Origin of the sequence: Kitasatospora griseola (assembly GCF_014648555.1) — a bacterium.
In the GTDB taxonomy this organism is placed as follows: Bacteria; Actinomycetota; Actinomycetes; order Streptomycetales; family Streptomycetaceae; genus Kitasatospora; species Kitasatospora griseola.
In genome coordinates this window covers 80,926-131,669 of the sequence record NZ_BMRI01000010.1, presented here as the reverse complement: position 1 = coordinate 131,669, position 50,744 = coordinate 80,926, and the positions used below count along the sequence as shown (strand labels likewise).

Sequence of the window (50,744 nt, the reverse complement as noted above, 5' to 3'; positions counted from 1 at the left end):
CCGCTCGGTGGGCTCTTCGCCCGCTACGACTCCGGGGGCCAGGTCGACGGTGACGAAGTCGGCGAACCGGGGCACGACTGCCTCGGTGAGCTCCTCGGCGGTGCGGGTCACGTCCAGGGTCGTCCCGATGGATGTGCCGGCGTCGTGCACCAGGCGCAGGCGACCGCGTGCCTGCTCCGCCCGTCCCGACAGGCTGCGCAGTTCGGTGGTGTCACGCAGGGTGGCCACGCTGCCGGGCGAACCGTCGACGTGGCCGGTCGGCCGAATGTTCACCGCCAGTAGCCGCTCTCCGGCTGCCACCACCTCGTCGCTGACCGTGTTGCCACCGGCCAGCAGGTCCGCCGTCGGCGACTCCAGACCCAGCTCCGGCACCAGGCGGCCCTCGCAGTCGGGCGGCAGATCCAGCAGGCGGCGCGCTTCGTCGTTGGCGAGCACCACCCGGCCCTCGCCGTCGACGATCACGACGCCCTCGCGTACCGCGTGCAGCACCGCGTCGTGGTGCTCGTACATCCTGGTCATCTCGGCCGGCCCCAGGCCCCGGGTCTGCCGACTGAGCTTCCGGCTGATCAAGGCCGTCCCCAGCACCGACACTGCCAGCGCACCGACAGCCCCGATGGTGAGGACGCGCACACGCATGCCGACGACACCGTTGATGTCGCTGATGTGGGTGCTCGCGGCCACCCATCCGACGAACCGGCCGTTGTCGTAGACCGGGACCCTGGCAACCATCTGCTTCCCACCGGCACTGGTGTGCACGACTGCGAAGTTCGGATGGTCGCGGGACAGGGTGGGCACGATGTCGGGCTCCAGCTTCGTTCCGACCCGGTACGGGTAGCGGTCGGTCACGCGGACGTACTGCGCGTCGATGACCTGGATGCCCGTGTCGCCCAAGGCTTGCGATGCTGCCGCGGCCTTGGGCTGGAGGATCGCCGACGGGTTGCTGGTGGCCAGTGCGGGCACGACCCCGGCCGAGTTGGCGAAGGTCTGCGCGACGGCCATCGCCCGGCTCTGGGCCCTTTCGTTGATGTCGTGGTGTGCCTGGACCAACAGCTCCGCCAGGGCGGTCACGACCAGCAGCAGCACCACCACCAGCTGCATCACGAACACCCGGCCCGCAAGGCTGCGCGGGACGAGGAACGCCGCGCGCCGTCGCCGGCCGGAACCGCCCCGATCCGCGACAGAGCCCGACGACTGCGGTTCTTCAGCCGCCTCTCTGCCACGCGACAAGGCGGCTCGCCAGGTACCGAACCGCGCCATACCCCACACCTACACCCGTGGTGAGGACCGAGCCAGCCGGACACCGTCGCGCACCGACGAGTCCGTGGACCGTCGATCGCATCACTCGCGGATCGTGTTCGTGTCGACACGGCGGAAGCATCGGCCAGGCGCCAGGAACCCGCGCTGCGCCATCGGAGCGCTGCGGAGGTGTCGTTACGGCAGCCGCCAGTCCACGGGCTGCCCGCCCTGGCGGACCAGCAGGTCGTTGGCGCGGCTGAACGGGCGGGAGTTGAAGAAACCGCTGTCGGCGGAGTAGGGGCTGGGGTGCGGCGATTCGATGCTGGGGACCTGGCCGAGCCACGGGCGCAGCTCGCGGGCGTCGCGGCCCCAGAGGATGGCGACGAGCGGGCCGCCGCGGGCGGCGAGGGCCTTGATGGCCTGCTCGGTGACGGCCTCCCAGCCCTTGCCGCGGTGGCCGTTGGTCTTGCGAGTCTGGGTGGTGAGGGCCCGGTTGAGCAGCAGGACGCCCTGGTTCGCCCACGGCGTCAGATCGCCGTTGGACGGCGGCGGGAAGCCGAGGTCGCTGCTGTACTCCCGGTAGATGTTGACCAGGCTCGGCGGTATCGGCCGCACGTCCGCGCCGACCGAGAAGCTCAGGCCGACGGCGTGGCCCGGCGTCGGGTACGGGTCCTGCCCGACGATCAGCACCCGGACGTCCGCGAACGGCTGCTGGAAGGCCCGTAGCACCTGCGGCCCCGGCGGCAGGTAGGTGCGGCCGGCCGCGATCTCGGCGCGCAGGAAGTCGCCCATCGCGGCGACCTGTCCGGCGACCGGTGCGAGGGCCTGGGCCCAGCCGGGTTCAACGATTTCGTGCAAGGGTCGAGCAGCCATGACGGAAGCCTATCGGCCGCACTGACAACGCCAGTTCACGAGGTCGGCGCGGACGTCGGGCGCACCGCCCCGCTCCGGGCGGAGATGATCGCCGGCCCCTGCGGGATGCCCACACCCGCGCCGTGCTCGTCGGCGTCCAACAGGACCTTGATCGCCTCGACGTTCCGGCCGAGCCGCAGCTTTCCGTCCACCCGGTCCCGGACCTCGGCGGGCAGCGTCTCGAACCGGGCGAGCGCCTGCTCGTCCGTCATCCGCCCCACTCACACCACCGCGCCGTTGAGCACGACGTGCCTCGGCGCGCCCAGCACCCGCAGGTCGGTGCGCGGGTCGGCGTCGTAGACCACCAGGTCGGCGGGGGCGCCCTCGGTGAGGCCCGGGCGGCCGAGCCACTCGCGGGCGGACCAGGTGGCGGCGGCGAGGGCCTCGGTGGGGCTCAGGCCGGCCTTGGTGAGTTCGAGCGCCTCCTCGCCGACCAGGCCGTGGGCGAGCGAGCCGCCCGCGTCGGTGCCGACGTAGATCGGGATGCCGGCGTCGTGGGCCGCGCCCACCGTCGCGTAGCGGTTCTCGTGCAGGCGGCGCATGTGCGCGGACCACTGCGGGAACTTGGACTCGCCGCCGTCCGCGAGGGTCGGGAAGGTGGCGATGTTGACCAGGGTGGGGACGATCGCCACGCCGCGTTCGACGAAGGCGGGGATCAGCTCCTCGGTGAGGCCGGTGGCGTGCTCGACGCAGTCGATGCCGGCGGCCAGCAGGTCGGGCAGCGATTCGGTGGCGAAGCAGTGCGCGGTGACCCGGGCGCCCTCGGCGTGCGCGGCGGCGATCGCCTCGGTGAGCGCGTCGCCGGGCCAGCAGGCGGCGAGATCGCCGACGCCGCGGTCGATCCAGTCGCCGACCAGCTTGACCCAGCCGTCGCCGCGCCGGGCCTCGGCGGTGACGTACGCGGCGAGGTCGCCGGGCTCGATCTCGTGCGCGTAGTTGCGGATGTAGCGGCGGGTGCGGGCGATGTGCCGCCCGGCCCGGATGATCTTCGGCAGGTCGGCGCGCTCGTCGATCCACCGGGTGTCGGCGGCGGAGCCGGCGTCGCGGATCAGCAGGGTGCCGGCGTCCCGATCGGTGAGGGCCTGCTTCTCGCTGGTGGCCCGGTCGACGGCGCCGTGCGCGTCGAGTCCGACGTGGCAGTGGGCGTCCACCAGGCCGGGCAGGGCCCAGCCGGTGAGGGTGGCGGTGGGTTCGGCGGCGGGCCGCGCGAAGGTCACCCGGCCGTCCACCGCCCAGAGTTCGTCCCGGACGTCCTCCGGTCCGACCAGCACCCGGCCCTTGATGTGCAGCACCCCACCGTCTGTCATGCCTGGCACTGTACTCGGCACCTGTGCGGGCGCACGGGGCGATCTGCGGCAGACTGTCCGACGGCGACCCCTTCGTCGCCCCGGCGAAATCCTCCGCTGCCCGAAAGGCCTCCCCGCATGCTGCTCGACCTCCCGCCGATGACCGCCGCCCAGTTCGCCGCGATCGAGGACAAGGTGGCGGCGCTGCTGCACACCCAGGCCGACGTGATTGTCACCCAGGGCGAGGCGCTGCTGCCGCTGGAGGCGGCGATCAAGGGCGCGGCGCACCCGGGTTCGACCGCGCTGAACGTCATCACCGGCCCGTACGGCCAGACCTTCGGCGGCTGGCTGCGCGACGCGGGCGCCAAGGTGGTCGACCTGGCCGCGCCGTTCGACGCCGCCGTCACCGCCGAGCAGGTCGCGGACGCGCTGCGCGCCAACCCGGAGATCGACTTCGTCTCACTGGTGCACGCCGAGGCCGCCACCGGCAACACCAACCCGGTCGCCGAGATCGCCGCCGTGGCGCGCGAGCACGGCGCGCTGCTGATGCTGGACGCGGTGGCCTCGGTGGCCGCCGAACCGCTGCTGACCGACGCCTGGGGCATCGACCTGTGCGTGATCGGCGGCCAGAAGGCGATGGGCGGCCCGGCCGGCGTCTCGGCCGTCTCGGTCAGCGAGCGCGCCTGGCAGCGGATCGAGGCCAACCCGGCCGCGCCGCGCCGCTCCTACCTCTCGCTGCTCGACTGGAAGGCCCGCTGGACCGACGCCGGCCGCACCCAACTGCCGCACGCTCCTGCCCAGTTGGAGATGCTCGCGCTGGACGCCTGCCTGGACGCGATCACCGCCGAGACCCTCGACGCGGTGATCGCCCGGCACCGCGCCGCGGCCGCCGCCACCCGCGCGGGCGCCACCGCCCTCGGCACCGTCGCCCCGTTCGTCCGGCTCGCCGAGCACGCCGCCCCGGTCGCCACCACGCTGCGCACCGCCGAGGGCCTGGACGCGACCGAACTCGCCGCCGAACTCCGCCGCCACGCCCCGCAGTTGCCGATCCAGGCCGGCGGCGGCGCACTCGCCTCCACCATGCTGCGCCTCAACCACTACGGCCCGGCGGCCACCGCCGAGACGGTCCTCGCCGCCCTTGAGGCGCTCGCCCAGGCCACCGGCGTCCCGGCCGCGGCCGCGGTCACGGCGGCCACCGAGGCCTGGGAGCAGGCAATCTGACGCTCCGTCAATTGTCCAGCGCCGGAAGTGCTTCGCACGCGGCGTCCAGCGCTTCCTCGTCCATGGCCCGGACGGCCAGCCAGGCGCCTCCCAGGAGTGCCAGCAGGGCGTCCGGGCGGGCGAAGTAGCGGGTGTCCACGCCGGGTGCGTGGACGCGCGGCAGTTCGGTCCAGCCGGTCAGGTCGTTCGGGTCGACCTCGCCGCCGTCCACGTACGCGCTGTCGTCGAACAGCGGCTCGGTCAGCAGGATGCCCAGGCACTCGGCGGAGAAGCTCGCCGTCCACGGGGTGATCTCCAGCTGCACGGACGGCGCGACGTCCGGCCAGGCCACGGTCGGCGGGTCCGCCCGGTCGAGGGCGGCGAGCGGAATGCCCCAGTAGGCGCAGGACTGGTTCTCCACGCGGTAGACCAGGCAGTCCTGGTCGACGTAGAAGCGGTCCGGCGGCAGCAGGGTGTCCTGGTTGCCGGTCAGGTCGGGGCGGTTGCCGATCAGCCGGTACGCCTCGCGCAGCGCGGCGGGCAGTTTCAGGCCCAGCCGGGCTTCGGCGGCGTCGAGTTCGGCGTCGGTGCAGCCGCCGTCAGGCAGCAGCGGGGTTCCCCAGAAGGCCGCGATGTCGGCGATCAGCCGCCAGGCTGCGGCGCGGTCGGCGAGGGCGGTGGGCAGGTCGCGGACGAGGTCGAGCGTCATGACCGCACGCTAGCGCCCGGCACGGACAGGGTTCGGCTGCCGGTGGTCGACCGTTCACCGGCCGGGCAACCGGTGTACGCGAACAGGTATTTGGCTGAGCAGCCCCGTCAAGTTGTCTGTACAACCGGAGGCTGCTCCCATGTCCGTCCCCCACCCCTACTGGCTGCGCGACAACTGCCCGTGCGCCGAGTGCCGCAACCCGCGCAGCGGGCAGAAGCGGTTCCGGATCGGCGACCTGCCGGACGACCTGACCGCCGCCGAGGCCACCGAGAACGGGGCCGGGCTGAGCGTGCTGTGGTCCGACGGCCACCGCTCGTTCTACCCGACCGGCTGGGACGCCGCCGATCAGGACGGCGACCACCGCACCGAGCACGGCAAACGCCTGTGGGAGGCCCCCGACTTCGCCCGCGGCCTGCCCGAGGCCGACTGGTCGAGCTACCTGGCCGACCCGGAGGAGAAGATCGCCGTCCTCTCCGCCGTCCGCCGATCAGGCTTCGCGGTGCTCCGCGGCGTCCCCGTCGAGGAGCGCCAAGTCCTCGCCGTGGCACGGAGTTTCGGGTACGTCCGGGACACCAACTACGGCGAGCTGTTCGACGTCCGGGTGGAGCCCGACGCGGTCAACTTCGCCTTCACCGACGCCGCCATCGCCCCGCACACCGACAACCCGTACCGTGACCCCGTCCCCACCCTCCAACTGCTGCACTGCCTGCGCAACGAGGCCGCCGGCGGCGACTCCGGCCTGGTCGACGGCTTCCGCGTGGCCGCGCTGCTCCGCGAGGAGGACCCGGAGGCGTTCGCGCTGCTCGCCCGCACCCCCGTCCCGTTCCGCTACCGCGACCGCACCGCCGACCTGGCCGCCGAGATGCCGATGATCGGGCTCGCCCCGCGCGGCGCGATCCGCGAGATCCGCTTCAACAACCGCTCCATCGACACCCTGCGCACGCTCCACGGCGCCGAACTCGACGCCTTCTACGCCGCCTACCGCCGCTTCGCGGAGATCACCCTCCGCCCCGAACTCCAACTGGAGTTCCGACTCGGCCCCGGCGACTGCCTGATCTTCGACAACACCCGCCTGCTGCACGCCCGCACCGCCTTCGAGCAGGCCGGCGGCCGCCACCTCCAGGGCTGCTACGCCGACCTCGACTCGCTCTCCTCCACCCTCTCCGTGCTGCGCCGCAACGTCGCCGCGCTCGACGAACTGGAGGCCCTGTTCGCCGGCGAGGGCGCCGGCGAGTACCTCGGCGAGGCCGTCACCATGGCCGAACACATGCTCCAGGCAGGCCAGTTGGCCCGTGCCGCCGACGCCCCGCCCGCGCTGGTGGCCGCCGCCCTGCTCCACGACATCGGCCACTTCCACGGCAGCGGCCTGGAGTTGATGGCCGGCGCCGACAACCGCCACGGGGCGACCGCCGCCGCCTGGCTCTCCCGCTGCTTCCCGCCCGCTGTCACCGAACCCGTCCGGCTGCACGTCCCCGCCAAGCGCTACCTGTGCACCGCCGAACCGGACTACTTCGCCAAGCTCTCCCCCGCCTCCGTCCACACCCTCGGCCTCCAGGGCGGCCCGATGACCCCCGCCGAGGCCGAGGAGTTCGCCGCCGGCCCGTTCGCCGCGGACGCGGTGGCCGTCCGCCGCTGGGACGAGGCCGCGAAGGACCCCTCGGCGGCTGCCCCAACGTTCGCCGAATTCCGGCCGCTGCTGTTGGAGTTGATGGGCTGAGCCGACTCGCTGCCGCCCGCTTTCCCCGGGCGGTGTCCACCGCGTCCCGGCGCCGCGCACCCCGCCGCGCCGCCGGACGGACACCGCCCCGTCGCTGCTACCAGCGCCACTCCTGCTGACCGTACAGGTGGCCGGCCTTGATGCCGCGGCCGCGGCACCACTCCAGGAACTCCTCGATCTGCTTGATCTGGTAGGTGTCCTCGTTGTACGTGGTGGCCATGACGTGGCCCAGCCACGGCTCCTCGCCCATCGCGTAGACGTAGGCCTCCTCGACGCCGAGCTCGGTGAGGATGTCGCCGGCCTGCTTGGCGTCGGAGCCGGACAGCTTGCGGGAGTTGCTCATCTTCTTGGTGACCGGCTTGGTCAGCAGCGCCTGGTACAGCCAGGTCAGCGGCGCGCCGTCGCACTCCATGCCGACGAAGGCGATGTCGGCCCTGCCCAGGTGGTTGCGAACGTAGCGGTAGAGCTTCGGCTCGATGCCGGAGGAGTCGGCGCCGACGAAGATCTTGCGGCCCGCCAGTTCCACCCAGTAGGTCGACTTGCTGCGGATGTCCAGGTCGCAGTGTTCGCCGAGGAACGGGGTCGCGGTGACCTTGCCGCCGGGGAACGGCACCTCGTCGAAGTCGTCGACCTCGATGACCTCGAAGCCGAGGTGGCGCAGGACCAGGGCCATCGACGGGTCGGCCAGGTTGCCGCGGGAGGGGCGCGGAACGACGACGGCGCCGACCCGGCCGCGCAGCTGGAGCAGTGTCTCCAGCACGATGTGGTCCTGGTGGCCGTGGGTGATCAGCACCAGGTCGATGAAGTCCGGGAGGTCGTCGAGGGTGTAGCGGTCGCCCTGCGAGCTGTCCGCGGAGATGAAGGGGTCGGTGACGACGGCGCCCTCGGGGGTCTGCAGCACCAGGCAGGCGTGGCCGAAGTAGCGGATCCGGCCGCCCTCGCCGATGTGACGGTCCGTCGACAGGCTCGGTTCGTCGGCCAGCAGGCCGAGCAACTGCTCGGTCTGGGCGTCGTCGAGGCCGAGGGCGGCGCGCAGGTGGCCGAGGGTGGCGCCGTGCACGCGGGACTTGAACAGCTCGGTCAGGCCCGGGTGGTTGAACGGGATCCGGAGATCGAGCACGTTCGGGTCGGCGAGGCGCGGGGTGCTGAGGATGAACGGACGCTCGGTGTCCGGCTCCAGGGAGAGCTGCACGGACTGCCGTGCCTCGGTGTAGGCCGGGCTCAGGTAGGCGAGCGGCTCCATGAACCGGATCGCGGCCTGGTTGTCGGTGTCGTAGGCGAGTTCGACGATGCCGCCGAGCTCCGCGGGCAGCTGCGGGTAGAGCGGGGTCAGGTCGAAGCCGGTGGCGTTGGCGCGCAGCAGTTCCTGGCCCTCGGCGATCGCCTCGGCGAAGCGGAGCATGTCGGCGCGGTCGCGCTTGATGGTGGCGAGCAGCTCGCGCACCTCCTCGACGCGCTCCTCCGGGATGTTGACGTAGTAGCCGCCGCGCAGCTCGGGGTTGCTGCTCGCCGCGATGTGGACCTGCGGGGACTGCAGGTACGACTCCAGCAGCGGAACCTGCCGGAATGCCAGGTTCATCGCCGCCTGCACGGGCGCGACGGTGTAGAGCCAGGCGTAGAACCGGTCCACCAGCGGCTCGACGATGGTCCGGGACCGCAGATATTTCAGCTGTTCTTCCATCAGTGATCTTCCCCGATTGTCGGAAACACGAATTCGGCCGGCCCGTTCCGCGCGGGGAGGCCGGAGCGTCCCGCCGGACGGGCCCCGGTCACCGTGGCACCGGACGCCGGAAGCGAGGTGGAGAAGCACTGGAAGCTGCTGCTGGAGTCGATGAGCCGGAGCCGGTCCGGCCGATCTTGTCGGGCGGACAGGCCCTAGCGCCCCCGGGGCCACAGTTCGAACCACACCGTCCGCCCACCGGCCCGGGGCTCGGCCCCCCAGCGGTCGGCGCGCCAGGCCACCATCAGCAGGCCGCGATCGGCCTCCTCGTCGAGCGGGTCGACCACCGCCAGGACGGGGAGCCGGTGGTGGTCGTCGGTGACCTCGACCAGCAGGCGGTCGGTGTGCACCAGGCGCACCCCGACCGGTCCTCCGGCCACCAGTACGGCGTCGGCGATCAGTTCGCCGGCCAGCAGTTCGGCGGTGTCGACGTCGACCTCCAGGCCCCAGTCGGTGATCCGGTCCCGGACGAACTGCCGGGCGGCCCGCACCTCCCGGGCCTGGGCCGGCAGTTCGTAGTGCGCCACTCGGTCCGCGGGGATGCCGTCGAGCCCCACCACCAGGAGGGCGAGGTCGTCCCTGCGCGCCGTCGCGGACAGGTCGTTCAGCAGGTCCTCGCACACCTGGTCGGGGGTGGAATCCGGCCCGATCAGGTCGGCGCAGCGGTCGGCGAACTCCCCGAACCCGTCGTAGTCGTGCAGCGGGAGCAGGCTGTCGGAGCCGAGCACCAGCATGGATCCGTCCGGGACGTCCACCGTGACGGCGCCGAACGGCAGCCCCCCGATCCCGACCGGAAGGTTGGAGGGCAGGTCGAGCCAGTCGACGCTGCCGTCCGGGTGCCGCAGCAGTGGGGGCAGATGTCCGGCCGAGGCCAGCTCGCACCGCCGGGCGATCGGGTCGTACACCAGGTAGAGACAGGTGGCGGGCTGGGCGACGCCGAGGCGCAGGACCAGGTCGTCGAGATGGCGCAGCAGCTGTGCGGGCGGTACGTCGAGCAGGGCGAAGGCCTGCACCCCCGCGCGGAGCCGGCTCATCGTCTGGGCGGCCTCCAGGCCGTGGCCCATCACGTCGCCGACCACCAGGGCGACCCGGTTGCCGGCCAGTTGGATGACGTCGAACCAGTCGCCGCCCACCCCGGCCCGGCGATCGCCGGGCAGGTACTGGTGGGCAGTCCGTACTCCGGCGATCCTGGGCGGGTCGAGCGGGATCATCGAACGCTGCAGGGCCTCGGCCAGCCGCGCTTCCGCCTGGTGCAGCCGCGCGCTGTCCAGCAGCAGCGCCCCGCGCTCGGCGAGTCCGTGCAGCGGGAGGACGTCGGCGGACTCGAACGGCGCTCGGCCCGACAGCCGTACCAGTTGCAGCACCCCGAACACCCGCCCCCGGACCATCAGCGGGAGCGCCAGCACCGACGACTCCGGGCCGGCCCCGGACAACCGTTCCTCCACCGGGGCGAGAACGGGTTCACCGTCCTTCAGGGCGCGTCCGGCCGGAGTGCCGGGCTCGATCCGCAGCAGCGCGCCCATCCGCGGGGACCGCCCGAGCAGGCGAACGCTGTCCCCGCCGTGGCCGACCACCTGGAACGTGGAGGTCCACACCGACGGCTCGCCCTCCGGGTGGGAGCCGAAGACGAAGGAGGTCCGCAGGTAGACCGTGGCCAGGTCGGCCCAGGCCGGCACGAACACCTCGCACAGCTCGGCGGCCGTGGTGTCCAGGTCCACGGTGGTGCCGACCCGGCGGGCGAACTCCCGCGTCAGCACCGCGCCCGGCGACTCCAGCTCCGCCCGGTATCTGAACTCCCTTTCATGGCGGGCCCGTTGCGTGGCCAACGCGGCCTCGGCGGCCAACAGCCGGGCCTCCAGGCGGACGCACTGCTCCTCCGCGTCGTGGCGAAGGGTCTGGGCCCGCGCCAGCTCGGCCCGAAGCAGGTCCAACTCCCGCTTCAGGAAGCGCAGTTCTTCCCGCACCTGCTCGGTCTCGGGTCCGTCCGCCCAGCGTTCCAGCTCGCCGGCCCCGTAGCGGGCGGCGGCCCGGTCCGCTTCCAGCCGGCGATAGCGCTGCTCGGCCTGCTGCGCCTGCGCCTCCGTCGCCTCCAGGGAGCGCAGCAGGTGCCGTTCCCGCACGCCCGCCAACTGGAGTTCGCGCTCCGCCGCACCCAGCCGGTCCCGCAGCTGCTCGACCTCGTGCCGGGAGGCGTTGCGAACCCGCAACGCCTCCATCCGCAGCCGGTGGACGTGTTCCTGGACCTCGGAGGTGACGGACTCCCCGGTGGTCTCGGCGACCTGACGCAGCAGCTCGTCGACGAAGTCCTTCGGGGCGATCCGCGCCCCGCTGAAGTAGCGCGAGACGCTGCCCTTGTCGCGGTTGCAGCGAGCCGCGTAGCGGGTGAGCGAGATGCACAGCCCCTGGAACAACTGCCCCAGGAAGGCGGTGAACGCCGCCACCTCCGGCTCGCCGCCCTGCGGTTCGAGCGTCATGGAGTCCTCTCCCCGACCGTTGCCGGGAAGTGGCAATCCGTTGCACCTGGCGCAACCCCGGCCTGCACCGAACAGTAGGAGAAAACCTCAACGGTCCGCAGCGAAAGGCATATTGATGTTCACCGGAGTCGTCCGACAGCTGGCCGCCTGCCAGCGCGCCGTGGTCGTGTCCCTGGCCCTGGTGCCCGTGGTCCTGGTGACCGTGGCGTGCCTGCCCGCCGTCCTGGTGCTGCCCGCGTTCCCCGGCGGGATGCAGCGCCTGGGCGCACTGCTCGCCTCATTGCGCCGCTGGACGGACACCGTCCTGTCCCGGAGCTAGGACAGCGCCGCCGTCAGGTCGATCTCCACCAACTGGCCGCGGTAGCCGAGCGCGGCGACGCCGAGCAGTGTGCTGGCGGTGGCGAACGCCGGGGCGAGCGGGCCGGCCTGGAGGTGGGCCCAGGCGGCCCCCAGCACCTCGCTCCGGTCACTGACGACGTAGATCACGGAGCGGACCACCCGCTCCGGGCCGACCCCGGCGGCGGCCAGGGCGACGAGCGAGTTGGCCACCACCTGGTCGATCTGGGCGAACAGGTCGCCCTCGCCGACCAGGGCCTCGTCGCGGTCCAGCGGGCACTGGCCGGCCAGCTGCGCCGTGCGGCCGGACTCGACGACGGTGATATGGGCGTAGCCGGCGGTGGGGTGGAGTTCGGCGGGGCTGATACGAGTGATGTCGGTCATCCGTCGATGGTCGCCCGCGCGCCGGACAGCCCGCATCCGAATATCAGTCGCTCTCCCGGGCGTGCCGCGAAAGTGCCGACGAGGCAAGGGAGTTGTGGATCGAGAAGGCGACCGTCCCGGGCAGGTAGCGGTCCTGGGACCACTCGACGGGGGTGCCGGTGGGGTCGGTGGTGCGGCGCTTCTCGCGCAGCAGCGGGCTGCCGCGGCGGCAGCCGAGCAGCCGGGCGTCGTCGGCGTTGGCGCCGACCACGTCGATGGTGTGGTCGGCGTCGCTGAACAGGATGCCGTGTTCGCGCAGCGGTTCGGTGTGCGAGACGGCGTCGGGCGGCAGTTGGGCGACGAGTTCGCCGACCCGGGGCGGGTAGACGGTGCGTTCGACCATGACGGGGGTGCCGGACAGGGTGCGCAGCCGGAGCATCGCGTACACCTCGGCGCCGGGGTCGAGGCGCAGTTGTTCGCGTTCGGCGGCGTCGGCGGGGCGGCGGACGATGGACTCCAGCCGGCCGCCGGGCTCCTCGCCCATGGAGCGGGCCCAGTGGGTGAAGGAGAGCAGCTCGGAGAAGGACTGGACGCGGGCGCTGCCGAGGACGACCCGGCGGGTGCCGCGGCGGGAGGTGACCAGTCCGTCGGCGCGCAGCAGGGCGAGGGCCTGACGGACGGTGCCCCGGGAGACGCCGTACTGCTCGGCGAGGGCGCCCTCCGCCGGCAGCCGTCCGGCGTCGCCGAACGAGCCGGAGGTGATCGCTTCGCGCAGGTCGGCGGCCACCTTGCGGTAGAGCGACCCGGCCCCGCTGTCCTGTTCGAGTGCCACGTGCGTCGAGTTCCCTTGGCTGGTAAGGAGATTGGGCTGTGTCCGCGGCGTGATCGCGCGTACACCATTGACTGTAGCCGCTGCCGCCGCACCGTCCGGCGTCGGGCGCGACCGTTCCGACAGCCGCCCCCTGTACTGGGCCGTCCGTTCACTTTCCCGTCACCGGCCTCGGGCGTACTTACCTCGGGCGACGGAAGTTGGCTGGCCAACTTGGCCGCGACATGCCGCGCTTCGCACCGAACACCCTCTCGTGATCTCTGCAGCTCCCCTTCCTCCAGGAGACCTCCCCGTGACCGTGCACCGCCACCGCGCCGCCGCCCTCGCGGCCGTGCTGACCGCTGCCGCGCTCTCCCTCTCCGCCTGCGGCTCCGCCGGCTCGACCGCCAAGTCCGGCGACGCCAAGGGCGGTTCGGGCAACGCCAGGACCGCCACCTCGCTCGCCGACTTCGGCGGCATGGACGGCCTGGTCGCCGCCGCGAAGAAGGAGGGCAAGCTGCACGTCATCACCCTCCCCCGGGACTGGGCCAACTACGGCAAGCTGATGGACGACTTCAAGGCGAAGTACGGCATCGAGATCGAGGACGAGAACCCGGACGGCTCCAGCCAGGACGAGATCAACGCGGTCAAGTCCCGCAAGGGCCAGGACCGTGCGCCCGACACCCTCGACCTGGGCTCGGCGTTCGCGCTGTCCGCCGCCAAGGAGGGCCTCCTCGCCCCGTACAAGGTCGCGGGCTTCGACAAGATCCCGGACACCATGAAGGACCCGGCCGGTCTGCGGGTCAACGACTACGGCGGCTACGTCTCGATCGGCTGCGACGCCAAGAAGGTCGCCAACTGCCCGAAGACCTTCGCCGACCTGCTCAAGCCCGAGTACAAGGGCCAGGTCGCGCTGAACGGCAACCCGACCAAGTCCGGTTCGGCGTTCGGCGGCGTGTACGCGGCCGCGCTCGCCAACGGCGGTTCGCTGGACAACATCCAGCCCGGCATCGACTTCTTCGCCAGGCTGAAGCAGTCCGGCAACTTCAACCCGGTGGAGTCCACCCCGGCGACCGTCGAGAAGGGCGAGACCCCGATCTCGATCGACTGGTCGTACCTGAACGCCGGCTACACCGACGAGTTCAAGGGCAAGGGCATCGACTGGAAGGTGTCGATCCCCTCCGACGGCTCCTACGCCCAGTTCTACAACCAGGCCATCAACAAGGACGCCCCGCACCCGGCGGCCGCCCGCCTGTGGATGGAGTACCTGTACTCGGTCGAGGGCCAGAACGGCTTCATGGGCGGCTACGCCACCCCGGCGATGTTCGACGCCATGAAGAAGGACGGCTCCCTGGACGCGGCCGCCGCGGCCAAGCTGCCGGTCGTCGAGAAGCCGTTCACCACCTTCCCCAGCTCGGAGCAGATCGACGCGGCCAAGAAGGTCGTGACCGAGAACTGGGCCAAGGCGATCGCGGGCTGATCACCGACATGACCACGGCTCCCACCCCGGTGCCGGCCCCGGCCGCCGCTGACCTCAGCGGCGGCCCGGTGGCCGCCGGCGCCGCCACCACCGCCCCCACCCCCGAGCCCGCCGGACGCCGCCTGCTGCGCGGCAAGTCCTGGCTGGCCACCGTCCCCCTGCTGCTGTTCTTCCTGATCGGCTTCGGCCTGCCGGCCGTCGCCATCGTCACCGGGGCGTTCACCGTCTCCAGCGACGCGGAGACCGGCGCGGGCTCGTTCACCACCGCCAACGTCACCGACTCGGTGCAGGGCGCCTACTGGACGGCGCTGCTGTCCAGCATCAAGCTGTCCGCGCTCACCGCGCTGATCGGCACCGCGGTCGGCGTGCCGATCGCCCAGGCGGTGCTCACCTCCCGGTTCCGGATGCTGCGCGAGGCGGTGCTGACCGCCTCCGGCGTGCTCGCCAACTTCGGCGGCCTGCCGCTGGCGTTCGCCTTCGTCGCCACCCTCGGCAACGCCGGCGAGCTGACCAAGATGTTCCACCTGACCGACCACGGCTGGTCGCTGTACAGCTTCACCGGCCTGACCGTCGCCTACCTGTACTTCCTGGTGCCGCTGATGGTGCTCACCATCACCCCCGCACTGGAGGGCCTGCGGGTCCAGTGGCGCGAGGCCGCCCAGAACAACCGGGCCACCGGCCTCCAGTACTGGCGGCACGTCGCGCTGCCGATCCTGTTCCCCTCGCTGCTCGGCGGCTTCGTGCTGCTGTTCGGCTCGGCGTTCGCCGCGTACGCCACCGCCGCCGCTATGGTCGGCGCCACCGTCCCGCTGATCAGCCGTCAGATCGCCGACGCGCTGTCCGGCAACGTGCTGGTCGGCCAGGGCAACCTGGCGCTGGCGCTCAGCCTGGACATGATCATCGTCGCCGTCCTGGTGATGGCCGTCTACCTGCCCCTCCAGCGCCGGAGTGCCCGATGGCTCAGCTGATCTCCCGTCTGCGGGTCTGGCGCGGGGCGGTCCTGCTGCTGGCCGGCCTGTACTTCCTGATCCCGATGGCCGCCTCGGTGTGGTTCTCGATCGACGATGTCAACGGCATCTCCTTCGACGCCTACACCGGCCTGCTGTCCGCCCCCGGCTTCACCGACAGCCTGGTTCTCACCCTGGAACTCGCCGTCGTCACCGTGGTGGTGCTGCTGCTCCTGCTGGTGCCCGCGATGATCGCGGTCCGGCTCGGCTCGCCGAAGCTCCGCCCGGTGCTCGAAGTGGTCTGCACCCTGCCGCTGGTGGTGCCGCCGGTCGCCCTGACCGCCGGCCTGATCGGCGTGCTCCGCTGGGGCCCGGACTACCTGATGGACACCCCGTTCTTCCAGACCTTCGTGTTCGTCCAGCAGCCGCAGTTCCCGCTGGTCCTGGTGATTGCCTACGTGCTGATGGCACTGCCGCTGGCCTACCGCGCCCTGGACTCCGGCCTGCGCGCCGTGGACGTCCGCACCCTGGTCGAGGCCGCCCGCAACTGCGGCGCGAGCTGGCCCCGGGCCGTGTTCTCGGTGATCCTGCCGAACCTGCGCGGCGCGCTGCTGAACGCCTCCTTCCTCACCCTGGCCCTGGTCCTCGGCGAGTTCACCACCGCCTCGATCCTCGGCTACCAGCCCTTCGCCGTGTGGATCTACTCGGTCGGCAACAGCCAGGGCCAGATGTCCGTCGCGGTGTCCGTGCTCAGCCTGCTGATCACCTGGGTGCTGCTGCTCCTGCTGGCCGCCGCCGGCCGCGAGCGCCGCCACAAGACCGCCACCGCCTCCTGAGCCTCCCCGGAGACCACCACCCATGAGCACCGCCACCGTCGCCCCCACCACCAGCGCCACCGTCGAATTCCGCTCGCTGCGGCGGCAGTTCGGCACCACCACCGCCCTCGACGGCCTCGACCTGACGGTCGAGCCGGGCGAACTCCTGGCCCTGCTCGGCCCGTCCGGCTGCGGCAAGACCACCGCGCTGCGCATCCTCGCCGGGTTCGAGACCCACGACTCCGGCGAGGTCCTGGTCGACGGCGAGGACATCACCCGGATCCCCGCCCACAAGCGCGACGCCGGCATGGTGTTCCAGTCCTACAGCCTCTTCCCGCACCTCACCGCCGCCGACAACGTCGCCTTCGGCCTGCGCATGCGCGGCGTCGCCAAGGCCGAACGCCGGCGGCGCGCCCAGGAGTTGCTGGAACTCGTCGGCCTGCCGCAGCGCGCCGAGCACTACCCGCACCAGATGTCCGGCGGTCAGCAGCAGCGCATCGCCCTGGCCCGCGCCCTCGCCCTCCAGCCGCGCGTGCTGCTCCTCGACGAGCCGCTCTCCGCGCTCGACGCGAAGGTCCGCCTCTCGCTGCGCGAGGAGATCCGCCGCCTCCAGCAGGAACTCGGCATCACCACCCTGTTCGTGACGCACGACCAGGAGGAGGCCCTCTCGATGGCCGACCGGGTCGCCGTGCTGCGCGCCGGACAGCTCGAACAGTGCGCGACGCCCTCCGAGCTGTACTCGCGGCCGGCCACCGCGTTCGTCGCCGAGTTCGTCGGCACCATGAGCCGCATCCCGTGCGTGCGCACGGCCGACGGTCAGGTCGAAGTGCTCGGCCGCCGGCACCCCGTGGACGGCGACCTCCCCGCGGACGGCGACCTGCACGTCCTGGTCCGCCCCGAGAACGTCGAGCTCACCCCCGCTGCGGACGGCCCCGCCCAGGTGATCGCCGCCTCCTTCCTCGGCGCCGTCACCCGCCTCACCGTCCGCCTCCCCGACGGCACCGAGATCAAGTCCGACCTCCCCACCGAGACCGCCGCCACCCTCCCCCTCGGCACCCACGCCACCCTCGCCCTCCCCGACCGCCCGGTCCTCGTCGACCGCAGGTCCTGACGGACGCCGACTCGCGCCCGGTCGGAGAAACGACGCCCGCCGGGCCGGAGGGCCCGGCACTCCGAAGTCCCGGCACTCCGAAGTCCCGTGCCCACGAAGGTCGGCGCCGCCGAAGTCCCGTGCCCCGTCCGGGGCGTGGGGACCTGCGCGAAGCGGAAGGCAGCATGCCGCAGCCGCCCGCCGACAGCCGGGTGCACCGCCCAACGCCCCTGCGCCCCGTCGCCCGATGAGCCCACGTAAGGTACCGCCATGCCTGCATCCCGCCCCGCCGCCGTCCTGTTCGACATGGACGGCACCCTGGTCGACACCGAGCACCTCTGGTGGCAGGCCGCAGCCGAACTCGCCGCCGAGCTCGACCTCACCCTCACCGACGCCGACCTCCCGGAGGTCCTCGGTCAGGCGGTCGAGCACACCGCCGCCCACCTGCACCGCAGCAGTCTCACCGGCCGCCCCGAGGCCGATCTGGTCGAGCACCTGAACAACGCGTTCGCCGCCAAGGTCGAGGCCGAGACCGTCCCCCGCCCGGGTGCTCTCGCCCTGCTCGCCGCGCTCCGGGACGCACGGATCCCCGCCGCCCTGGTGTCCGCGTCCCCGCGCCGCGTCGTCGATCTCGTCCTGAACGCTCTCGGCCCGCACTGGTTCGCCACCACGCTCGCCGCCGAGGACACCCCCCGCACCAAGCCCGCGCCGGACCCGTACCTGGCCGCCGCCGAGCGTCTCGGCCTCGCCCCGGCCGCCTGCGTCGCCGTCGAGGACACCCCGACCGGTGTCGCCTCCGCGCGCGCCGCCGGCTGCGCCGTCCTCGCGGTGCCGTCGACCGTCCCGATCCCGACCGCCGACGGCATCACCGTGCTGGACAGCCTCGAACACGCCGACCTCGCCTTCCTCGGCGCCCTCACCGCCGACCCGGCGTCCTGATGCCGTACCTGCTGCTCGCGCTCGCGATAGCCGGCGAGGTCTGCGCCACCAGCCTGCTGAAGCTGACCGACGGCTTCTCCCGGCTGTGGCCCAGCCTCGCCGTCGGCGCCGGCTACGTGCTGTCGTTCTACCTGCTGGGCCGCGCCCTCAAGCACATACCGGTCTCCGTCGCCTACGCCGTCTGGTCCGGCGCGGGCACGGCCGCCGTGGCGGCCATCGGCGCCACCTTCTTCGGCGAGTCCCTGGGCCGGCTGCAGTGGTGCGGCATCGCCCTGGTGATCGCCGGCGTGGTCCTGCTCAACCTCCGCTCCACCCACTGAGCCGCGCACACCGGATTGACCGCCGCGCCGCCGGTCGACGAGCATCCCTGCATGCCGCTGCACGCCACCCTCGCCCGCGCCGACGCCGATCTCGCGGCGGGCCGCGTCCCGATGGCCCGGCAGCGGCTGCGCAGCCTGGTCGAGCACTACCCGACCGACCTGACGGTGCGTCGCCGACTGGCCGCCGTGTACCGCCTGTACGGCGAGCCGGCCGAGGCGGGGCGCTGGAACCACCTGGACGAGTCCGCCGACCCGGCGGAGACCGCGGCGTTCGAGGCCCGGCACCCGGATCCGCTGCGCCGGATGATCGCCCTGTGCTGGCGCGCCCCCGAGGACCACGCCCCGACGGAGACCGCCCGGGCCCGGCTCGCCGCCCTCCGCGGGACGGCCGTCGGCGGCGACGGCGGCCCCGTCGCCTGGACCGATCTGTACATCGCCGCGGCGGACAAGGTCCCGAAGGACGAGCCACGGGACTTCCTCCTGCCCGGCTGCCTGGCCGTCGCGGCCGTCCTCCTCGCGCCGGCCGTGATCGGCGCGATCACCACCGTCCGGTGGCTCCTGTGACGGGACGAGCCCTCGCCGGAAAGCCGATTGACGCCTCGTCCGTCCGCCCGGAACGATCACCGTCATGAGCGTCGAATCCACCCTGGCCAAGGCCGAGACGGACCTGCGCGAGGGTCGGCTCGGCCTGGCCCGGCGCCGACTGCGCGGCCTGCTGGAGAGCCGCCCGACCGACCTGGCCGTCCGTCACCGCCTCGCCGGGTCGTACCGCTGGATCCACTGCCTCGACGAGTCGGGTCGGTGGAACTACCTGGACGAGTCGCTGACCGTCGACGAATTCGCCGCCTTCGAGCGCCGGTTCCGCGACCCGGCCCGGCGCCTGGCCGTCCTGCACTGGCCCGACCCCGAGCACACCCCGCCGGCGACCCCGCTCGCCCGCCGTCGTCTCGCCGCCCTGCACCGGCAGGCCACCGGCCGGCAGCCGAACTGGCCGGACCACCCGGACGACGCGGCGACGGTCGCCCCGCCCCTGCCGCCGCGCCCGATGCCGCGCCCACCCGTGCACCGGGCGCCGCTCCCCCGGTTCGCGCCGCGCCAGCCCGAAATGCCGATGCATGTCGCCGCGTTCCGGCTGACGCTGTTCATCGCCGTCGGGGTGGCCCTGATCGCGCTGGTCCAGCACCAGCTCGGTTGACGCCCACCGGAAGGCCGGCAGGGTGCCGACGCTGCCTCAACCCGCCGACGCTGTCCGCTACTTGAGCGAGTCCCGGAGCGCGTCCACCCGGTCCGCGGAGGCGGTGAAGTCGTCGCGGTCGAGGTCCCCGGAGTCCAGCGCGCCCGCCAGGGCGGCCGCGGCCTGGTCGCCCTGGCCGACGTCGCGGGCGGAGCAGAGGATCAGGTCGACCCCGGCCCGGGCGACGGCGAGGGCGCGCTTGTCGGTGCCGCCGACGGGGTCGAGGGCCTTGGCCTCCAGGGCGTCGGTGACGGTGACGCCCTGGTAGTTCAGGCGGGTGCGGAGCTCGTCGTGGACGACGGTGCCGGACAGGCCGGCGGGGGTGCCGGGGTCGAGCGCGGGGTAGATCGCCCAGGCCAGCATCACCAGTTCGACGCCGGCGGCGACCGCGTCCTGGTAGGGCCGTTCGTCGACGCTGCGCAGCTGGTTGAGCGGGACGTTGAGGGTGACGGGTTCCTCGTCGGTGTTGGCGCCGGCGGGGGCGCTGCCGAGGCCCGGGAAGTGCTTGGCGGTGGCAGCGACGCCCGCGCCCTGCTGGGCCTTGATGAAGGCGGAGCCGAGCTTGCCGACGACCGCGGGGTCGGTGCTGTAGGAGCGCTGGGCGCTGTCGGCGAAGTCGCCGGGGGTGCGGTAGACGTCGAGCACGGGCGCCAGGTTGAGGTTGAGTCCGAAGCCGGTGAGCGTCGCGGCGGCCTGGTTGCCGGTGGCCGTGGCCGCGGCGATCGGATCGGCGGCGCGGCCGACGTCCTTCGCGGACTGCGCGGGCCCGCCGGGCAGCCGTCGGACCAGGCCGCCCTCCTGATCGGTCATCAGCAGCAGCGGCCGGGGGTGCGGGCTCTGCTGTTCGGCCTGCCGCAGCTGGTTGACGGCGGTGCGCAGCACGGACGGGTCGCTGCCGACGTTCTCGGCGAAGAAGATCACTCCGGCCACCCGGCCTTCGCGGATGCGTTGCAGCAGCGCGGCGGGCGGGGTGGTGCCGGGATAGGAGTAGACGATCCGCTGCCCGGCGAGGTCGGCGGAGTTCGCCCCGGCGGTGGGGGACGGCGTCGGCTCGGGGCTGGTCGTCGGACTCGGCGACGGGCTTGCGGGCAGGGGGCTCTCGGTCGGCGCGGCGTCGGTGGTCGCGGGGGCCGGCGACGGGCTGCTGCCGCCGGTTCCGGGCGATCCGCAGGCGGTGAGCAGCGTCAGGCCGAGAGCGAGCAGGCCGACCGACCTCAGTGAGAGCGACATACCGTCAGATAAGCACGTGAATACGCCGGGAGCCAGCACCAGCGGCCCCGGGGCGTCGCCACCCCGGGGCCGTACGGAGCATTGACGCGGCGTCAGCCGCGCAGCACCGCGGGCAGCTCGGCGATCGAGCCCAGCACGTGGGTGGCGCCGTCGGCACGCAGCCGGGCCTCGTCGTGGGCGCCGGTGAGCACGCCCGCCACTACGGACGCGCCCGCCCGGGCGCCGGTGAGCATGTCGTAGCCGGTGTCGCCGGCCACCGCGATCTGCCGGACCGAGTCGGTGCGGGTGCGCAGCAGCGCGGTGAGCACCATGTCGGGGTAGGGGCGGCCGCGGCCCGCGTCGGCGGGGCACAGCGTCAGGTCGGCGACGTCCTGCCAGCCGAGGGCCGCCAGGATGCTGTCCTGGGTGGTCCGGGAGAAGCCGGTGGTGAGGACGACCTTCCGGCCCTGGCCGCGCAGCTCGGCGATCGCCTCGGCGGCGCCGGGCAGCGCCTCGCAGCGGCCCTGGCCGACCAGGCTGTCGTAGCCGGCCTCGAAGGCCAGGTTGGCGGCCTGGGCGCGGTCCTCGTCGCCGAACAGGTGACGGAACACCGAGATCTTGGACTCGCCCATGGTGGCGCGGACGTGCGCCAGCATCGTGGCGTGCTCGGGGCTGCCGGGCTCGACGCCCTGGGAGCGGGCGGCGGCCTCGAAGGCGAGCTCCACCAGGCCGTCGTCGGCGACGGTGGTGCCGGCCATGTCGAGCACCACCAGGGACACATCGTGCGTGGTCATGTTCTGCCCTTGCAGTCGAACGGGAGGGGGAGGCTCAGAGGCCGGCGAGGTTCGCCGTGGTCTCGGCGATCGCGGGCGAGCAGGTCATGCCGCGCCCGCCGGGGCCGGTGACCAGCCAGGCGCCCTCGGCGACCTGCTGGCGGTGCACCACCCGGGTGCTGTCCAGGCACTGGGCGTAGACGCCGGCCCAGCGGCGGCGGATCTTCGGCAGCGGCCGGCCGAGCAGCGCCTCGGCGACCTCGGCGACGTGCTCGTACGGGTCCTCGACCACGTCGAAGCCGAACGGCTGGTCGTACTCGTGGGTGTCGCCGATGGTGAGGCCGCCGTCCTTGCGCTGGACCATCAGCAGCTGCATCTTGTGCTCGGCGGCGACCGGCGACTGCGGCTGGGAGGCGCGCAGCGCGTCCAGCTCGGGGCCGGCGAAGGCGGGGTAGTAGCGGAACGAGTCGCCGTCGGCGACCGAGGTGGTGAGGGTCTCGTCCAGCGGGTCGGTCTGCATCATCTGCAGGCGCACCCGGCGCACCGGCAGGTCGGGGGCGAGTTCGCGGACCAGGCCGCCGAGCCAGGCGCCGGTGCACAGGATCACCTGGTCGCCCTGGTGCAGCTGCCCGTGGTCGTCGCGGACGGCGGCGGCGCCGACCACCTCGCGGACCTCGCGTCCGGGCAGGAAGGTGTAGCGGCCGGTGGCCTCCAGCGCGGCGCGCAGCGCGGGCTGGGCGACCCGGGACTCGACGGCGCCGTCGCGGGTGCAGTGCAGGCCGCCGAGGAAGCTGCCGCGCAGCGCCGGGTTGACGGCGCGGACCTGGTCGGCGTCCAGCAGCCGGTAGCCGCGGGCGGCGGCGTCGGGCAGCTGCACGGCGGCTTCGGCGACGGCCAGCTCGGCCTCGGTGCGGGCCAGCGTGAGCGAGCCGTTGGGGCGGAACCACAGGCCGGGGACGCGGGCGCCGATCTGCTCCCACAGTTCGCGGGCGCGCAGCGCGACCTCGAGTTCCTCACCGGCGGCGCGGCCGCTGACCCAGACCAGTCCGAAGTTGCGGACGGAGGCGCCGCGCGCCTCGGCCTCGCGCTCCAGGTGGACGACCTCGTGGCCGCGCTCGACGGCCTGCCAGGCGTGCATGGTGCCCAGCACGCCTGCTCCTACGACGATTACCTTCATGCGGACAGGCTCGGGCGTCGAGGTGGCCGCAGGTCGTCCGGCTCCCGTCGGGCAGGTGAACCGCCCGCAAGAGTTGTCCATACAACCTGCGCGCGGCTACGCCGCTCCGGCGCCGAGCACGGGGCCGAGCGGGCCGGTGCGCAGCCGGTCGACCAGCGGCGCGGCGCGGCCGGCCAGCGCGGCCAGCGGGAGCGCCACCAGGACGCCGACCACCGCGGCCACGGCCACGTCGTGCGGGTAGTGCGCGCCGACCCAGACCCGGGAGGCGCCCATCAGCACGGCGGCGAGCAGGCCGAGCAGGCCGAGTCGGCGGTCGGCGTACCAGAGCGCGGCGGCGGCGGCGAACGCGATCACCGTGTGGTTGCTGGGGAAGGACCAGTCGCCGGGGGCCGGGCAGGCCTCGATGGTGAAGCTGCCCGGGATCTGCTGACAGGGCCGGTTCTCCTCGACGATCCCCTTGAAGACCGAGTTGACCAGGTACGCGGCCACCACGATCAGCGGCGAGGCCAGCACCCGCGCCATCATCACCGAGTCGGCGGCCCGGGCCCGCCACCAGCCCCACACCATCAGCAGCGCGAACACCGCGAGGCCGTACGCGGACCACTCCTTGGTCAGCTGGTCGAACCAGTGCGGGGCGGACTCGGCCCACCCGGTGATCCGGGTGTAGAGGCTGCCGTCGATGCCGCTGCCGTCGTAGGCGAGCAGGCGGGCGGAGGGATGAACGTTCGGAGTCACAGGGACAACATGTACCAGAACGGACACCGCGGACGGCTCGTTCGCGGTTCCGAGCAGGAGTGACTGGGGCAAGGCTGGCGGACCTCCCGTTACCGTGGGGGTGGCCGATCGCGGGCCACCCCCGTGCGTCTACAGTGTTGTAGACGTCGATCGACAGGACTGTAGACGAATCCCGGAGGTTCGCGCGACATGACGGATTCACCCGCCCGTCGCCCGGCAGGAGAGCTTGAGGCCCAGGTGCTCGCCGCCCTCTGGGCCGCCGGCGCCCCGCTCACCCCCCAACAGGCGCAGGACGCCGTCGACGCCGACCTGGCCCGCACCACGGTCGCCACCATCCTGGCCAGGCTGCACGAGAAGGGCACCGTCGCCCGCAGCAAGGCCGGCCGGTCCTTCGCCTACACCCCCACCGTCCAGGACGCCGACGGCCTCGCCGCCCGCCGGATGCGCACCGAGCTCGACCGCGGCCGCGACCGCTCCACCGTCCTCGCCCGGTTCGTCTCCGACCTGTCCGACGAGGACGAGCGACTGCTGCGCGACCTGCTCGGGGACCAACCGTGACCCTCGCCGTCTGGATCCCGCTGCTGCTGCCGCTGCTCGCCGCCCCGCTGGCCCGCCGACTCGCCGAGCAGCTCGCCCCGCGCGCCGCCGCGCTCACCCTGGCCGCCACCGCCGCCGCGCTCGGCACCGCCGCCCTGGCCTCGCTCGGCCTGCTCGCCGTCACCGGCCTGCTGCACCTGCCGTACGCCGCCGCCCTCGCCCACTTCTCCCCTGCCCGCCGCCTGCCCGACGCGCTGACCGGGACGCAGTGGGCGCCCGCCGCCACCGCCGCCGTGCTCGCCCTGCTGCTGATCGGCGCGCTCGCCGGCCGCACCGCCCACCACCAGCTCGCCGACCTGCGCCGGGCCCGCCGCGCCATCGGCGACGCCCCCGTCGGCCTGCGCGAACGACTGCGCCGCACCGGCCCGGCCACCGCGCTCACCGTGCTCGACGACGATCGCGCCGATGCCTACGCGCTGCCCGGCCGCCCGCCGCGGATCGTCGCCACCACCGGCATGCTGGCCGCGCTCAGCGCCCCCGAGCGGGCCGCGCTGCTCGCCCACGAACGCGCCCACCTGGCCGGCCGCCACCACCTGCTGCTGGCCGCCGCCGAGTACGCCGCCGCCTGCCACCCGGCGCTGCGGCCGCTGCGCGGCGCGCTCGGCTACCACCTGGAGCGCTGGGCCGACGAGTGCGCCGCCGTCGAGGTCGGCGACCGGGCGCTCACCGCCCGCGCCATCGGCCGGGCCGCCCTCGCCACCGCCCGCCACCCGGCCGCCCCGCGCCCCCGGCTGGCCCCCGCGGCGGCCGGCGGCCCGGTGCCGCGCCGGGTCCGGGCCCTGCTCACCCCCGCCCCGCCGCGCCACCGCCGCACCGTCCGCACGCTGGCCGCGCTCGCCCTGGCCGGCTGCCTGGCCGCCACCGCGGTCACCACCGCGGAGGCCGGCCACGACCTCCACCGGGCCGTCGAGACCGCCCAGGGCGAGCGCCCCGCACAGCACCGCTGACCGGGCGGAACCGACCAGTCTGCACCGGCGCCCGCCGCGTGCACGACATCTTCTGCCCGGCTCGGCGTGTCCACGTCGACCGGCCTACGCTGACAGCCGACGTCGAGACGGGGGTACCCATGCAGCACGGCACCAGAAGCCCCCGCCCGTCCGCCCGCGCGCACGCCCGGGCCTACGACCGGACCATGGCCGGCGAGCGGCCCGCCCCCGGCGACCACCCGGTCCGCCCGGAGATCGAGGACTCCTGGGCCCGGCTGCGCCGCCTCGGCATGGACCCGGAACGCCCCCGCGAGAGCCACCGGGTGGCGCCCGCCGAACTGGAGGAGCTGCGCCGCGCCACCGGCCTGGCCGCGGTCCTGCCGGTGCTCCGCTCCACCCTGTTCGTGCCCGGCGACTCCACGCCGCTGGTGCTCGCGGTCTCCGACCCGAAGGCCCGGATCCTGTGGATGGACGGCGAGCAGCGGCTGCGCCGCGCCGTGGACGCGATCGGCTTGGAACAGGGCGCGCTCTGGTCCGAGGACGAGGTCGGCACCAACGCCATCGGCCTGGCCGCCCGCACCGCCCGGCCCGCCCAGGTGCACTCCGCCGAGCACTACCTGCGCAGCCACCACCACTGGTCCTGCTTCGGCGCGCCGATCCGCGACCCGCGCACCGGCCGCCCGGCCGGCGTGGTCGACCTCAGCGGCCCGGCCGTCGGCGACCACCACTACCTGCGGCAGCTCGCGCTGACCGCCGCCCGCCTCGCCGAGACCGAGCTGCGCGCCGCCCACCTGGAGGCACTGCACCACCTGCGCACCGTCGCGGTGCCGCTGCTGGCCCGCTTCGGCGGCCCCGCCCTGGTCGTCGACCCGGCCGGCTGGACGGCCGCCGCGGTCGGCGTCCCCGCCCCGCCCCGGCTGGCCCTGCCCGCGGAGAGCTGGGAGGGCAGCAGCGTGCACTGGGTGCCGACGCTCGGCGAGTGCACGGTGGAGCCGCTGGCCGACGGCTGGCTGATCCGCCCGTCCGCGCCGCAGCCCGCCGACCCCGCCGCGCACTCCGGCCCCGGCCTGGTCGAACTGGACCTGCGCCGCACCGACCGGCCGGAACTCCGGGTCAGCGGCAGCGCCGGCTGCTGGTCGCACACCCCGAGCCCCCGGCACACCGAGCTGCTCCTGATGCTGGGCCTGCACCGGGACGGCCTGAGCGCCGCCGAACTCGCCGAGGCGCTGTTCGCCGACCCCGGCCGCACCGTCACCGTGCGCGCCGAACTCTCCCGCCTCCGCCGGCACCTGGGCCCGCTCCTGGAGGCCCGGCCGTACCGCCTGTCCGCCTGCGCCCAGGTGACGGTGCACGGACCGGACGACCCCTACGACCTGCTCCCCGGCTCGGCCTCCCCGGCCGTCCGCGCCCTGCGGGCCGACCTGGCCCGCGGCGTGCTGCGCCTGCCGACGGCCCCCGGGGCGGCGCGGCCCTAAAGCGCGCCGGACCCGCCCTGGGTCAGCAGCCGCGTCAACTCCTCGTCGCTGGGCAGCACTTCGGCCTCCCGACCGTCCGGAACGAGCCGGTAGGTGCGCTCCAGCCAGGCCTTCGCCTGCGGCCGGGACACCTCCAGCAGCGCGCTGCCGTGCGGGGACTCCAGCGCCACATGCAGGGTGAGGCCGTGGCACGGGCAGTGGGTGGGCCACAGCTTGACGTCGCCCTGGCCGCTGAGCGAGTCCAGGCCGTCGCGCAGCAGCTCGCGGGAGAACACCCAGTCCGCCTCGTCGGGTCGGCCGACGTGGAAGGTCAGGCGAACCTCGTACGGCGCGGCCGCGTCGTAGCGGAACCGGGTGCGCACCTCGCCGAGCTGCTCCTCGTCCAGCGCGATCCGCAGCACCAGCACCTCCTCCACCGCACGGGGCTCGGCGGCCACGGCCTGCTCGCCGCCGGCGGGGGTGGCGGCGAGCGGCTGGTCGGACGGGGCGGACAGCGGATCGCGCGGCATGACGGTCTCTCCGAGGCGTGCTGGGTCTCCGCCCAGCCTGGCCCCGCGCACCGGCGCCTGCAACGGTTGCAGGGGGTTGCACGCGCACTTTCGAACGGCCTGTTCCGGCCATCCGCCGCCCCCGGACCGCAACGTCCCGATTCGCACCCCGGTTCGGTCCGAGGATCTGGCGGTCCGTCAGTCCGCTGATATTCTCGTCCCTCACGCGCCGTTCGCCCGGGCACCCCGGCGGCACCGGGTGCGGCGTCGCGTTCGGACCGGACGTCGGACGCGGACCAGACCCAGGAAGGGGAGCCCGGTGGCGCTCCGCGAGCACTCCCGGCCCGTCACCGCGGGCCGGACCGGACGGCACGGCCGGCCCCGGCCCTTCGGCGGCCGACTGCGGCTGCCCACCATCCGGTTCTCCGGCGCGGCGATGGCGATGTCCACCGTGGTCGGGATCAGCCTGGCCACCACCTGGCTCCTGAACGAGCAGCAGCAGATCGGCCGCCGCCCGGGCGTGACCGTCGGCGGCCCGCCCGTGCCCAGCCCCGACGCCTCCGCACCGACCGCCGACGCCACCCCCGTCGAGGAGCCCGTCGGCACCCAGGCCGTCCCGGTCCCGGCGCTCGGCACCGCGACCGCCTCCCCGCTCCCCGGCCCGACCCGCACCGCCGCCCGCCCGGCCGTCGCGACGAGCCGTCCGGCGGCCCCGACGCCCTCGCCGTCGGTCAGCAGCCCCACCGCGCCCACCGCGTCCGCGTCGCCGTCCCCCTCCGCGAGCGACAGCGGCACGCCGCTCGCCCCGTCCCCCTCCGCCTCGCCGCGACCCGAACCGGACCCCACCCTGCCCCAACCGCTCAGCGGCACGGCCCGGGTGGACGCACTGGGCCGCACCGGCACCCGGCACGTCGTGCAGCTCCGACTCGACGAGACGATGACGGCCCTCCAGGTCGAGTTCCGCCTCATCCGCCCGGCCGCCCTCCCCGGCACCGTCCCCGCCACCGACCTCCCGGGCGCGGTCGCCACCGTCGCCCTGGAACGCGACACCCTGATCTACCGCTTCACCACCCCCTCCGACCAGCCGCTCCCCCCGGGCACCTACACCTTCACCGTCACCGGAGCGATCGCCGCCCCCACCCCCGCCACCCCCGAAACCTGGACCGCCTCCGCCTTCGCCCTCCCCACCACCCGCGCAGTCGCGGCCCGCGGCAGCTTCTGACAGCCCCGCCAGGGGCTCGTGGGGGCACCTCCCAGCCTGTGCCCCCACGAGCCCCTGGTGGTCATCCCTTACTCGAAGGCCGCCCGCACCGCGCGAGTGCGTCGCAGGTCGTCGGTGCAGTCCGCCAGGTTGCGGCGCAGCGAGGGCGTCAACTCCGGTGCAGCGAGAGCCTGTTCCGCGGCGCTCAGCACCTCGGGGGTGGCGTGGGCGACGGGGTACAGGGTCTCGCCGAGCAGTCGGGAGACGATGTCGCCGCGCCGGGCGGCCTCGCCGATCCGTTCGAAGTAGCGCAGCGCGTACGCGCCCATCTCGTCGTCGGAGCCGGAGGTCCAGAACCCGCGGGCGGTGGCCTCCAGCACGCGGTTGGACATCGCGTCGGGCGTGAACAGGTCCTGCCAGGCCGCGGCCTTGGTCGCGCTCCCGGGGAGGGCGGCCCGGCAGCGCGCGGCGCCGAACTCGGCCTCGGTGCCGGGTTCGCGGGCGAGCTCGGCGGCGATCTGCGGTTCGTCGAGTTCGCCGAGCGAGGCCAGTCGGGCCAGGCCCGCCCAGCGCAGCTCGGGGCCGATCGCCAGCCCGGCGGGAACGCTCTCGCCGGTCAGCCAGCCGCGCAGTTCGGCGAGTTGCGGTTCGCCGCCGGAGGTCTCGACCGCGGCGCGCAGGGCGGCCAGCCGGATGCCGTCGCTGCTGTCGCCGGCGAGCAGGGCGCGGGCGGTGCGGCTGATCGCGGCGAGGCCTTCGGTGCGGCGGGCGCCGGTCAGGTGGCGGCCGACGATGTGGACGTGGGCGAAGGTGAGCACCGCTTCGACGATGGAGTCGACGTTCTCGGCGGGCAGGTGGCGTTCCATCAGGCCGAGGTAGGCGGCCGGGTCGAGTTCGGCGTCCCGGACCAGGTCGCGGGCGTGGGCCCAGAGCACGGCGCGGGTGACGTCGTCCTCGACGGCGGACAGCGATTCGGTGACGAGCTGCCAGGAGTGCGCGTCCAGGCGGATCTTGGCCCAGGTGAGGTCGCCGTCGTTGGGGACGACCAGCTGGGCGCCGGCCTCGACCAGGGCGGGCACGACGACCCGGCGGCCGGGGCCGAGCTCGACGGCGACGCGGCCGGCGGGGACGACGCGGCCGCCCTCGATCCGGTAGCCGCCGACCTGGATCAGGTGCGGACGCTCGCCCTCGTTGACCACGGTGAGCGCGGTCAGGGCGCCGTCGGCGGCGCGCTCGGTCTCCGCGCGCAGGGTGTCGACGCCGCTGGTGCGCAGCCAGCTCTCGGCCCAGCCGTGCACGTCGCGGCCGCTGGCGGCGGCGAGCGCGGCCAGGAAGTCGGGCAGTTCGGCGTTGCCGTACAGGTGGTCGGCGAAGTAGGCGTTGAGGCCGGCGAAGAACGCCTCGTCGCCGAGCCAGGCGACCAGCTGGCGCAGCGCGGACGCGCCCTTGGCGTAGGAGATGCCGTCGAAGTTGACCATGGCTTCGGCGACCGAGCGGGTGCCGTTGCCGGCCACCGGGTGGGTGGAGGCGCGCTGGTCGGCGTCGTAGCCCCAGCCCTTGCGCTGCACGGAGAAGCCGGTCCAGGTGCCGGTGAAGCGGGTGGATTCGGCGGCGATCCGGTAGCCGAGCATCTCGGCGAACGACTCGTTCAGCCACAGGTCGTCCCACCAGCGCATGGTGACCAGGTCGCCGAACCACATGTGGGCCATCTCGTGGCAGACCACCATGGCGCGGCGCTCGTGTTCGGCCTCGGTGGCCGGGGAGCGGAACAGCATCTCGTCGCGGAAGACCACGCAGCCGGGGTTCTCCATCGCGCCCCAGTTGAACTCGGGCACGAACGCCTGGTGGTACTCGCCGAACGGGTAGCGCTCGTCGAAGAGTTCGTGCAGCCGGTCGAAGGAGGCGGCGGTCACCTCGAACAGCTCGGGGGCCTCGCGGTCGAGCTCGGCGGCCAGCGAGCGGCGGGCGTGCAGGCCGAGCGGGATGCCGTCGTGCTCGCCGTACACCGAGTGCAGCGGGCCGGCGACCACGGTGAACAGGTAGGTGGAGATCGGCTTGGTGGCGACGAACTCCCACTGGCCGCCGTCGGACTTGACCGGTGCGCCGTTGGAGACCAGCGTCCAGTCGTCGGGGGCGGTGGCGGTGAGGGTGATCGGGGCCTTCAGGTCCGGCTGGTCGAAGCAGGCGAAGACCTTGGCCGCCAGGTCGGGGCCGCAGGTGGCGTACAGGTAGACGGCGTCGTCGGCGGGGTCGGTGTAGCGGTGCAGCCCCTCGCCAGTGCGCGAGTAGCGCATCTCGGCGTCGATGAGCAGCTCGTTCTCGGCGCGCAGGCCGGGCAGCGCGAGTCGGTTGCCGTCCAGGGCGGTCACGTCCAGCGGCTGCCCGTTCAGGACGGCGCGGTGCAGCGCGGCCGGTTCCAGGTCGACGAAGCTGTCGCTGCCGGGCTCGGCGCATCCGAACCGGATCACGGTGGTGCTGCCGAACCGCTCGGGTCCGCGGGTCAGGTCGAGGTGGACGGTGTAGCCGCGGACCTCCAACAGGCGGGCACGGACAGTTGCTTCGGCTCGTTGCAGTGCTGGCATGACTGCATGCTCGCCGAGCCCGGCCGGGACCGGCAAGCGTGTTCGGCCCGGATTCGCTGGCGGCGTACCCGGGGCGGCCGGGAGGTTTGGCTAGGGTGTGTCGCGGCGGCGAGTCGAGGAGGAGCACGTGACGTCTGTTCTGGTGCAGGGCGGCAATGCGCCGCTCGGTGCGGGCCGGGTCGTGGTGGAGGTCACCGCGCCCAAGCAGCTGGACGTGTCCGGGCTGCTGCTCGCCCAGTCCGGCAAGGTCCGTTCGGATGCCGACTTCGTCTTCTTCAACGCCCCGAACGGCCCGGGCGTGACGCACCGGCCGGCCGCCGGCGGCGCCCCCGACGCGATCGCCGTCGACACCGCGGCGGTGCCCGCGGACATCACCCGGATCGTGGTCACCGCCTCGCTGGACGACCGGCAGGCGACCTTCGCCGGCACCGAGCCGACCGCGACCGTCCGGGACGCCGACAGCGGCCGCGCGCTGTTCACCTTCACCCCGCCCCGGCTGGGCGTGGAGACCGCCCTGGTGGTGGTCGAGGTGTACCGGCGCGGCGCCGAGTGGAAGATCCGCGCCGTCGGCCAGGGCTACGCCAACGGCCTGGCCGGCATCGCCGGCGACTTCGGCGTCTCCGTCGAGGACGCGCCCCCGGCCCCGCCCGCCGCGCCACCGATGCCCGCCGCCCCGCCGATGCCGTCCGGGTCGCCGGCCGTCGGCAAGATCACCCTCGACAAGGGCCGGGTGAACCTGGTCAAGGGCGGCTCGGTCTCGCTGGAGAAGGCCGGAAAGCCGTTCCTCGCCGCCATCCGGATGGGCCTGGGCTGGGAGCCCGCCGCGCACGGCCGGGGCATCGACCTGGACGCGTCGGTGATCGCCTTCGACGCCCGGCGCGAGAAGGTCGACACCGCCTGGTTCATGAAGCTGTCGGTCTTCAACGGCGCGATCGCGCACTCCGGCGACAACCTGACCGGCAAGGGCGGCGGCGACGACGAGGCCATCACCGTCCACCTGGAGGGCCTGCCCGCCGAGGTCTGCGGCCTGGTGTTCGTCGTCAACTCCTTCTCCGGTCAGAAGTTCACCGACGTGAAGAACGCCTACTGCCGGCTGGTCGACGCCGCCTCCGGCGAGGAACTCGTCCGCTTCGACCTCACCCACGCCGAGCCCCGCACCGGCGTCGCCATGTGCAAGCTGGTCCGCCAGTTCTCCGGCGAGTGGGTGATGACCGCGCTCGGCGAGTACGTCGACGCCAAGACCGCCCGCTCCATGGTCAAGCCTGCCGCCGCGATGCTCTGAACCGCCCCCGCGACCGGCCCCCGCGGACTACCGTCTCCCCCAGCACGGCAACGATCGACCTGTTGGGCACGGCTGTTCGCGGGGGGCTTCGAATGAGCAACCAGATCGTCAAGGCGCTGGAGCACGGGGCGCAGAAGCTCGGCAGGACGCTGGCCGAGGACGCCGGGAAGGCGTTGAAGAACTTCTACCGGCACGCGGGCGACAACCTGAAGAAGGTCGCCAGGAACACCCGGGAGATCGAGGCCAAGCACGCCAAGGACCTGGAGAAGATCTTCAAGGGCGACGGCAAGGGCGGCCCGGCGCACCCCCGTTCGGGCGGCGGGCGGCCCGGCAGACGCGGCGACTCCCATCCGAAGGGGCGCGGCCGCGACCAGGTGAAGAGCCCGCGCACGGAGGGCCGCGACCACGGCTCCCGCAAGTGTCCGGGCGAGCCGGTCGACATCGCCACGGGGCGGATGTTCATCGACCAGGTGGACGCCGCCCTGCCCGGTTCGCTGCCGCTGGAGTTCACCCGCAGCTTCGAGTCGGGTCTGCTGACGGGCCGTTGGATGGGCCCGAAGTGGATCTGCGCGTTCGACGAGCGCCTGGAGATCGACGAGCAGGGCGTCGTCCACATCCGCCCCGACCGCATCACCCAGGCCTACCCCCACCCCGAGCCCGGCGACCCGGTCCACGCCTCGGCCGGCTCCCGCCGCGAACTCGACCTGGCGGACGGCCTGTTCACGATCACCGACCCGTCAACCGGCCTGGTCCGCACGTTCACCCCCACCCCGGCCGGCGACGAGGCCCTGCTCACCGAGGTCCGGGACCGCCACGGCCGCCACTACGCCCTCGCCTACGACGAGGACGGCGTCCCCCTCTCGATCACCCACTCCGGCGGCTACCGGCTCCTGGTCACCGTCGACGGCGACCGCATCACCGCCCTGCGCCTCGCGGGCGCCTCCGACACCGGCGGCGACGCCCTGCTCACCCGCTACGGCTACACCGACGGCCACCTCACCGCCGTCTACAACTCCAGCGGCAAGGCGATGCGCTTCACCAACGACGCCGCCGGCCGCCTCACCTCCTGGACCGACCGCAACGACTCCCAGTACCGCTACACCTACGACGCCCACGACCGCGTCACCGACGAAGGCGGCACCACCGGCGCCCTCCGCTTCACCTTCGCCTACGGCGACCCCGACCCCGTCACCGGCCTCAGGACCCACACCGAGACCAACGCCCTCGGCCACACCACCGCCTACCTGATCAACGACCACGCCCAGGTCACCGCCGTCACCGACCCCCTCGGCCACACCACCCACTACGAACGCGACGACCACGACCGCCTCCTCGCCGAGACCGACCCCCTCGGCCGCACCACCCGCTACACCTACGACGGCGCCGGAGACCTCGTCGCGATCACCCGCCCCGACGGGCGGCAGTCCACGGCGCAGTACGGCGACCTCCTCGGCCTGCCGGTCCGGATCACCGAACCCGGCGGCGCCGCCTGGCACCAGCGCTACGACGAGAACGGGCTGCGCACCGCCCTGGCCGGCCCGTCCGGCGGCGAGACCCGCTACACGTACGACGAGCGCGGCCACCTGGCCTCGGTCACCGACGCGCTCGGCCACACCACCCGGGTGCGGTGCGACCCGGCCGGCCTGCCCGTCGAGGTCGTCGACCCCACCGGCGCGGCGGTCCGCTACGGGCGGGACGCCTTCGGGCGGGTCGTGGCCATCACCGACCCGCTCGGCGGCGCCGTCCGCTCACGCTGGACGGTCGAGGGCCACCTGGCCGAGCGGACCGGGACGGACGGCAGCACCGAGCGGTGGACGTACGACGGCGAGGGCAACTGCCTCACCCACACCGACCAGCTGGGCCGGGTCACCGCCTTCGAGTACACCCACTTCGAGACCCTCGCCGCCCGCACCAGCCCCGACGGGGCCCGCGTCGAGTTCACCCACGACGCCCACATGCAGCTGGCGGCAGTCACCGACGCGCTCGGCCGGAGCTGGCACTACGCGTACGACGCGGCGGGCCGGGTGGTCGGCGAACGCGACTACCAGGGGCGCTCGTTGACGTACCGGTTGGACGCGGCGGGCCAGGTGCTCGCCGTCACCGACCCGCTCGGCCAGGTCACCGAGTACGCCTACGACCGGATCGGCCGCCTGGTCGGCAGGACCGTCGGCGACCGCCGGACGACCTACGCCTACAACGAGTCGGGCCACCTGGTGCGCGCGGAGAACCCCGACGCGACGGTCCTGCGCACCGTGGACGCGCTCGGCAACCTCCTCTCCGAGACCGTCGACGGCCGCACCCTGACCATCACCCGCGACCTGCTCGGCCGGCGCACCGGCCGGACCACGCCCTCCGGCCACCTCGGCGCCTGGACGTACGACGGAGCCGGCCGGGCGACCGCCCTGACCACCCCGGACGGCAGCCTCGCGTTCGACTACGACCCGGCCGGGCGCGAGACCCGGCGGACCGTCGGACAGCAGCTGGAGCTGTCCCGCACCTGGGACTCCCGGCACCGGCTGGCCGGCCAGTCCGCCCGGGCCGGCGGCCGCGTCCTCCAGCGGCGCAGCTACGACTACCGCGCGGACGGCGCCCTCGCCGCCGTCGACGACCTGCTCGGCGGCGCCCGCACCTTCGAGCTCGACCCGGGCGGGCGGGTCACCGCCGTCCGCGCGGCCGGCTGGGAGGAGTCGTACGCCTACAACCCGGCCGGCGACCTCGTCTCCGCGCACTGGCCGGGCACCGGCGCCGTCCGGGCCGCGGTAGGGGAGCGGACGTACGCGGGCACCCAGGTCGTCACCGCGGGCCGGACCGGCTTCGAGTACGACGCCGCGGGGCGCACCACGGTGCGGCGCGTCACCCGGCTGTCCCGCAAGCCCGACACCTGGCGCTACACCTGGGACGCCGAGGACCGGCTGACCGGGGTGACCACCCCGGACGGAACACGCTGGCGCTACCGCTACGACCCGTTCGGCCGCCGCACCGCCAAGGAGCGGCTGGCCGCCGACGGCACGGTCGACGAGCGCACCGACTTCACCTGGGACGGCTCGGTGCTCGCCGAGCAGACCACCCGCGCCCCGTACCTGCCGGGCCCGCACACCCTCAGCTGGGAGCACAGCGGCCTGCACCCGCTCACCCAGACCGAGGCCATCAGCACGGCCGAGCAGACCGACCGCCGGTTCTTCGCCATCGTCACCGACCTGGTCGGCACGCCCACCGAGCTGATCGACCCGGCCACCGGGTCCATCGCCTGGCGTGCCACCCCGACGCTCTGGGGCCACACCAGCTGGCCCTCCGACAGCAGCACCTACACGCCGCTGCGCTTCCCCGGCCAGTACTTCGACCCGGAGACCCGGCTCCACTACAACGTCCACCGGTACTACAACCCGGAGACCGCACGGTATCTGACGCCGGATCCGCTCGGCCTGATCCCCGGCCCGAACCCGGACGCCTACGTCGGGAACCCGCAGATCTCCTGCGACCCGCTCGGCCTGTCGCCCCACCAGGACCACTCGGGCCCGCCGAAGGGCGAGCACAGCAATCCCTTCGAGACCCGCGAGGCGGCCGAGCGGGAGGCCTTCAAGCTGGCCGGCGTCCCGTACGGCGAGGAGCCGATCGCGCAGTGGAAGGTGGTCGGCGACAAGACGTACAAGAACATGCCGGGGCACGTCTACTCCAGCGATCCCACCCACTGGGGCAACTTCCGCCAGTTCGAGACCGAGCACGGGTCCCGGGTGGTCGTCGAGCACACCGACGACCCGGCCGGGCTGCACTTCCACGCCGGCAAGCCCAAGGGCGACGACACCCGGGAGCTGGTCAACTTCGGCTGGGACAACACGCCCAAGGGGTACACCGAGATGGAGCGCTACGGGAAGATCAACAAGCCCGGCGGCGACCACCACCTCTTCTACCGGAGGAAGTGACCCCGCCGCCCCGCGTCCGGTGACCGCTACGATCCCGGCATGCCGTTCCCGGCCCTCGCGGCCGGGTGCGGCGACCACCGTCTCTTCGCATCGGAGGAACTGATGTCGGCCTCTCCCGAGGGATCTCCCGAGGAGTCGAGGACGCTCCTGCTGGAGCGCGCCGGTCTCACCGTCCTGGGCGCGCCGGGCGATGCCGGCCTGCCCGCCCCGGGCGAGGTCTGGAAGTCGGTCGCCGGGTTCCTCGTCGAGCCCGACGCCACCGTCCCGGTCTCGGCGCCCGACTGGGCCGAGCAGGTCGACGCCCGCTGGCTCGAACTCGCCCGCGACTCCGGCCTGATCGCCCCCGACGGCACGTTCCTGATCCACGTGGGCGGCCGCGGCCTGGGCCGCCTCGGCTGGGCCGTGGTCCGCTGGTCCGCCGGCGCGCGCCTCGCCGCCACCCTGACCGACGGCCCGCAGCAGCCCGAGTTCGTCACCATGGCCCGCGACGCCCACACCTCCTGCGGCGTGACGACCGAGGAGTACGACATCTGGCTGGTCCGAACGGACGACGGGGCCCGCGGAGTCGATCCGCAGGCCCCGTCGGGGAGTTGACGATCCGTCAGCCCCGGGTGGCCATCGCCCGCAGGAAGAAGGTCAGGTTCGCCGGGCGCTCCGCCAGACGACGCATGAAGTAGCCGTACCATTCCTGGCCGTAGGGCAGGTAGACGCGCATGGTGTTGCCGGCCTCGGCCAGGCGCAGCTGCTCCTCGGGGCGGATGCCGAACAGCATCTGGTACTCGAAGGAGGTGACGTCGCGGCGGTTCCACTCGGCCAGCTGGCCCGCGATCTTGATCATGTTGGGGTCGTGCGAGGCCACCATCGGGTAGCCCTGACCCGCCATCAGGACCTTCAGCGCGCGGACGTACGCCAGGTCGACGTCGTGCTTGCCCTGGAAGGCGACCGACTCGGGCTCCTTGTAGGCGCCCTTGCAGATCCGGACCCGGGAGCCCTCGTGCGCCAGGTCGCGGCAGTCGGCCTCGGTGCGGCGCAGGTACGCCTGCAGGACGACGCCGAGCCACGGGAAGTCCTCGCGCAGCTCGCGGGCGATGGACAGGGTGGAGTCGGTGGTGGTGTGGTCCTCCATGTCGAGGGTCACCGTGGTGCCGGCGTCCGCGGCGGCCTGGCAGATCCGGCGGGCGTTCTCCAGCGCGATCTTCTCGCCGTCCACCGGCAGGAACTGGCCCACCGCGGAGAGCTTGACCGAGACCTCGGCGTCGGCGGCGAGGCCGGTCTCCTTGAGGGCGGTCAGCAGGTGCTCGTACGCCAGGGCGGTGCCCGCGGCCTGGGCGGCGTCCTTGGTGTCCTCACCGAGGTGGTCGAGGGTGACCTTGCGGCCGCTGTTGACCAGCGTCTCGGTCGCGGTCACACCCTGGTCGAGGCGGTCGCCGGCGACGAAGCGCTCGACTATCGCGTGGGTGGGCGGGAACTTCTCGACCATGGTGCGCACCTGCGGGGAGCGCGAGGCGGCGAGGAGGGCGGAACGGAGCATCGGGGACTCCCGGATCACGGATCAGCTGGTGGGGAGAGGTGGCGGGGCGGCCGGGGTGGCGGCCGCCCCGCCGGCGGCATGGGGCTTGGTCAGCCCATGTGCGGGTAGCGGTAGTCCGTCGGCGGGACGAACGTCTCCTTGATGGACCGGGTGGACGTCCAGCGCATCAGGTTCTGCTTGGCGCCGGCCTTGTCGTTGGTGCCGGAGGCCCGGCCGCCGCCGAAGGGCTGCTGGCCGACGACGGCGCCGGTCGGCTTGTCGTTGATGTAGAAGTTGCCGGCGGCGTTGCGCAGCACGTGCATGGCGTGCTCCACGGCCTCGCGGTCCTGGGCGATGATCGAGCCGGTCAGGCCGTAGGACGACACCGACTCCATCTGCGCGAGCATCTCGTCGTAGTTCTCGTCCTGGTAGACGTGCACCGAGAGGATCGGGCCGAAGTACTCGTCCTTGAAGTACTCGGCGGACGGGTCCTCGCAGACCAGCACGGTCGGGCGGACGAAGTAGCCCACCGAGTCGTCGTAGGTGCCGCCGGCCAGGATCTCGACCTTCGGGTCGGCCTGGGCGCGGTCGATCGCGGCCTTGTTCTTGGCGAACGAACGCTCGTCGATCACGGCGCCCATGAAGTTCGCCAGGTCGGTGACGTCGCCCATGGTGAGCCACTCGACCTCGTCGCGGAAGTCGTCCTTCAGCTCGGCCCAGATCGAGGCCGGGACGTACGCGCGGGACAGCGCCGAGCACTTCTGGCCCTGGAACTCGAAGGCGCCGCGGGTCATCGCGGTCTTCAGGATCGCCTTGTCGGCGGACGGGTGGGCGACCAGGAAGTCCTTGCCGCCGGTCTCGCCGACGATCCGCGGGTAGGTGCGGTAGCCGGAGATGTTGGTGCCGACCTCGCGCCACAGGTGCTGGAAGGTCGCGGTGGAGCCGGTGAAGTGGATGCCGGCCAGCGCCGGGTGCTTCAGCGCGACCTCGGAGACGTCCAGGCCGTCGCCGGTGACCATGTTGATGACGCCCTTGGGCAGGCCGGCGGCCTCCAGCAGACGCATCAGGTAGTGCGCGGCGAACTGCTGCGTCGGGGACGGCTTCCAGATCACCACGTTGCCCATCAGCGCGGGCGCGGTCGGCAGGTTGCCGGCGATCGCGGTGAAGTTGAACGGGGTGATCGCGTAGACGAAGCCCTCCAGCGGGCGGTGGTCCATGCGGTTCCACACGCCGTCCGAGGAGATCGGCTGCTCGGCCAGGATCTGCCGGGCGAAGTGCACGTTGAAGCGCAGGAAGTCGACCAGCTCGCAGGGGGTGTCGATCTCCGCCTGCTGGGCGGTCTTCGACTGGCCGAGCATGGTGGCCGCGGCCAGCGTCTCGCGCCACGGGCCGGCCAGCAGGTCGGCGGCGCGCAGGAAGATCGCGGCGCGCGAGTCGAAGGAGAGCGCCTGCCAGGCCGGGGCGGCGGCCAGCGCGGTGTCGATGGCCTCGCGCGCGTCGTCCTGGGTGGCGTTGCGCAGCGTGCCGAGCCGGGCCGCGTGGTTGTGCGGCTGCACCACGTGGAACTCGGAGCCGCCGCCGAGGCGCTGCTCGCCGTTGATCGTCATGGTGAGCTGGATCGGCCCCTGGCCGCCCAGCTCCTTCAGCTTCGCCTCCAGGCGGACCCGCTCGGGGCTGCCCGGGGCGTAGCTGTGGACCGGCTCGTTGACCGGCGCGGGGACCTGGGTCACAGCATCCATGGCGCACGCTCTCCTTCTCGTCATGGGACTCCGACGGGGTTCGCACGTCGGTCGTGAGACGAACGCTATTCCCCGTTCCCGCCGCCAACTGTTGGCCGCGCCGCCAAAGTCCCCCGCTCGCCGTTGTCCGCCCGGACGAACAGCGTCACGTCCCGGTCACGGCCGCCCGAACCTGTCCGGTTCACTAAACTCGTGCCCGGGATGTTGTCCGACCCGACGAAGACCGGCGAGGACCGGCGAAGCCCGACGACGACCGACGAAGCCCGGACGAAGGACCCGCACATGAACGGCCTGCCGCTGCGCCAGCTGCTGATGTCGCTCGGCGAACCCCTGGTCGAACTCCAGGCCGCGCCCGCCGGCCTGGACGTCCCGGTCCGCCACGTCGCCATCCTCGACCCGGAGGACCCGCCGACCGCCGCCCCCGGCGAACTCGTCCTCGCCATCGGCGCCCGCGGCCGCGCCGCCCTCCCCGCCCTGCGGGCCGCCGGCCGCGCCCGGGCCGCCGCCGTCGCCGTCAAACTCGACGGCCCGGGCCAGGCCGACGCCCTGCGCGAGGCCGCCACCGAAGCCGGCGTCGCCCTGCTGTCGGTGCGCCGCGAAACCCGTTGGGAACACCTCGACTCGCTCGCCCGCACCCTGCTCACCGGCCCGGACAGCGCCGAACCCGGCGAGGCCGACACCGGCGACCTGTTCACGCTCGCCCAGACCGTGGCCGTCCTCACCGGCGGCATCGTCTCCATCGAGGACACCTCCAGCCGGGTGCTCGCCTACTCCCGGACCTCCGACTCCGACGAGGTCGACGACCTGCGCCGGCTCTCCATCCTGGGCCGCCAGGGGCCCGAGCCGTACCTCGCCAAGCTCCGCGAATGGGGCGTCTTCTCCCACCTGCGCGGCTCCGACGGCGCGATCGAGATCGCCGCCCACCCCGAACTCGGCATCCGCCGCCGCCTCGCCATCGCGATCCGCTCCGGCGCGCAGCCCCTCGGCACCATCTGGGTCCAGGAGGGCGCCCGCCCGCTCACCCCCACCGCCGACCGCGCTCTGGTCGGCGCCGCCCGCGTCGCCGCCGGCCAACTGGTGCGCCGCCGCCGCGAGTTGTCCGCCGACGCCCGACTCACCCAGACCCTGCTCACCGGCCTGCTCGAAGGCTCCACCGGCCCCCAGTCGCTCGCCACCCACCTCGGCCTCGACCTGCGCCGCCCCGCCACCGTCCTGGCCTACGCCCCGGCCGCCACCGCCGAACGCGACGCCGAACTCTCCCGCGACGAAGTCACCGGCCTGATCTCCGTCCACACCGCCGCCCGCCACCGCGGCGCCCTGCTCGCCCCGGTCGACTCCCGCATCTACGTCCTGCTCCCCGAACTCCCGCCTGGCCTCCCCCAGGCCACCCTCCGCGACTGGGCCCAGGAGACCGTCGACGCCGCCCGCACCCACCTCGCCATCCCGCTCCGCGCCGCCATCGGCCCCACCGTCCCCGCCCTCACCGACGTCCCCGCCTCCCGCGCCCAGGCCGACCGCATCCTCGACGCGATGGGCCGCGGCGGCGTCGTCCCGGACGTCGCCGCCCTGCACGACGTCCAGGCCGAGGTCCTGGTCTCCGAGGTCCTCGCCCTCCTCCACGACCGCCCCGAACTCCGCGACCCCCGCCTCACCGCCCTCACCACCTACGACGCCCGCCACCACACCCGCCTCGCCGAATCCGTCCTCGCCTACCTCGACGCCCTCGGCGAAGTCCGCACCGCGGCCGACGCCCTCCACATCCACCCCAACACCTTGAGGTACCGGGTCCGAAGAGCCGAACAGCTGACCGGCCTCGACCTGGCCCAACCTCAGCAACGCCTCCTGGCCATGCTCCAGTTGAGGCTCACCGAATCCTGACCGGCCGCAGGCCGAACTCTCCTCCCCACAGAAGTCCCGCGCCCCGACAGGGGCGCGGGGAACTGCGCGAGCAACCACCCTCCAACGGCAAGGTCCGCCCGAGGGAGAGCAACACCCCTCCCCGGGCGGACCCCGACCTGGCCGCGTGTCACATCCGGTGCCACGGCCCCGTGATCGCCAGCATGATCCCCGGCTCCTGGATGTTCGCGAACAGCGTCCGCCCGTCGTGCGAGAACGTCACGCCCGTGAACTCGCTGAACTCCGGCGCCTCCGCCGTCCCGAGGTTCAGCTCGTTGCGCGCCAGCGCGTACGTCCGCCCCTCCGTCGTGGTGCCGAACAGGTGCTGCAGCCCGTTGCCGTCCTCGGCGATGATCAGGCCGCCGTGGGGCGAGACGGTGATGTTGTCGGGGCCGTCGAAGTTGCCCTTGTCGGTCCAGACGTCCGCGTTGACGCCGAGGATGACCTTCAGGGTCAGCGTCCGCCGGACCGGGTTGTAGAACCAGACCTGGCCGTCGTGCTGCAGCGGCGACTCCTCGCGGGCGAAGGAGGAGACGAAGTAGATGCCGCCGTCGCCCCACCACATGCCTTCGAGCTTGCGGGCCCGGGTGACCTCGCCGTCCTTGAACTGCTTGCGGATCGAGGTGGTCCGGGCGTCCCGGTCCGCGACCTTGACCCAGTCCGCGCCGTACGTGGTGCCGGGCTTGGTGGCCCGGGACAGGTCGTCGACCAGCTTGCCCTGGGAGTCGAACGCCTTCAGGGCCTCCAGGACGCCCGCGTCGGCGGCCAGCGTCCGCAGCTTGCCCTTGCCGTGCTTGAAGCCGGCCGGCGGGGTCCAGCGGTAGAAGAGGCCGTTGGGCTTGGCGGCGTCCTCGGTGAGGTAGGCGTGGCCGCGCTTCTCGTCGATGACGACGGCCTCGTGCGCGAACCGGCCGAAGGCCTTGATCGGCTGCGGGTTCCGGTTGGCGTCCTGGTCGTGCGGGTCGACCTCGAAGACGTAGCCGTGGTCCTTGGTGAAGCCGTTGGTGCCGGCCTTGTCCTCGGTCTCCTCGCAGGTCAGCCAGGTGTTCCACGGGGTGGCGCCACCGGCGCAGTTGGTGGCGGTGCCGGCGATGCCGACCCACTCCCGGACCTTCCGCCTGCCGTGCCCGTGCCCGCGGCCCTTGCCCCGCTCGTCGTCGTGCCCGCGCCCGTGCCCGGACACCTCGACGACCGTGCAGCCGCCGGCCGCGGCCGGGTCGTAGACGTGGCCCTCCAGCAGCGGCACGGGGTGCGGCCACTTGGCTCGCGCCCCGGCCAGCTCGTGGTTGTTGACCAGCAGGGTCGCCCCGTGGCGGCCCTCGAACGCGGCGGTGCCGTCGTGGTTGCTGGGGGTGCTCTCGCCGGTGACGAGGGTGGTGGTGCCGGTCCGGGTGATGATCTCGTACGAGAAGCCCTTCGGCAGCGCCAGGATGCCCTCGGGGTCGGACACCAGCTCGCCGTAGCCGACCGCGGTGTGCCCGCCCTTGGCGAGGGCGGCCTCGCCGCCTTCCGGGGCGGCGATCGCCCCGGGGGCGGTGGCGAGCACCTCGGCGCTGCCGGCGATCAGCACGCCTGCGCCGAGCACGGTCGAACGGTTCACGAAGTCCCGGCGGGACAGCGACATGACGGTCACTCCTGAGGGGGAGGGTGCGGATCGGTGACCGTCAGAGTCCGGGCCGCGCATGAACCGGACGTGAACCCGACGCTGCGTCAATGCGCCGATTGCCCGACCGTTTTACCAACCGGGGACCGCCGCATGACCGGTGCTTTACCGCTGGCCGCGGTGCTGGGTGCGCTCGATCCGCCACTGCTCCCACGCCGTCAGCCAGGCCTCCTCGGTGCCGGACGGCAGTTCCGGGGTGCCGCCCGCCCACAGCCGTTCCCAGGCCCGCTGCGCGGGCAGGCTCGGCACCTCGCTGGCGAACACGGTGTACCGCACCACCTCCTCGACGGCCGCCGCGCCCTCCGCGGTGCCGGTCAGCCAGTCCACGTGGTGGGCGAGCCGGCCGAGGTGGTTGACCATCGAGGTGACGGCGACGTCCGCCTCGTCCTGGGTCTCCGAGGCGAGCCACATCTGCTGGCGCACCGTGCTCTCCCAGCGGATCCTGCGGTCCTCGCCGCGCAGGTGCCGGGGCAGCCGGGCGGAGCGGCCGGCCCGCAGCTGGGCCGCCATCGCGGTGGCCCGGGCGATGCCCTGCTCGACGAGTTCGCGGTGGGCGCGCAGGCCGAGTTCACCGGGGGTCGGCTCGGGTACCGGCGCGGGTGCGGCGGGCTGACGGGCAGCCAGGGTCCGCATCAGCGCGGTGCGGCCGATGATGTACTGCTCGAAGTCGGCGATCCGGCGCAGTTCGATCGCGCCGGGCGGCACGCCGCGTCCGGTGACGGTGACGGTCGCGCCGTCCATCCACAGCCGGCCGGCCCAGACGGTGCCGGCGCCGGGGCGGCGGTCCTCGTGGATCTGCAGGGCCCGCGGGTCGCCGTCCACGGTGATCCACTCGCGCAGCGCCCGGACGCCGCCGGGGGTGTCGCCCTCGTCGATGCCGAGGTGCTCGTACACCCGGTCGCGCTCGTCCTCGACCACGTCCTCCAGGTCGGGCAGCGGCTCGGTGAGCTCCGCGTCGGGGCAGTAGGTGCGGACGGTCACGTACGGGCCGTCGGCCGAGTTCCAGTCGCCCGAACGAACCTCCACCCAGCCGAGTTCGCCGTTGTTGACGCCGAACTCGGCGAGCACGTCCCGCCCGGGCAGGCCGCCGGCGCGGTGCTCCCAGCCGAACACCGGGAACCCGGCCGCGGCCATCACCCGCCGGCTGTACGCCTCCTGGTCCGCGTAGACCTCCTCGATCTCCCACGGCCCGCTCGCGTGCTGCCTCTTCATCCCTCGCCGCACCCCCGGCACTCGCCACACCGTCCTCCCGCCGGGCGGGCCCGGCGCGTCCTGCCACCGGGCGGGCCCGGCGTCGCCCCACCATACGGCCCTGGGAACCTGTCGATCCATCAGCTCTTCGGCGGTCTTCCGACAGGTGGACGCGGCGAGGGCGCGCCCCGGTTGCCGTCAGCCCTGCGCGCGCAGCGAACGGGCCTTGATCGCGGCCCGCCGCGCCTCCTTGGCGACCTTGCGGTCCAGGTGGAGCGCGCCGACGACCTCCAGCACCTCGACGGTCAGCGGGTGCGGCACCCGCCACACCTCGCCGAAGTAGCTGGCCGGGTTGTCGGTGACCGGCAGGTCGGCGACCAGCGCCTGCAGGCGGCCGCCCTCGCCGGCGGTGAGCAGCAGCACGGCGGCCACCGAGTCGACCACCCGCCACAGCGCGACGGAGCGTTCGGCGGCCTCCACGTCCTCGTCGCGGGCCCGCAGCCACTCCCGGGCCAGGCCGCCGAGCTCGGGGTCGTCGACGACCTCCCGGACGGCGGGGACGGCGGCCGCGCCGAGGTCGCCGAGCGCGATCCCGCAGTAGTAGCGGCGCACCGGCGACTGCACGTCGCGGCCCCGACCGCCGGACAGCAGCTCGCGGGCGGCGCCGACGGCGTCCTCCCGGGCGGCCAGCCAGGCCTTCAGCTCGGGCTCGGCGAGCCGGGCGCCGTTCTCGGCGAGGGTGCGCAGCAGGGCGGGGCCGTCGAGCTCGGCGAGGTCGCCGACCAGCGGGGCGTCGAAGCCGTCGGCGATCAGCCACTCGCGCACCGCGTACTGGCCGAGCGGGGTGAGCCGGACGGTGCCGAAGCGGGCGGCGTCCTCGTCGGTCAGCGGGTGGTCGGTGTCGACGGCCCCGGCGGCCGCGGTCGCGTCGTCCTCCTCCTCGAAGAGCTCGGGGTCGATCGGGGTGTGCTCGACCAGGCCGAGTTCGGCGAGGTCGCCCAGCATCGGGTCGAGGACGACCATCAGGTCGGTGATCTCGCCGAGCATCTCCTCGTCGGGCTCCTCGCCCTCGGGGACGACCAGCAGCGCGGCCAGCACGCCGAGCGGCACGGTCTCGGCGCCGGGCTCGGCGAACGCGGTGGCCTCGTACAGCACGTGCAGCGCCTCGTCGAGGATCTCGGCGGCCTGGTCCCGGGCGTCCTCCACCTCGGCCAGTCCCTCGGGATCGTCGCGCTCGCTGCCCTCGACCACCTCCGGGTCCACCGACTCGGCCTCGGCGGCGAGCTCGCGGACCAGCTCGGCGGCCTCGAACCACAGGCCGAGCACGGCCTCCGGGTCGCCGGCCTCGACGGCCGGCAGGTCGGGGCCGGGGACGGCGATGTGGGTGCCGCCCTCGGTGGTGCCGGTCTCCACCACGCCGAGGTCGCAGGCCAGCGCCCAGGCGCGCATCGCCTCGACCACGTCCTCCTCGTCCGGGTCCTCGATGCCGAGCATCCGGGCCGCCCGGACGCGGTCCTCCGGGCCGAGGTCGCCGTGCTCGTCGACGTCGCGGTGCGGGTCGACCCAGCGGCCCAGCGCGACCACCCGGGCGATCAGCGGGACGGCGAGCGCCGCGTCGGCGAGTTCGCGGTCCGCGGGCAGCACGATCGGCGGGACCAGCACCGCGGTGTCGTCGGGGTCCTCGTCGCCGCTCTGCGAGCCGTACAGCTCCGCAAGGTCGTAGTCGGCGGGCAGCAGGCCCTCGGCGTCGGACGGCTGCTGCTCAGGGGTGTTCCGGCTTCGTCCGGCCATCGCGCGCGATCTCCCGCAGGTTCGTTCGGAGGACACCGCCGCCCGACGGGCAACCCGGCGGGCCCCGGCGGCGCGGGCCGGTGTGTCGGCCCGTCAACCCAGCGTATCGGCAGCCCTCACCGAACGCGTGACCTGCGCGGGCGTCCCCCCGAACGAGTGGGACGGTGCGGCCGAACGAGTACCCGGGTGCACGTATCCTTCGGAGGGCACCGCGCACACCCCCGCGCGTGCGCCCCCGGAGCGACGAGGCTCCGATCCCCTTTCATGCGCACACCCGCACCGTCCGGGCCCTGCCGCCATGCCACCACTCCCGGCCTGGTCGCACCCGGCGGCGCCCGGCCACAGGAGACCCCTGCCATGGCGGACCTCTCCCCCGCCGGCCCCGGCCTGAGCACCGCTCAGTACGCCGGCCGCCGACTGTCGGAGGCCCTGCTTCCCCTGGAACTCGCCCCGCGGGCGCAGCTCCAGCTCTCCGCGATCAGCCGCTGGAACGCGCTGCGCGGCATCCGCGTCGGCCTGGTGGCCGCCGCCCTGCTGCTGATGCTGATCGGCGCCAACCTGGTCACGCCGCTCTACCCGACGCTCCAGCAGCGGCTCGGCCTGACCCCGCTCGACACCACGATCCTCTTCACGGTCTACGTGTTCGCCCTGGTGCCGGTGCTGGCCGCGGTCGGCCACTGGTCCGACCACCTGGGGCGACGCGCGCTGATCCTGCCCGCGGTGGCACTCTCCGCCGCCGGCGACGCCGTCTTCGCCACCGCCGACTCGTTCTGGCAGCTGGCCGCCGGACGCGCCGTCCAGGGCATCGCGGTCGGCCTGTCCACCGGCGCGGCGGGCGCCGCCCTCGGCGACCTGCTGCCGGACCGGCCGACCCTGGCCGCCAAGCTCACGCTGGCCTGCTCGGCGGGCGGCGTCGCCCTCGGCCCGCTGGTCGGCGCGGCCATGGCCTCGGGTGCGAACCCGCTGCCCGGCCTGTTCCTGGCGCACGCCGTCGCGCTGCTCGCCCTGTGCGTGCCCCTCGCCCTGGTGCACCCGCGGATGCCCGGCTCGGTCCGTCCGCCGGCCTCCCCGCCGCGCATCACCACGCCCGCGCACCTGCGCCCGCAGCGGCTGCGGCTGCCCCGCTCGGGCCGCCGCGAATTCCTCCTCGCCTCCGGCGCGGGCTTCGTCTCGTACGCGGTCTTCGGCGTCTACCTGGCCCTCGCCCCGGCGTTCGCCGGCACCCTGCTGCACACCGAGTCCCGGATGGCGGGCGCCGCCGTCGCGGCCCTGCTGCTCGGCTCCTCCGCGGCCGCCCAGCTGCTGGTCCCGCCGACCTCCGACCGCGTCGTGGTCGCCGCCGGCCTGATCGGCCTCGCCGCCGGCCTCGGCCTGCTCACCGCGGCCACCGCCACCGGCACCCCCGCACTGCTCTTCATCGGCAGCGTGGTCGCCGGCGTCTCCCAGGGCATCGCCTTCCGCTCCCTGTTCACCACCACCGTCGCCGCCCTCGACCCGGCCCGCCGCGGCAGCGCGCTCTCCACCCTGTGGGTGATCGTCTACCTCGGCTCCTCCGCCCCGATCATCGCCGTCGGCGCCCTCACCCGCGCCTACGGCCTGCTCCCCGCCGTCACCGCCTTCGCCCTCCTCGCCGCCACCGCCTCCCTGGCCCTGGCCGCCGCGGTCCTGCGCAAGCGCTGACAGCGCCGCCGGAGGGCATGCGGAAGGGGCGGGATCCGAGGATCCCGCCCCTTCCGGGCACTACTGACCGATCAGACGTTGAAGCCGAGCGCGCGGAGCTGGTCGCGGCCGTCGTCGGTGATCTTGTCGGGGCCCCACGGCGGCATCCAGACCCAGTTGATGCGCAGGTCCTTCACCAGGCCGTCGGTGGCGGTGCGGGCCTGGTCCTCGATCACGTCGGTGAGGGGGCAGGCCGCGGAGGTGAGGGTCATGTCGACGGTGGCGGTGTCGTCCTCGTCGATGTGCAGACCGTAGATCAGGCCCAGGTTGACGACGTCGATGCCCAGCTCGGGGTCGACGACGTCCATCAGGGCCTCCATGAGGTCCTCGGTGGAGACGGTGCCGGCGGTGGTGAACGCACCGGGACTGTCGACCGCCACGGCCTCGGCCGGGGCGGCCTCGGGGGTCTCGTTCTCGCTCATGAATCAAGTGTCCTAACGGAGCGTCAGTCGGTGGTGATCTCGGGGTGGCCGGCCAGCGCCTTGGCGGTGGCATCCTTCCAGGCCATCCAGCCGAGCAGGGCGCACTTGACCCGGGCCGGGTACTTGGAGACCCCGGCGAAGGCGACGGCGTCCTCCAGGATCTCCTCGTCGCCCTCGGACTGGCCCTTGCTCTGCATGAGTTCCAGGAAGGCCTCCTGGACCTGCTGGGCCTCGCCGACCGTCTTGCCGACCACCAGGTCGTTCAGCACGGAGGCGGAGGCCTGGCTGATCGAGCAGCCCTGCGACTCGTAGGAGACGTCCTCGACGACCGCGCCGTCGAGCTTCACCCGCAGGGTGATCTCGTCGCCGCAGGTCGGGTTGACGTGGTGCACCTCGGCGTCGCCGTCCCGCAGCCCCTTGCCGTGGGGGTTGCGGTAGTGGTCCAGGATGATCTCCTGGTACATCGAGTCGAGCTTCATGCGACCACCTCAGGCGAAGAAGTTGCGGACGTGGTGGAGGCCGTCGATCAGCGCGTCCACCTCACCGGGCGTGGAGTACAGATAGAACGACGCCCTGGTGGTCGCCGGAATTCCGTACCGCAGGCAGACCGGCCGTGCGCAGTGGTGGCCGACCCGGACCGCGATGCCCTGCTCGTCGAGCACCTGCCCGACGTCGTGCGGGTGAATGTCACCGAGCGTGAAGGAGATCGCCGCACCGCGGTCCACGGCCGTGCGCGGGCCGATGATCCGCAGGTCGGGCACCTCGGCGAGGCGCTCGATCGCGTAGGCGGTGATCGCGTGCTCGTGCGCGGCGACCTTGTCCATGCCGATCGCCGACAGGTAGTCGATGGCGGCGCCGAGGCCGATGGCCTGGGCGATCGGCGGGGTGCCGGCCTCGAACTTGTGCGGTGCGGGGGCGTAGGTGGACGAGCCCATGGTGACGGTCTCGATCATCTCGCCGCCGCCGAGGAACGGCGGGAGGTCCTCCAGGAGCTCCTGGCGGCCCCAGAGGACGCCGATGCCGGTCGGGGCGAGCATCTTGTGGCCGGTGAAGGCGACGAAGTCGGCCTCCAGCGCCTGCACGTCGAGGGCGGCGTGCGGGGCGGCCTGCGAGGCGTCGATGGCGACCAGCGCGCCGACCGACTGCGCCTTGCGGACGATGGTCTCCACCGGGTTGACGGTGCCCAGCAGGTTGGACACCAGGGTGACGGAGACGATCTTCGTCTTCTCGGTGATCAGCTCGTCGATGTTGGACAGGTCGAGCCGGCCCTCGTCGGTCAGCCCGAACCACTTCAGCTTCGCGCCGGTGCGCTGCGCGAGCAGCTGCCACGGCACGATGTTGGAGTGGTGCTCCATCTCGGTGATGACGATCTCCGAGTCGGCGTCCACCCGGTACGGCTCGTCGGCCCAACCCAGCATGTTGGCGACGAGGTTGAGCGACTCCGAGGCGTTCTTGGTGAAGATCACCTCGTTCCGGCTGGGCGCGTTGATGAAGGCCGCGACCTTGTCCCGGGCGCCCTCGTACAGCGCGGTCGCCTCCTCGGCGAGCACGTGCACGCCGCGGTGGACATTGGAGTTGTGCTGTTCGTAGTAGGCGTTCAGCGCCTCCAGCACCTGGCGCGGCTTCTGCGAGGTCGCCGCGTTGTCCAGGTACACCAGCGGCTTGCCGTCGTGCAGCACCCGCGACAGGACGGGGAAGTCCTTGCGGATCGCATCGGTGTCCAGAAGACCGGTCAGATGGGAGTAGGTCACTCGGAAGCGCCACCCTTCACGTAGCTCTCGTAGCCCTCTTCCTCCAGCTTGTCGGCAAGCTCGGCGCCGCCGGACTCGACGATCCGGCCGCCCGCGAAGACGTGCACGTAGTCGGGCTTGATGTAGCGAAGGATGCGGGTGTAGTGGGTGACCAGCAGAGTGCCGACCTCGCCGGTCGAGCGGACCCGGTTGATGCCCTCGGAGACGATCCGCAGCGCGTCGACGTCCAGGCCGGAGTCGGTCTCGTCGAGGATCGCGACCTTCGGCTTGAGCAGCTCCAGCTGGAGGATCTCGTGGCGCTTCTTCTCACCGCCGGAGAAGCCCTCGTTGACGTTGCGCTCGGCGAACGCCGGGTCCATCTGCAGGTCGGCCATCGCCTCCTTGACCTCCTTGACCCACAGCCGCAGCTTGGGGGCCTCGCCGCGGACGGCGGTGGCGGCGGTGCGCAGGAAGTTGGAGACCGAGACGCCGGGGACCTCGACCGGGTACTGCATGGCCAGGAACAGGCCGGCCTTGGCGCGCTCGTCGACCGACATCTCCAGCACGTCCTCGCCGTCCAGCAGCACCTGGCCGCCGGTGACGGTGTACTTGGGGTGGCCGGCCAGCGAGTAGGCCAGGGTGGACTTGCCGGAGCCGTTCGGACCCATGATCGCGTGGGTCTCGCCCTGCTTGACCGTCAGGTCGACGCCTTTGAGGATCTGGCGCGGGCCGCCCTCGGCGTTGACGGAGACGTGCAGGTCGCGGATTTCAAGCGTTGCCATGGGGTACTCAGTTCTCCTGGTTGACGGAGACGAGCACATCGTCCCCTTCGATCTTTACGGGGTAGACGGCGACCGGCCTGGTCGCGGGCAGCCCGGACGGCTTTCCGGTGCGCAGGTCGAAGCTGGAGCCGTGCAGCCAGCACTCGATCATGCAGTCCTCGACCTCGCCCTCGGAGAGCGAGACGTTGGCGTGCGAGCAGATGTCGTTGATCGCGAACACGCCCTCGTCGGTCCGGACGATCGCCACCGGGACGCCGTTCAGCTCGACCTTCTTGGGCACGTCCTCCTGCAGCAGGCTCAGCGCACAGGCGCGCACGTAGCCGGCGCTCATGCGACCGTCTCTTCCAGCT

Annotated in this window: 45 protein-coding genes and 1 pseudogene (1 of these 46 running past the window's edge); 20 read left to right on the top strand and 26 right to left on the bottom strand. The window is 73.3% G+C overall.

Translation table 11 applies throughout. The features are described from left to right. The 4 genes and pseudogenes from IEZ12_RS38435 to IEZ12_RS15400 form a co-directional block, all read right to left on the bottom strand. Positions 1–1,257, bottom strand: a pseudogene (locus IEZ12_RS38435) (PAS domain-containing protein); the annotation flags it as partial. 174 nt (positions 1,258–1,431) lie between these two features. Then, on the bottom strand, positions 1,432–2,109 hold the full coding sequence (locus tag IEZ12_RS15410) for a uracil-DNA glycosylase (RefSeq protein ID WP_189272550.1): 678 nt from the start codon (positions 2,107–2,109) through the stop codon (positions 1,432–1,434). 35 nt (positions 2,110–2,144) lie between these two features. After that, positions 2,145–2,360 carry a hypothetical protein gene (locus IEZ12_RS15405; RefSeq protein WP_189272549.1) on the bottom strand — a complete coding sequence of 72 codons (216 nt, stop codon included), beginning with the start codon at positions 2,358–2,360 and terminating at the stop codon, positions 2,145–2,147. A gap of 9 nt (positions 2,361–2,369) precedes the next feature. Further along, complete coding sequence (locus tag IEZ12_RS15400) at positions 2,370–3,455, bottom strand: amidohydrolase family protein (RefSeq protein ID WP_189272548.1); 1,086 nt, start codon at positions 3,453–3,455, stop codon at positions 2,370–2,372. A gap of 117 nt (positions 3,456–3,572) precedes the next feature. On the opposite strand from IEZ12_RS15400, the gene IEZ12_RS15395 reads away from it, so the two are divergent. Then, on the top strand, positions 3,573–4,655 hold the full coding sequence (locus tag IEZ12_RS15395; RefSeq protein ID WP_189272547.1) for a pyridoxal-phosphate-dependent aminotransferase family protein: 1,083 nt from the start codon (positions 3,573–3,575) through the stop codon (positions 4,653–4,655). 7 nt (positions 4,656–4,662) lie between these two features. Here the strand turns inward: IEZ12_RS15395 and IEZ12_RS15390 are convergent, their stop codons facing one another. Then, positions 4,663–5,343: an SMI1/KNR4 family protein gene (locus IEZ12_RS15390; protein ID WP_189272546.1), complete on the bottom strand. Its 681-nt coding sequence runs from the start codon at positions 5,341–5,343 to the stop codon at positions 4,663–4,665. A gap of 139 nt (positions 5,344–5,482) precedes the next feature. Here IEZ12_RS15390 and tmpA point away from each other — a divergent pair, with 139 nt between their 5' ends. Further along, positions 5,483–7,060 carry a 2-trimethylaminoethylphosphonate dioxygenase gene (gene tmpA, locus IEZ12_RS40050; protein ID WP_189272545.1) on the top strand — a complete coding sequence of 526 codons (1,578 nt, stop codon included), beginning with the start codon at positions 5,483–5,485 and terminating at the stop codon, positions 7,058–7,060. Positions 7,061–7,157: 97 nt separating this feature from the next. Here tmpA and IEZ12_RS15380 read toward each other — a convergent pair whose 3' ends face one another. Both IEZ12_RS15380 and IEZ12_RS15375 read right to left on the bottom strand, forming a co-directional pair. Continuing rightward, on the bottom strand, positions 7,158–8,741 hold the full coding sequence (locus IEZ12_RS15380; RefSeq protein WP_189272544.1) for an MBL fold metallo-hydrolase: 1,584 nt from the start codon (positions 8,739–8,741) through the stop codon (positions 7,158–7,160). 194 nt (positions 8,742–8,935) lie between these two features. Continuing rightward, positions 8,936–11,254 carry a SpoIIE family protein phosphatase gene (locus tag IEZ12_RS15375; RefSeq protein WP_189272543.1) on the bottom strand — a complete coding sequence of 773 codons (2,319 nt, stop codon included), beginning with the start codon at positions 11,252–11,254 and terminating at the stop codon, positions 8,936–8,938. A 115-nt stretch (positions 11,255–11,369) separates the two neighbouring features. Here IEZ12_RS15375 and IEZ12_RS15370 point away from each other — a divergent pair, with 115 nt between their 5' ends. Next, complete coding sequence (locus tag IEZ12_RS15370; RefSeq protein ID WP_189272542.1) at positions 11,370–11,573, top strand: hypothetical protein; 204 nt, start codon at positions 11,370–11,372, stop codon at positions 11,571–11,573. On the opposite strand, the gene IEZ12_RS15365 is transcribed toward IEZ12_RS15370, so the two are convergent. After that, a complete protein-coding gene (locus IEZ12_RS15365) occupies positions 11,570–11,974 on the bottom strand; it encodes a RidA family protein (RefSeq protein WP_189272541.1) in 405 nt (134 codons plus the stop codon). The two genes, IEZ12_RS15370 and IEZ12_RS15365, sit on opposite strands and share 4 nt — an antisense overlap. Positions 11,975–12,017: 43 nt before the next feature. Further along, entirely contained in the window at positions 12,018–12,785 is a 768-nt protein-coding gene (locus tag IEZ12_RS15360) for a GntR family transcriptional regulator (RefSeq protein ID WP_043910058.1), read from the bottom strand. Positions 12,786–13,074: 289 nt separating this feature from the next. Between IEZ12_RS15360 and IEZ12_RS15355 the strand changes: the two genes are divergently transcribed. From IEZ12_RS15355 to IEZ12_RS15320, 8 genes are all read left to right on the top strand, one after another. After that, positions 13,075–14,241, top strand: a complete 1,167-nt coding sequence (locus tag IEZ12_RS15355; protein ID WP_189272540.1) for an ABC transporter substrate-binding protein — start codon at positions 13,075–13,077, stop codon at positions 14,239–14,241. A gap of 8 nt (positions 14,242–14,249) precedes the next feature. After that, positions 14,250–15,209: an ABC transporter permease gene (locus tag IEZ12_RS15350; RefSeq protein WP_189272539.1), complete on the top strand. Its 960-nt coding sequence runs from the start codon at positions 14,250–14,252 to the stop codon at positions 15,207–15,209. Continuing rightward, on the top strand, positions 15,197–16,024 hold the full coding sequence (locus tag IEZ12_RS15345; protein WP_189272538.1) for an ABC transporter permease: 828 nt from the start codon (positions 15,197–15,199) through the stop codon (positions 16,022–16,024). The genes IEZ12_RS15350 and IEZ12_RS15345 overlap by 13 nt, the downstream gene beginning before the upstream one ends. 22 nt (positions 16,025–16,046) lie before the next feature. Beyond that, a complete protein-coding gene (locus IEZ12_RS15340) occupies positions 16,047–17,114 on the top strand; it encodes an ABC transporter ATP-binding protein (protein ID WP_189272537.1) in 1,068 nt (355 codons plus the stop codon). Positions 17,115–17,363: 249 nt separating this feature from the next. Beyond that, positions 17,364–18,032: an HAD family hydrolase gene (locus IEZ12_RS15335; RefSeq protein ID WP_189272536.1), complete on the top strand. Its 669-nt coding sequence runs from the start codon at positions 17,364–17,366 to the stop codon at positions 18,030–18,032. Further along, entirely contained in the window at positions 18,032–18,352 is a 321-nt protein-coding gene (locus IEZ12_RS15330; RefSeq protein WP_189272535.1) for a DMT family transporter, read from the top strand. Before IEZ12_RS15335 ends, IEZ12_RS15330 begins: the two co-directional genes overlap by 1 nt. Before the next feature lie 51 nt (positions 18,353–18,403). Next, entirely contained in the window at positions 18,404–18,916 is a 513-nt protein-coding gene (locus IEZ12_RS15325; RefSeq protein ID WP_189272534.1) for a DUF6584 family protein, read from the top strand. A gap of 64 nt (positions 18,917–18,980) precedes the next feature. Next, the gene (locus IEZ12_RS15320) at positions 18,981–19,547 is read left to right on the top strand and encodes a DUF6584 family protein (RefSeq protein ID WP_189272533.1); all 567 of its coding nucleotides are present in this window, start codon (positions 18,981–18,983) and stop codon (positions 19,545–19,547) included. A 57-nt stretch (positions 19,548–19,604) separates the two neighbouring features. Here the strand turns inward: IEZ12_RS15320 and IEZ12_RS15315 are convergent, their stop codons facing one another. The 4 genes from IEZ12_RS15315 to IEZ12_RS15300 form a co-directional block, all read right to left on the bottom strand. Beyond that, positions 19,605–20,816 carry a glycoside hydrolase family 3 N-terminal domain-containing protein gene (locus tag IEZ12_RS15315; RefSeq protein WP_189272532.1) on the bottom strand — a complete coding sequence of 404 codons (1,212 nt, stop codon included), beginning with the start codon at positions 20,814–20,816 and terminating at the stop codon, positions 19,605–19,607. Positions 20,817–20,908: 92 nt separating this feature from the next. Then, on the bottom strand, positions 20,909–21,589 hold the full coding sequence (locus IEZ12_RS15310) for a phosphonatase-like hydrolase (protein ID WP_189272531.1): 681 nt from the start codon (positions 21,587–21,589) through the stop codon (positions 20,909–20,911). A 34-nt stretch (positions 21,590–21,623) separates the two neighbouring features. Next, complete coding sequence (locus IEZ12_RS15305; RefSeq protein ID WP_189272530.1) at positions 21,624–22,745, bottom strand: TIGR03364 family FAD-dependent oxidoreductase; 1,122 nt, start codon at positions 22,743–22,745, stop codon at positions 21,624–21,626. A 96-nt stretch (positions 22,746–22,841) separates the two neighbouring features. Continuing rightward, on the bottom strand, positions 22,842–23,480 hold the full coding sequence (locus tag IEZ12_RS15300) for a phosphatase PAP2 family protein (RefSeq protein ID WP_189272529.1): 639 nt from the start codon (positions 23,478–23,480) through the stop codon (positions 22,842–22,844). Positions 23,481–23,669: 189 nt separating this feature from the next. On the opposite strand from IEZ12_RS15300, the gene IEZ12_RS15295 reads away from it, so the two are divergent. From IEZ12_RS15295 to IEZ12_RS15285, 3 genes are all read left to right on the top strand, one after another. Further along, positions 23,670–24,038, top strand: coding sequence for a BlaI/MecI/CopY family transcriptional regulator (locus IEZ12_RS15295; RefSeq protein WP_189272528.1), 369 nt, complete (start codon positions 23,670–23,672; stop codon positions 24,036–24,038). Further along, complete coding sequence (locus IEZ12_RS15290; protein ID WP_189272527.1) at positions 24,035–25,024, top strand: M56 family metallopeptidase; 990 nt, start codon at positions 24,035–24,037, stop codon at positions 25,022–25,024. Before IEZ12_RS15295 ends, IEZ12_RS15290 begins: the two co-directional genes overlap by 4 nt. A gap of 119 nt (positions 25,025–25,143) precedes the next feature. After that, positions 25,144–26,478 carry a sigma-54-dependent transcriptional regulator family protein gene (locus IEZ12_RS15285; protein ID WP_189272526.1) on the top strand — a complete coding sequence of 445 codons (1,335 nt, stop codon included), beginning with the start codon at positions 25,144–25,146 and terminating at the stop codon, positions 26,476–26,478. Here the strand turns inward: IEZ12_RS15285 and IEZ12_RS15280 are convergent. Then, positions 26,475–26,987 (bottom strand): SsgA family sporulation/cell division regulator, encoded by a 513-nt coding sequence (locus IEZ12_RS15280; protein WP_189272525.1) that lies wholly within the window; start codon positions 26,985–26,987, stop codon positions 26,475–26,477. The two genes, IEZ12_RS15285 and IEZ12_RS15280, sit on opposite strands and share 4 nt — an antisense overlap. A 298-nt stretch (positions 26,988–27,285) precedes the next feature. On the opposite strand from IEZ12_RS15280, the gene IEZ12_RS15275 reads away from it, so the two are divergent. Continuing rightward, positions 27,286–28,188 carry a hypothetical protein gene (locus IEZ12_RS15275; protein WP_189272524.1) on the top strand — a complete coding sequence of 301 codons (903 nt, stop codon included), beginning with the start codon at positions 27,286–27,288 and terminating at the stop codon, positions 28,186–28,188. A gap of 68 nt (positions 28,189–28,256) precedes the next feature. On the opposite strand, the gene pepN is transcribed toward IEZ12_RS15275, so the two are convergent. After that, positions 28,257–30,749: an aminopeptidase N gene (gene pepN, locus IEZ12_RS15270; RefSeq protein WP_189272523.1), complete on the bottom strand. Its 2,493-nt coding sequence runs from the start codon at positions 30,747–30,749 to the stop codon at positions 28,257–28,259. 139 nt (positions 30,750–30,888) lie between these two features. On the opposite strand from pepN, the gene IEZ12_RS15265 reads away from it, so the two are divergent. The 3 genes from IEZ12_RS15265 (at position 30,889) to IEZ12_RS15255 (ending at position 36,545) form a co-directional block, all read left to right on the top strand. Then, entirely contained in the window at positions 30,889–32,031 is a 1,143-nt protein-coding gene (locus tag IEZ12_RS15265) for a TerD family protein (RefSeq protein ID WP_189272633.1), read from the top strand. A gap of 92 nt (positions 32,032–32,123) precedes the next feature. Continuing rightward, on the top strand, positions 32,124–35,951 hold the full coding sequence (locus IEZ12_RS15260; protein WP_189272522.1) for a DUF6531 domain-containing protein: 3,828 nt from the start codon (positions 32,124–32,126) through the stop codon (positions 35,949–35,951). A gap of 39 nt (positions 35,952–35,990) precedes the next feature. Beyond that, positions 35,991–36,545: a hypothetical protein gene (locus IEZ12_RS15255; RefSeq protein WP_229847557.1), complete on the top strand. Its 555-nt coding sequence runs from the start codon at positions 35,991–35,993 to the stop codon at positions 36,543–36,545. Between the two features lie 7 nt (positions 36,546–36,552). On the opposite strand, the gene IEZ12_RS15250 is transcribed toward IEZ12_RS15255, so the two are convergent. Both IEZ12_RS15250 and pruA read right to left on the bottom strand, forming a co-directional pair. Further along, complete coding sequence (locus tag IEZ12_RS15250; protein WP_043910038.1) at positions 36,553–37,482, bottom strand: proline dehydrogenase family protein; 930 nt, start codon at positions 37,480–37,482, stop codon at positions 36,553–36,555. Between the two features lie 89 nt (positions 37,483–37,571). Then, positions 37,572–39,200 carry an L-glutamate gamma-semialdehyde dehydrogenase gene (gene pruA, locus IEZ12_RS15245; RefSeq protein ID WP_189272520.1) on the bottom strand — a complete coding sequence of 543 codons (1,629 nt, stop codon included), beginning with the start codon at positions 39,198–39,200 and terminating at the stop codon, positions 37,572–37,574. A gap of 201 nt (positions 39,201–39,401) precedes the next feature. Between pruA and IEZ12_RS15240 the strand changes: the two genes are divergently transcribed. Further along, complete coding sequence (locus IEZ12_RS15240; protein WP_229847580.1) at positions 39,402–41,078, top strand: PucR family transcriptional regulator; 1,677 nt, start codon at positions 39,402–39,404, stop codon at positions 41,076–41,078. A 148-nt stretch (positions 41,079–41,226) separates the two neighbouring features. Here IEZ12_RS15240 and IEZ12_RS15235 read toward each other — a convergent pair whose 3' ends face one another. From IEZ12_RS15235 to IEZ12_RS15225, 3 genes are all read right to left on the bottom strand, one after another. Then, a complete protein-coding gene (locus IEZ12_RS15235; RefSeq protein WP_189272519.1) occupies positions 41,227–42,720 on the bottom strand; it encodes an alkaline phosphatase PhoX in 1,494 nt (497 codons plus the stop codon). A 144-nt stretch (positions 42,721–42,864) separates the two neighbouring features. Further along, positions 42,865–43,971: a hypothetical protein gene (locus IEZ12_RS15230; RefSeq protein ID WP_189272518.1), complete on the bottom strand. Its 1,107-nt coding sequence runs from the start codon at positions 43,969–43,971 to the stop codon at positions 42,865–42,867. A gap of 177 nt (positions 43,972–44,148) precedes the next feature. After that, a complete protein-coding gene (locus tag IEZ12_RS15225; RefSeq protein ID WP_100589720.1) occupies positions 44,149–45,741 on the bottom strand; it encodes a hypothetical protein in 1,593 nt (530 codons plus the stop codon). A 357-nt stretch (positions 45,742–46,098) separates the two neighbouring features. Between IEZ12_RS15225 and IEZ12_RS15220 the strand changes: the two genes are divergently transcribed. Next, positions 46,099–47,421 (top strand): MFS transporter, encoded by a 1,323-nt coding sequence (locus tag IEZ12_RS15220; protein WP_189272517.1) that lies wholly within the window; start codon positions 46,099–46,101, stop codon positions 47,419–47,421. Between the two features lie 71 nt (positions 47,422–47,492). Here IEZ12_RS15220 and IEZ12_RS15215 read toward each other — a convergent pair whose 3' ends face one another. The 6 genes in view from IEZ12_RS15215 to sufD are tightly spaced (at most 23 nt apart) and all read right to left on the bottom strand, a layout consistent with a single transcriptional unit that may run on beyond the window. Beyond that, entirely contained in the window at positions 47,493–47,882 is a 390-nt protein-coding gene (locus IEZ12_RS15215) for a metal-sulfur cluster assembly factor (RefSeq protein WP_369880794.1), read from the bottom strand. A 23-nt stretch (positions 47,883–47,905) separates the two neighbouring features. Next, entirely contained in the window at positions 47,906–48,361 is a 456-nt protein-coding gene (sufU, locus tag IEZ12_RS15210; protein ID WP_043910031.1) for a Fe-S cluster assembly sulfur transfer protein SufU, read from the bottom strand. Between the two features lie 9 nt (positions 48,362–48,370). Continuing rightward, positions 48,371–49,633, bottom strand: a complete 1,263-nt coding sequence (locus IEZ12_RS15205) for a cysteine desulfurase (protein WP_308431038.1) — start codon at positions 49,631–49,633, stop codon at positions 48,371–48,373. Then, positions 49,630–50,394 carry a Fe-S cluster assembly ATPase SufC gene (gene sufC, locus IEZ12_RS15200; RefSeq protein WP_189272516.1) on the bottom strand — a complete coding sequence of 255 codons (765 nt, stop codon included), beginning with the start codon at positions 50,392–50,394 and terminating at the stop codon, positions 49,630–49,632. Before sufC ends, IEZ12_RS15205 begins: the two co-directional genes overlap by 4 nt. A 7-nt stretch (positions 50,395–50,401) precedes the next feature. Further along, positions 50,402–50,725, bottom strand: coding sequence for a non-heme iron oxygenase ferredoxin subunit (locus IEZ12_RS15195; protein ID WP_043910028.1), 324 nt, complete (start codon positions 50,723–50,725; stop codon positions 50,402–50,404). After that, on the bottom strand, positions 50,722–50,744 hold the final stretch of the coding sequence (gene sufD, locus IEZ12_RS15190) for a Fe-S cluster assembly protein SufD (RefSeq protein ID WP_189272515.1). The gene runs 1,210 nt beyond the window's last position; 23 of the gene's 1,233 nt are visible here — the last part of the coding sequence; its start codon lies beyond the right edge, outside the window; its stop codon occupies positions 50,722–50,724. The genes IEZ12_RS15195 and sufD overlap by 4 nt, the downstream gene beginning before the upstream one ends.

Excerpts from the sequence above, each read along its gene's own strand:
- IEZ12_RS15220 (WP_189272517.1), top strand. The coding sequence starts at position 46,099 with ATGGCGGACCTCTCCCCCGCCGGCCCCGGCCTGAGCACCGCTCAGTAC.
- IEZ12_RS15320 (WP_189272533.1), top strand. The coding sequence starts at position 18,981 with ATGAGCGTCGAATCCACCCTGGCCAAGGCCGAGACGGACCTGCGCGAG.
- IEZ12_RS15250 (WP_043910038.1), bottom strand. The coding sequence starts at position 37,482 with ATGCTCCGTTCCGCCCTCCTCGCCGCCTCGCGCTCCCCGCAGGTGCGC.
- IEZ12_RS15335 (WP_189272536.1), top strand. The coding sequence starts at position 17,364 with ATGCCTGCATCCCGCCCCGCCGCCGTCCTGTTCGACATGGACGGCACC.
- IEZ12_RS15370 (WP_189272542.1), top strand. The coding sequence starts at position 11,370 with ATGTTCACCGGAGTCGTCCGACAGCTGGCCGCCTGCCAGCGCGCCGTG.
- IEZ12_RS15235 (WP_189272519.1), bottom strand. The coding sequence starts at position 42,720 with ATGTCGCTGTCCCGCCGGGACTTCGTGAACCGTTCGACCGTGCTCGGC.
- IEZ12_RS15285 (WP_189272526.1), top strand. The coding sequence starts at position 25,144 with ATGCAGCACGGCACCAGAAGCCCCCGCCCGTCCGCCCGCGCGCACGCC.
- IEZ12_RS15230 (WP_189272518.1), bottom strand. The coding sequence starts at position 43,971 with ATGAAGAGGCAGCACGCGAGCGGGCCGTGGGAGATCGAGGAGGTCTAC.
- sufU (WP_043910031.1), bottom strand. The coding sequence starts at position 48,361 with ATGAAGCTCGACTCGATGTACCAGGAGATCATCCTGGACCACTACCGC.
- IEZ12_RS15340 (WP_189272537.1), top strand. The coding sequence starts at position 16,047 with ATGAGCACCGCCACCGTCGCCCCCACCACCAGCGCCACCGTCGAATTC.
- IEZ12_RS15255 (WP_229847557.1), top strand. The coding sequence starts at position 35,991 with ATGCCGTTCCCGGCCCTCGCGGCCGGGTGCGGCGACCACCGTCTCTTC.
- IEZ12_RS15195 (WP_043910028.1), bottom strand. The coding sequence starts at position 50,725 with ATGAGCGCCGGCTACGTGCGCGCCTGTGCGCTGAGCCTGCTGCAGGAG.
- IEZ12_RS15365 (WP_189272541.1), bottom strand. The coding sequence starts at position 11,974 with ATGACCGACATCACTCGTATCAGCCCCGCCGAACTCCACCCCACCGCC.
- IEZ12_RS15380 (WP_189272544.1), bottom strand. The coding sequence starts at position 8,741 with ATGGAAGAACAGCTGAAATATCTGCGGTCCCGGACCATCGTCGAGCCG.
- sufC (WP_189272516.1), bottom strand. The coding sequence starts at position 50,394 with ATGGCAACGCTTGAAATCCGCGACCTGCACGTCTCCGTCAACGCCGAG.
- IEZ12_RS15305 (WP_189272530.1), bottom strand. The coding sequence starts at position 22,745 with ATGAAGGTAATCGTCGTAGGAGCAGGCGTGCTGGGCACCATGCACGCC.
- IEZ12_RS15295 (WP_189272528.1), top strand. The coding sequence starts at position 23,670 with ATGACGGATTCACCCGCCCGTCGCCCGGCAGGAGAGCTTGAGGCCCAG.
- IEZ12_RS15395 (WP_189272547.1), top strand. The coding sequence starts at position 3,573 with ATGCTGCTCGACCTCCCGCCGATGACCGCCGCCCAGTTCGCCGCGATC.
- IEZ12_RS15345 (WP_189272538.1), top strand. The coding sequence starts at position 15,197 with ATGGCTCAGCTGATCTCCCGTCTGCGGGTCTGGCGCGGGGCGGTCCTG.
- pruA (WP_189272520.1), bottom strand. The coding sequence starts at position 39,200 with ATGGATGCTGTGACCCAGGTCCCCGCGCCGGTCAACGAGCCGGTCCAC.
- IEZ12_RS15260 (WP_189272522.1), top strand. The coding sequence starts at position 32,124 with ATGAGCAACCAGATCGTCAAGGCGCTGGAGCACGGGGCGCAGAAGCTC.
- IEZ12_RS15280 (WP_189272525.1), bottom strand. The coding sequence starts at position 26,987 with ATGCCGCGCGATCCGCTGTCCGCCCCGTCCGACCAGCCGCTCGCCGCC.
- IEZ12_RS15310 (WP_189272531.1), bottom strand. The coding sequence starts at position 21,589 with ATGACCACGCACGATGTGTCCCTGGTGGTGCTCGACATGGCCGGCACC.
- IEZ12_RS15330 (WP_189272535.1), top strand. The coding sequence starts at position 18,032 with ATGCCGTACCTGCTGCTCGCGCTCGCGATAGCCGGCGAGGTCTGCGCC.
- IEZ12_RS15350 (WP_189272539.1), top strand. The coding sequence starts at position 14,250 with ATGACCACGGCTCCCACCCCGGTGCCGGCCCCGGCCGCCGCTGACCTC.
- IEZ12_RS15325 (WP_189272534.1), top strand. The coding sequence starts at position 18,404 with ATGCCGCTGCACGCCACCCTCGCCCGCGCCGACGCCGATCTCGCGGCG.
- IEZ12_RS15400 (WP_189272548.1), bottom strand. The coding sequence starts at position 3,455 with ATGACAGACGGTGGGGTGCTGCACATCAAGGGCCGGGTGCTGGTCGGA.
- IEZ12_RS15375 (WP_189272543.1), bottom strand. The coding sequence starts at position 11,254 with ATGACGCTCGAACCGCAGGGCGGCGAGCCGGAGGTGGCGGCGTTCACC.
- IEZ12_RS15215 (WP_369880794.1), bottom strand. The coding sequence starts at position 47,882 with ATGAGCGAGAACGAGACCCCCGAGGCCGCCCCGGCCGAGGCCGTGGCG.
- IEZ12_RS15390 (WP_189272546.1), bottom strand. The coding sequence starts at position 5,343 with ATGACGCTCGACCTCGTCCGCGACCTGCCCACCGCCCTCGCCGACCGC.
- pepN (WP_189272523.1), bottom strand. The coding sequence starts at position 30,749 with ATGCCAGCACTGCAACGAGCCGAAGCAACTGTCCGTGCCCGCCTGTTG.
- IEZ12_RS15225 (WP_100589720.1), bottom strand. The coding sequence starts at position 45,741 with ATGGCCGGACGAAGCCGGAACACCCCTGAGCAGCAGCCGTCCGACGCC.
- IEZ12_RS15240 (WP_229847580.1), top strand. The coding sequence starts at position 39,402 with ATGTTGTCCGACCCGACGAAGACCGGCGAGGACCGGCGAAGCCCGACG.
- tmpA (WP_189272545.1), top strand. The coding sequence starts at position 5,483 with ATGTCCGTCCCCCACCCCTACTGGCTGCGCGACAACTGCCCGTGCGCC.
- IEZ12_RS15405 (WP_189272549.1), bottom strand. The coding sequence starts at position 2,360 with ATGACGGACGAGCAGGCGCTCGCCCGGTTCGAGACGCTGCCCGCCGAG.
- IEZ12_RS15315 (WP_189272532.1), bottom strand. The coding sequence starts at position 20,816 with ATGTCGCTCTCACTGAGGTCGGTCGGCCTGCTCGCTCTCGGCCTGACG.
- IEZ12_RS15410 (WP_189272550.1), bottom strand. The coding sequence starts at position 2,109 with ATGGCTGCTCGACCCTTGCACGAAATCGTTGAACCCGGCTGGGCCCAG.